This is a genomic window from Curtobacterium sp. MCBD17_013 (assembly GCF_003234565.1).
GTDB lineage: Bacteria > Actinomycetota > Actinomycetes > Actinomycetales > Microbacteriaceae > Curtobacterium.
This window is the reverse complement of record NZ_QKTU01000014.1, coordinates 1-57,671: the sequence shown is the minus strand read 5'-3', so window position 1 is coordinate 57,671 and position 57,671 is coordinate 1. Positions and strand designations below refer to the sequence as shown.

At 72.9% G+C, this 57,671-nt stretch carries 49 protein-coding genes (1 of these 49 running past the window's edge); 19 read left to right on the top strand and 30 right to left on the bottom strand.

Annotated features, from left to right (window positions below; all coding sequences use genetic code 11):
• Positions 1–213, bottom strand: partial view of a MerR family transcriptional regulator gene (locus DEI81_RS13235; RefSeq protein ID WP_111011193.1) — the 5' end (the start) only. The gene continues 213 nt to the left of window position 1, outside the view; the window shows 213 of its 426 coding nt (coding positions 1–213); the start codon lies at positions 211–213; its stop codon lies off the left edge, out of view.
• A 128-nt stretch (positions 214–341) separates the two neighbouring features.
• On the opposite strand from DEI81_RS13235, the gene DEI81_RS13230 reads away from it, so the two are divergent.
• Positions 342–1,064: an SDR family oxidoreductase gene (locus tag DEI81_RS13230; RefSeq protein WP_111011192.1), complete on the top strand. Its 723-nt coding sequence runs from the start codon at positions 342–344 to the stop codon at positions 1,062–1,064.
• Positions 1,065–1,118: 54 nt separating this feature from the next.
• On the opposite strand, the gene DEI81_RS13225 is transcribed toward DEI81_RS13230, so the two are convergent.
• From DEI81_RS13225 to DEI81_RS13200, 6 genes are read right to left on the bottom strand one after another with little or no spacing between them, the layout of a single operon-like run.
• On the bottom strand, positions 1,119–2,198 hold the full coding sequence (locus tag DEI81_RS13225; RefSeq protein ID WP_111011191.1) for an ABC transporter ATP-binding protein: 1,080 nt from the start codon (positions 2,196–2,198) through the stop codon (positions 1,119–1,121).
• Positions 2,195–3,010, bottom strand: a complete 816-nt coding sequence (locus DEI81_RS13220; protein ID WP_258368727.1) for an ABC transporter permease — start codon at positions 3,008–3,010, stop codon at positions 2,195–2,197. The genes DEI81_RS13225 and DEI81_RS13220 overlap by 4 nt, the downstream gene beginning before the upstream one ends.
• Positions 3,007–3,825 (bottom strand): molybdate ABC transporter substrate-binding protein, encoded by an 819-nt coding sequence (gene modA, locus DEI81_RS13215; RefSeq protein ID WP_111011190.1) that lies wholly within the window; start codon positions 3,823–3,825, stop codon positions 3,007–3,009. The genes DEI81_RS13220 and modA overlap by 4 nt, the downstream gene beginning before the upstream one ends.
• Positions 3,822–4,265 carry a molybdopterin-binding protein gene (locus DEI81_RS13210; RefSeq protein WP_111011189.1) on the bottom strand — a complete coding sequence of 148 codons (444 nt, stop codon included), beginning with the start codon at positions 4,263–4,265 and terminating at the stop codon, positions 3,822–3,824. Before DEI81_RS13210 ends, modA begins: the two co-directional genes overlap by 4 nt.
• A gap of 37 nt (positions 4,266–4,302) precedes the next feature.
• Positions 4,303–5,574, bottom strand: a complete 1,272-nt coding sequence (locus DEI81_RS13205; RefSeq protein WP_111011188.1) for a sensor histidine kinase KdpD — start codon at positions 5,572–5,574, stop codon at positions 4,303–4,305.
• The gene (locus DEI81_RS13200) at positions 5,571–6,236 is read right to left on the bottom strand and encodes a response regulator transcription factor (RefSeq protein WP_258368726.1); all 666 of its coding nucleotides are present in this window, start codon (positions 6,234–6,236) and stop codon (positions 5,571–5,573) included. Before DEI81_RS13200 ends, DEI81_RS13205 begins: the two co-directional genes overlap by 4 nt.
• A 109-nt stretch (positions 6,237–6,345) precedes the next feature.
• Between DEI81_RS13200 and DEI81_RS13195 the strand changes: the two genes are divergently transcribed.
• Positions 6,346–7,095, top strand: coding sequence for a DUF4232 domain-containing protein (locus tag DEI81_RS13195; RefSeq protein ID WP_111011187.1), 750 nt, complete (start codon positions 6,346–6,348; stop codon positions 7,093–7,095).
• Between the two features lie 15 nt (positions 7,096–7,110).
• Here the strand turns inward: DEI81_RS13195 and DEI81_RS13190 are convergent, their stop codons facing one another.
• Positions 7,111–8,208 carry a HesA/MoeB/ThiF family protein gene (locus DEI81_RS13190; protein WP_111011186.1) on the bottom strand — a complete coding sequence of 366 codons (1,098 nt, stop codon included), beginning with the start codon at positions 8,206–8,208 and terminating at the stop codon, positions 7,111–7,113.
• 104 nt (positions 8,209–8,312) lie between these two features.
• Between DEI81_RS13190 and DEI81_RS13185 the strand changes: the two genes are divergently transcribed.
• The 4 genes from DEI81_RS13185 to DEI81_RS13170 all read left to right on the top strand — a co-directional run bounded on the left by DEI81_RS13185 (position 8,313) and on the right by DEI81_RS13170 (position 12,741).
• Positions 8,313–9,974: a glycosyltransferase family 39 protein gene (locus DEI81_RS13185; protein WP_111011185.1), complete on the top strand. Its 1,662-nt coding sequence runs from the start codon at positions 8,313–8,315 to the stop codon at positions 9,972–9,974.
• 208 nt (positions 9,975–10,182) lie between these two features.
• On the top strand, positions 10,183–10,830 hold the full coding sequence (locus DEI81_RS13180; RefSeq protein WP_111011184.1) for a hypothetical protein: 648 nt from the start codon (positions 10,183–10,185) through the stop codon (positions 10,828–10,830).
• Positions 10,831–10,900: 70 nt separating this feature from the next.
• Positions 10,901–11,860 (top strand): S26 family signal peptidase, encoded by a 960-nt coding sequence (locus DEI81_RS13175; protein WP_146244100.1) that lies wholly within the window; start codon positions 10,901–10,903, stop codon positions 11,858–11,860.
• Positions 11,857–12,741 carry a LamG domain-containing protein gene (locus DEI81_RS13170; RefSeq protein ID WP_111011182.1) on the top strand — a complete coding sequence of 295 codons (885 nt, stop codon included), beginning with the start codon at positions 11,857–11,859 and terminating at the stop codon, positions 12,739–12,741. Before DEI81_RS13175 ends, DEI81_RS13170 begins: the two co-directional genes overlap by 4 nt.
• Positions 12,742–12,842: 101 nt before the next feature.
• Here DEI81_RS13170 and DEI81_RS13165 read toward each other — a convergent pair whose 3' ends face one another.
• The 4 genes from DEI81_RS13165 to DEI81_RS13150 form a co-directional block, all read right to left on the bottom strand.
• On the bottom strand, positions 12,843–13,778 hold the full coding sequence (locus tag DEI81_RS13165) for a 4-(cytidine 5'-diphospho)-2-C-methyl-D-erythritol kinase (protein WP_111011181.1): 936 nt from the start codon (positions 13,776–13,778) through the stop codon (positions 12,843–12,845).
• Positions 13,779–13,856: 78 nt separating this feature from the next.
• A complete protein-coding gene (locus DEI81_RS13160) occupies positions 13,857–14,891 on the bottom strand; it encodes an LLM class flavin-dependent oxidoreductase (protein WP_111011180.1) in 1,035 nt (344 codons plus the stop codon).
• A 212-nt stretch (positions 14,892–15,103) separates the two neighbouring features.
• Positions 15,104–16,183, bottom strand: coding sequence for a RimK family alpha-L-glutamate ligase (locus DEI81_RS13155; RefSeq protein ID WP_111011179.1), 1,080 nt, complete (start codon positions 16,181–16,183; stop codon positions 15,104–15,106).
• A gap of 9 nt (positions 16,184–16,192) precedes the next feature.
• Positions 16,193–17,140: a helix-turn-helix transcriptional regulator gene (locus DEI81_RS13150; protein WP_111011204.1), complete on the bottom strand. Its 948-nt coding sequence runs from the start codon at positions 17,138–17,140 to the stop codon at positions 16,193–16,195.
• A 115-nt stretch (positions 17,141–17,255) separates the two neighbouring features.
• Here DEI81_RS13150 and DEI81_RS13145 point away from each other — a divergent pair, with 115 nt between their 5' ends.
• Entirely contained in the window at positions 17,256–17,996 is a 741-nt protein-coding gene (locus DEI81_RS13145) for an SDR family oxidoreductase (protein ID WP_111011178.1), read from the top strand.
• 174 nt (positions 17,997–18,170) lie between these two features.
• Here DEI81_RS13145 and DEI81_RS13140 read toward each other — a convergent pair whose 3' ends face one another.
• The 5 genes from DEI81_RS13140 to rsmI form a co-directional block, all read right to left on the bottom strand.
• Complete coding sequence (locus tag DEI81_RS13140) at positions 18,171–18,617, bottom strand: hypothetical protein (RefSeq protein WP_111011177.1); 447 nt, start codon at positions 18,615–18,617, stop codon at positions 18,171–18,173.
• Positions 18,618–18,713: 96 nt separating this feature from the next.
• Complete coding sequence (rsmA, locus tag DEI81_RS13135; RefSeq protein ID WP_181434940.1) at positions 18,714–19,595, bottom strand: 16S rRNA (adenine(1518)-N(6)/adenine(1519)-N(6))-dimethyltransferase RsmA; 882 nt, start codon at positions 19,593–19,595, stop codon at positions 18,714–18,716.
• Positions 19,592–20,521: a TatD family hydrolase gene (locus tag DEI81_RS13130; protein WP_111011176.1), complete on the bottom strand. Its 930-nt coding sequence runs from the start codon at positions 20,519–20,521 to the stop codon at positions 19,592–19,594. The genes rsmA and DEI81_RS13130 overlap by 4 nt, the downstream gene beginning before the upstream one ends.
• Positions 20,518–22,095, bottom strand: coding sequence for a methionine--tRNA ligase (gene metG / locus DEI81_RS13125; RefSeq protein ID WP_111011175.1), 1,578 nt, complete (start codon positions 22,093–22,095; stop codon positions 20,518–20,520). Before metG ends, DEI81_RS13130 begins: the two co-directional genes overlap by 4 nt.
• A 99-nt stretch (positions 22,096–22,194) precedes the next feature.
• Positions 22,195–23,016 (bottom strand): 16S rRNA (cytidine(1402)-2'-O)-methyltransferase, encoded by an 822-nt coding sequence (rsmI, locus tag DEI81_RS13120; protein ID WP_111011174.1) that lies wholly within the window; start codon positions 23,014–23,016, stop codon positions 22,195–22,197.
• Between the two features lie 125 nt (positions 23,017–23,141).
• Here rsmI and DEI81_RS13115 point away from each other — a divergent pair, with 125 nt between their 5' ends.
• Entirely contained in the window at positions 23,142–24,773 is a 1,632-nt protein-coding gene (locus DEI81_RS13115; RefSeq protein WP_258368725.1) for a dolichyl-phosphate-mannose--protein mannosyltransferase, read from the top strand.
• Between the two features lie 38 nt (positions 24,774–24,811).
• Here DEI81_RS13115 and DEI81_RS13110 read toward each other — a convergent pair whose 3' ends face one another.
• Positions 24,812–25,474: a TetR/AcrR family transcriptional regulator gene (locus tag DEI81_RS13110; RefSeq protein WP_181435423.1), complete on the bottom strand. Its 663-nt coding sequence runs from the start codon at positions 25,472–25,474 to the stop codon at positions 24,812–24,814.
• 129 nt (positions 25,475–25,603) lie between these two features.
• Between DEI81_RS13110 and DEI81_RS13105 the strand changes: the two genes are divergently transcribed.
• From DEI81_RS13105 to DEI81_RS13090, 4 genes are all read left to right on the top strand, one after another.
• On the top strand, positions 25,604–27,178 hold the full coding sequence (locus DEI81_RS13105) for an MFS transporter (protein WP_111011172.1): 1,575 nt from the start codon (positions 25,604–25,606) through the stop codon (positions 27,176–27,178).
• 130 nt (positions 27,179–27,308) lie between these two features.
• The gene (locus tag DEI81_RS13100) at positions 27,309–28,151 is read left to right on the top strand and encodes a sulfurtransferase (RefSeq protein ID WP_111011171.1); all 843 of its coding nucleotides are present in this window, start codon (positions 27,309–27,311) and stop codon (positions 28,149–28,151) included.
• A gap of 107 nt (positions 28,152–28,258) precedes the next feature.
• Positions 28,259–28,735, top strand: coding sequence for a GNAT family N-acetyltransferase (locus DEI81_RS13095; protein ID WP_111011170.1), 477 nt, complete (start codon positions 28,259–28,261; stop codon positions 28,733–28,735).
• Complete coding sequence (locus tag DEI81_RS13090) at positions 28,732–29,784, top strand: NAD(P)-dependent oxidoreductase (RefSeq protein ID WP_111011169.1); 1,053 nt, start codon at positions 28,732–28,734, stop codon at positions 29,782–29,784. The genes DEI81_RS13095 and DEI81_RS13090 overlap by 4 nt, the downstream gene beginning before the upstream one ends.
• Here DEI81_RS13090 and DEI81_RS13085 read toward each other — a convergent pair.
• Entirely contained in the window at positions 29,773–31,302 is a 1,530-nt protein-coding gene (locus DEI81_RS13085; RefSeq protein WP_111011168.1) for a carboxylesterase/lipase family protein, read from the bottom strand. The two genes, DEI81_RS13090 and DEI81_RS13085, sit on opposite strands and share 12 nt — an antisense overlap.
• Positions 31,303–31,395: 93 nt before the next feature.
• On the opposite strand from DEI81_RS13085, the gene DEI81_RS13080 reads away from it, so the two are divergent.
• Entirely contained in the window at positions 31,396–31,941 is a 546-nt protein-coding gene (locus tag DEI81_RS13080; protein ID WP_111011167.1) for a TetR/AcrR family transcriptional regulator, read from the top strand.
• Positions 31,942–31,948: 7 nt separating this feature from the next.
• On the opposite strand, the gene DEI81_RS13075 is transcribed toward DEI81_RS13080, so the two are convergent.
• Positions 31,949–32,641 carry a hypothetical protein gene (locus DEI81_RS13075; RefSeq protein WP_146244099.1) on the bottom strand — a complete coding sequence of 231 codons (693 nt, stop codon included), beginning with the start codon at positions 32,639–32,641 and terminating at the stop codon, positions 31,949–31,951.
• Between the two features lie 166 nt (positions 32,642–32,807).
• On the opposite strand from DEI81_RS13075, the gene DEI81_RS13070 reads away from it, so the two are divergent.
• The 4 genes from DEI81_RS13070 to DEI81_RS13055 all read left to right on the top strand — a co-directional run bounded on the left by DEI81_RS13070 (position 32,808) and on the right by DEI81_RS13055 (position 40,010).
• The gene (locus DEI81_RS13070) at positions 32,808–34,709 is read left to right on the top strand and encodes a thioredoxin domain-containing protein (protein WP_111011165.1); all 1,902 of its coding nucleotides are present in this window, start codon (positions 32,808–32,810) and stop codon (positions 34,707–34,709) included.
• A gap of 82 nt (positions 34,710–34,791) precedes the next feature.
• Positions 34,792–38,640 carry an ATP-dependent RNA helicase HrpA gene (hrpA, locus tag DEI81_RS13065; protein WP_111011164.1) on the top strand — a complete coding sequence of 1,283 codons (3,849 nt, stop codon included), beginning with the start codon at positions 34,792–34,794 and terminating at the stop codon, positions 38,638–38,640.
• Positions 38,641–38,905: 265 nt separating this feature from the next.
• Positions 38,906–39,148, top strand: coding sequence for a hypothetical protein (locus DEI81_RS13060; protein ID WP_111011163.1), 243 nt, complete (start codon positions 38,906–38,908; stop codon positions 39,146–39,148).
• 124 nt (positions 39,149–39,272) lie between these two features.
• Entirely contained in the window at positions 39,273–40,010 is a 738-nt protein-coding gene (locus DEI81_RS13055) for a class I SAM-dependent methyltransferase (protein ID WP_111011201.1), read from the top strand.
• 127 nt (positions 40,011–40,137) lie between these two features.
• On the opposite strand, the gene DEI81_RS13050 is transcribed toward DEI81_RS13055, so the two are convergent.
• Positions 40,138–44,811 (bottom strand): Ig-like domain repeat protein, encoded by a 4,674-nt coding sequence (locus tag DEI81_RS13050; RefSeq protein ID WP_111011162.1) that lies wholly within the window; start codon positions 44,809–44,811, stop codon positions 40,138–40,140.
• A 262-nt stretch (positions 44,812–45,073) separates the two neighbouring features.
• On the opposite strand from DEI81_RS13050, the gene DEI81_RS13045 reads away from it, so the two are divergent.
• Positions 45,074–46,087, top strand: coding sequence for a LacI family DNA-binding transcriptional regulator (locus DEI81_RS13045; protein WP_111011161.1), 1,014 nt, complete (start codon positions 45,074–45,076; stop codon positions 46,085–46,087).
• Positions 46,088–46,255: 168 nt separating this feature from the next.
• The gene (locus DEI81_RS13040) at positions 46,256–47,791 is read left to right on the top strand and encodes an alpha-N-arabinofuranosidase (protein ID WP_111011160.1); all 1,536 of its coding nucleotides are present in this window, start codon (positions 46,256–46,258) and stop codon (positions 47,789–47,791) included.
• Positions 47,792–47,941: 150 nt separating this feature from the next.
• Here the strand turns inward: DEI81_RS13040 and DEI81_RS13035 are convergent, their stop codons facing one another.
• The 9 genes from DEI81_RS13035 to DEI81_RS12995 all read right to left on the bottom strand — a co-directional run bounded on the left by DEI81_RS13035 (position 47,942) and on the right by DEI81_RS12995 (position 57,621).
• Positions 47,942–48,220, bottom strand: coding sequence for a GlsB/YeaQ/YmgE family stress response membrane protein (locus tag DEI81_RS13035; protein WP_111011159.1), 279 nt, complete (start codon positions 48,218–48,220; stop codon positions 47,942–47,944).
• Positions 48,221–48,340: 120 nt separating this feature from the next.
• Positions 48,341–49,315, bottom strand: coding sequence for a helix-turn-helix domain-containing protein (locus DEI81_RS13030; RefSeq protein ID WP_111011158.1), 975 nt, complete (start codon positions 49,313–49,315; stop codon positions 48,341–48,343).
• A gap of 156 nt (positions 49,316–49,471) precedes the next feature.
• Positions 49,472–50,224: a triacylglycerol lipase gene (locus tag DEI81_RS13025; protein ID WP_258368724.1), complete on the bottom strand. Its 753-nt coding sequence runs from the start codon at positions 50,222–50,224 to the stop codon at positions 49,472–49,474.
• Entirely contained in the window at positions 50,221–50,994 is a 774-nt protein-coding gene (locus DEI81_RS13020) for an alpha/beta fold hydrolase (protein ID WP_181435422.1), read from the bottom strand. The genes DEI81_RS13025 and DEI81_RS13020 overlap by 4 nt, the downstream gene beginning before the upstream one ends.
• Before the next feature lie 139 nt (positions 50,995–51,133).
• The gene (locus DEI81_RS13015) at positions 51,134–52,693 is read right to left on the bottom strand and encodes a CdaR family transcriptional regulator (protein ID WP_258368723.1); all 1,560 of its coding nucleotides are present in this window, start codon (positions 52,691–52,693) and stop codon (positions 51,134–51,136) included.
• Entirely contained in the window at positions 52,690–53,778 is a 1,089-nt protein-coding gene (locus tag DEI81_RS13010) for a DUF917 domain-containing protein (protein WP_111011156.1), read from the bottom strand. Before DEI81_RS13010 ends, DEI81_RS13015 begins: the two co-directional genes overlap by 4 nt.
• The gene (locus DEI81_RS13005) at positions 53,745–54,947 is read right to left on the bottom strand and encodes a DUF917 domain-containing protein (RefSeq protein ID WP_111011155.1); all 1,203 of its coding nucleotides are present in this window, start codon (positions 54,945–54,947) and stop codon (positions 53,745–53,747) included. Before DEI81_RS13005 ends, DEI81_RS13010 begins: the two co-directional genes overlap by 34 nt.
• Complete coding sequence (locus DEI81_RS13000; protein ID WP_111011154.1) at positions 54,944–56,068, bottom strand: DUF917 domain-containing protein; 1,125 nt, start codon at positions 56,066–56,068, stop codon at positions 54,944–54,946. The genes DEI81_RS13005 and DEI81_RS13000 overlap by 4 nt, the downstream gene beginning before the upstream one ends.
• Positions 56,065–57,621, bottom strand: coding sequence for a hydantoinase/oxoprolinase N-terminal domain-containing protein (locus DEI81_RS12995; protein ID WP_111011153.1), 1,557 nt, complete (start codon positions 57,619–57,621; stop codon positions 56,065–56,067). The genes DEI81_RS13000 and DEI81_RS12995 overlap by 4 nt, the downstream gene beginning before the upstream one ends.
• Positions 57,622–57,671 lie beyond the last annotated feature (50 nt).

The following is a 57,671-nucleotide window of genomic DNA, read 5'->3' as shown; positions in this document are numbered from 1 at the left end:
GCTGTCGACGCACGGCAGCAGCTGCAGCACCGTCCGGCTCGACAGCCCCGCGGCGAAGAACTGCTGGATCAGCTGCACCCGCTCGACGGCGGACTCCGCGTAGACGCGCTGGCCGCTCGCCGTGCGGATCGACGCGAGCAGCCCCTGCTCCTCGTAGTAACGGAGCGCCCTCGGGCTGACCCCTGCTCGCCGTGCGACCTCGCCGATGCGCATCGGACGCCCCTTCCTCGGACACCACTGGTGGGCGGATGGCGGTCGCCACTTGCCCTTGACGTCGACGTCAACTCCTAGCGTAGCTCCGGCGGTGCCGATCGAGCCCGCCACCAGATGGAGGAACCAGCATGGACATCACCGGACAGACCGCCCTCGTGACCGGAGCGAACCGCGGCATCGGCCGCCAGTTCGTCCTCGAGCTGCTCGACCGCGGCGTGAGCACCGTCTACGCGACCGCACGACGCATCGAGGCGCTCGAGGTCGACGACCCGCGGGTCGTCCCCCTGCACCTCGACCTCACCGACCACGCCTCGGTCATCGCCGCCGCGGCCGCCGCCCGGGACGTGACGCTGCTCGTCAACAACGCGGGCATCTCGACCGGCGCGAGCCTGGTGACCGGCGACCTCGCCGAGATCCACCGCGAGATGGACACGCACTTCTGGGGCACCCTCGACGTCGTCCGTGCGTTCGCCCCGGTCCTGGCCGCGAACGGGGGCGGTGCGATCGTGAACGTCCTGTCCGCGCTGTCCTGGTTCGCGTTCGGCCCTGCCTCCGGTGCCTACGGCGCCGCGAAGGCCGCCGAGTGGAACATGACGAACGGCATCCGCCTCGAACTCGCCGACCAGGGCACGTTGGTGCAGGGCGTCCACCTCGGCGCCGCCGACACCGACATCATGTCCGGGTACGACGGCCCCATGATCGATCCGCGGGACGTGCCGCGGGCCTCCCTCGACGGACTCGCCGCCGGCTCGATCGAGGTCGTCGTCGACGACTGGAGCGCGATGGTGAAGGCGTCGCTCGCCGGCGACCCGGCGGTCTTCTACGCCCAGCTCGCGTCGATGGCCGGCTGACGTCAGGCGCGTGGCGGTGCCCGTGGTCGCCGGACGGGGCGACCCGTCCGACCGTCACCTCCCCGGCGACGACGGGAACACCGTGACCTCGTCGGCCGGGAGGCCCACGGTCACCTCCGCCCCGACCCGCACCGCGGACGCAGCGACGGCCGCCACGGTGGCGTCCACGACGAACTCCCCCGCGACCACGCGGACGAGCCCGTCGCGCGGCTCGATCCGATCGACGCGCCGGACGATGCCGGACGGCGGACCGGTCCGGACCTCACCGGGCCTCCCGAGCCGCGCGGCGGTGGGATGGTAGACGGCGAGCGCCGCCGCTCCGGGTCCGGCATCGACCGCGTCGGCGTGCAGGACCTCGCCTCCCGCGAGCCGGATCCCGCCGACCACGGCATGTCCGTGGACCGGGGTCAGGCCTGAGAACGCGGCGCCGAACGCGGAGGTCGGGCGTCGGAGCACCCGCTCGACGGGTCCGTCCTCGACGACACGGCCGCGCTCGAGGACGACGACGCGGTCCGCGAGCGCCATCGCCTCGAGCGGGTCGTGCGTGACGAGCAGCACGGCCGCACCGACCGCACCGGCCGCGCCTCCGCTCCGGACGACGGCGGCGAGCGCCTGGCGGACCTCGCGTTGCGCCTCCACGTCGAGCGCGGACGTCGGCTCGTCGAGCAGGAGCAGGTGGGGTGTGGTGGCGAGCGCGCGGGCCACCGCGACCCGCTGGGCCTGGCCGCCGGAGAGGGACGACGGCCAGCGGGTGGCGAGGTGCTCGGCCCCGACCGTCGTCAGTGCGGCGAGCGCGCGTCCGTGTGCGGCGCGTCGGCCGAGGCGCGTGGCTCGGGGCCCGTACGCGACGTTCTCGAGCACGGAGCGGTGCGGGAACAGCACGGGGTCCTGGCCGACGAGCCCGACGCCGCGGCGGTGCACGGGGACCAGGGAGCGACGCCCGCGGACGACGGGCTGCCCGGCGATCAGGACCTCACCGGCGTCAGCGCGGACGAGTCCCGCGGCGACCCCGACGACCGTCGACTTGCCGGCGCCGTTCGGGCCGACGAGCGCGACGACCTCGCCTGGCGCGATGGTCAGGTCGACCACGACGTCCCGTGCCGTCACGCCGAACCGGAGGACCGTGGCGGTCACGCGATGGCCCGACGAACGAGCAGGGACGACGCTCCGATGACGACGATCGCCACGGCGACGAGCACGAGTGCCAGGGCGACCGCCGTGTCGGGGTCGATCTCGCGCTGCAGGTAGATCTCGAGCGGCAACGTGCGCGTCACGCCCTGCAGGCTGCCCGCGAACGTGAGCGTGGCGCCGAACTCCCCGAGTGCCCGCGCGAAGCACAGGACGAGGCCGGACAGGATGCCCGGCACCGCCCGTGGCGCGGTGATCGTGACGAGCACCCGCGTGGGGCCGGCCCCGAGCGTCGCGGCGACCGCCTCGGCCCGTCCGTCACCCGCTCGGAGCGCTCCCTCGATCGCGGTGACGAGGAACGGCATCGCGACGAACGTCTGCGCGATGACGACCGCGATCGTGGTGAACGCGATCCGGACGCCGTGTGCGGCGAGGAACCCGCCGACGGGGCCGATCCGGCCGTACGCCGCGAGGAGCGCGAGCCCACCGACGACGGGTGGGAGCACGAGCGGCAGCAGCACGACCGCGCGGAGGACCCCGACCCATCGCGCGTCGGACCGGGCGAACAGCACGGCGAGCGGGAACCCGAGCAGGAACGCGGCGCCGGTCGCGGCGAGCGCGGTGCCGAGGCTCAGCCCGAGCGCGGTCAGCGACGCGGGCGTCGTGACGAGGTGGCCGAACGTCGACCAGTCGACCGATCCCGTCATCGCGACGACGGGGACGATCACGAACAGGCCGCCCACCACGGCGGGGACCGGGAGCCACCAGGGGACGGCGGCGCGAGGGGTCCCGGCACGCCGCGGCAGCCCGTCGGTCACGGCTTGCCGAACCCCGCGTCCCGCAGCACCCGCTCGCCCGCGGTCGAGCGGACGTAGCTGACGAACGACGCGGCGAGGGCCTTGTGCGCGGTGCCCTGGACGACGCCGATCGGGTAGGTGTTCACGGCCTTCGCGCTCGCGCTGAACGGGACGCCGTGCACCTTCGACCCCGCCGCCCGGACGTCGGTCGTGTAGACGACGCCGGCGTCGGCCTGCCCGGCCTCCACCTTGCCGAGCACGTCGGTCACGGACTGCTCCTCGCTGACGGGGTGCAGGGTGACGCCGGTCGCGGACTCGACCTTCGCCGTCGCTGCGCCGCACGGCACGGGCGTCGCACAGACGACGACCTGGAGGGACGAGCTCGCCAGGTCGGAGAACGAGGACACCTGCTTCGGGTTGCCCGGGGCGGTCGCGATCTCGAGCACGTTCGTCGCGAAGTCGTGGCTCGCCCCGGCGATCATGCCGCCGCTCTTCAAGGTCCCCATGGTCGTCTCGTCGGCGGATGCGAACACGTCCGCGGGCGCGCCCGCCTGGATCTGGCTGACGAGGTCGCTCGACCCACCGAACGAGAACGTGACGTGGGCGCCGGGGTGGGCGGCCTCGTACCGCTTGCCGAGCGTCGTGAAGGTCTGCTGCAGCGACGCGGCCGCGTACACGGTGAGCGTGCCGGTGGGGCCGGCGCTGGACGAGGCGCTGGCGGCGGGGGTGGCCGATCCGGATCCTCCGCCGGAGGAACAGGCGGCGAGGGCGAGCGTGCCGACGAGGGCGAGCGCGGCGGCCGCCACGGGACGGAGGCGGGACGACGGACGGGTCATGCGGGTTCCTCCCGGGCGGGCCCGTCCGCGTCGGACACCGGCGCGATCGGGGCTTCGACGACGACCATGGTCGCCTTGACGGACGCGACGGCGACGGACCCGACCTCGAGGCCGAGGTCGCGCACCGCCTCGGCGCTCATGAGCGAGACGACGCGGTGCGGGCCGCACTGGAGCTCGACCTGCGCCATCACGCGGTCGGCGACGACGTCGGTGACGATCCCGACGAACCGGTTGCGGGCGGAGCTCTGCACCCCCGACGCGGGGTCGGCGAGGGCCGTGCTGCGCTCCTTGGCGTACCGGGCGAGTTCGCGGCCGTCGACGACAGCACGGCCCGCGTCGTCCGTGGCGCGGGTGAACGTCCCGCCGTCGACGAGTCGTCGGACGGTGTCGTCGCTCACGCCGAGGTACGTGGCAGCGTCGCGGATCCGCAGTTGCGTCATGATGCTGCGATCCTAGGCGCAGGTACCGCCCCGATGCTCAGCGCGTGTCGCCGGTAGGGAACTCGAGGCTGACCACGAGCCCGCCTCCGGGCCGCCCCTCGAACCGCAGCGTCGCGTGGTGCAGGTCGGCGACCCACCGGACGATGGAGAGCCCGGTGCCGGTGCCGACCCCGGGTCCGCCGACGACACCGGGGTCGATGCCGTCGGCCCGCCCGGCGAGGCGTTCCGGCACGCCGCTGCCCGAGTCGGCGACCGCGAAGCACCGGTCCCGCACGGTGATGCGCACCGGGCCGTCCGTGTGCCGGATCGCGTTCTCGACGAGGTTCCGGACGGCGTGTTCGACGAGGTCCGCGTTGCCCCGGACCACGGTCGGCACGGCATCCACGGACACGAGGGCGCCACGGTCGAGTTCGTCGACCGTGACCTCGACGAGCTGGTCGAGTCGGAGCAGCCGCTGGTCGATCTCGCCACCGGACTCGGACCGCGCTCGCGCGAGCAGGCTGGTCACCACGCCGGTCATCCGCTCCAGCCGACCCTGGAGGTCCCGGAGCGCCTGGTCGGCGGTGTCCGGATGCCGGATGCCCGACTCCGCGATGAGGCCGAGCGTCGCGAGCGGCGTGCGCAGTTCGTGCGCGGCCTCGCGGAGGAACTGCTCCTGCCGTTCCACCTGCCGCACGGCGGGACGCATCGCGCGACCGGAGAGCACGTGCCCGGTGACGGTCCCCAGGAGCACCAGCACGGCGACCGCGAGGACGAGCCCCAGCACGAGTGTCCGACGGCTGAACGGCGCCGCGGCCGGCGCACCCACCATCGTCATCGCGACGTCCGATGGGTCGAGTGGCCGCGCCACCCACCGCATCGCGACCCCGTTCCGCCCGGACACCGTCTGGAAGACCGACGCGTGCGCGCGCCGCATGCCGGCGTACATCGCGCTGATCACCGCCGAGGACGGCAGGGACGACTGCCGCGGCGAGGCGTACTCGATGCCCCGCGCGTCCACGAACCCCGCCGGCATCGTCCCGATCGCGGCGAAGCCGGCGCCCGACGCGGGCGTCGTCCCCGTCGCGAAGCTGAAGTACCGGCCGTCGTGCGTGACACCCTCGGACACCAGGCGGGCCTGGGTGCGGAGGCCGTCGTCGACCCGATGGCGCGCGGCGGCGTCCGTCGCGGCGAAGAACACCGCGAGCGCCACCATGCAGGCCGCGGTCGTCAGCGCGAAGAACAGGGTCATGCTCCAGCGGATCCGCTCGAGCCGCCGCCGGGCCGCCGGGCTCGGTCGGGACCCGATCGCGACCTCGCGCGTCCTCATGATCGGATCCGGTAGCCGACGCCGCGGACGGTCTCGATCAGGTCCGGCTCGCCGAGCCGCCGCCGGAGTTGCGCGATCACGACGTCCACGACGTTCGACAGCGGATCGCTGCGCTCGTCCCAGCACCCCTCGAACAGCGCGCTCCGGGACAGCACGGCGCCGTCGGCGGTGAGGAGCATCTCGAGGACCCCGAACTCCTTGGGCGTCAGACTCAGGAGGACGCCGTCGTGCGTGACCTCGTGCCGGGGCACGTCCATGACGACCGGACCGGCACGGAGGACGGGGACGCGGAGCGCCGCCCCGCGCCGGGTCAGGGCCCGCAGACGGACCTCGAGCTCGGCGAAGGCGAAGGGCTTGACGAGGTAGTCGTCCGCGCCCTCGTGGAACCCGTCGACGCGGTCCTCCACGGTGTCGCGCGCCGTCAGCACGAGCACGGGGACGGTGTCGCCCGCGCGCCGCAACGCGCGGAGGAACGTGAGCGAGTCACCGTCGGGGACCGTGCGGTCGAGCACGAGGCCGTCGTACGCCGTCACCGCGACGGCTTCGTCGGCGGCGGCGAGGTCGGTCACGTGGTCGGTCGCGAACCCGGCCCGCCGGAGTCCGTCGAGGATCCGGGCGGCCAGGTCGAGATCGTCCTCCAGCAGCAGCAACCGCACGTCCACGTCCCTCCGACTCCGAGCGACACCTTCGCAGGACCGAGATGAGGAAGTCGTGAGACCGGCCGGGGACGGTCTCATCTCGGCCTCACGGTCGGCGCGGCACAGTGGAGGCATGAACCGCTCCGATCCACGGCACCGCCTCCTGGTCGTCTCGACGACGGCCGCGCTCGTCGGGCTCACCCTGACGGGCTGCGCCGCCCCGCACTCCGACGCCGCGCCGCACCCCGCCGTCACCCGCACCGCCTCGGCGACGCAGACGACGGCGACACGGACGCCGAGCCGTCCGCCGGCCACCCCGAGCGCTGCGCCGTCCGCCGCGGGCGCCCCGTCCGCGCCCGCCGCGAACGCGGCATCGACCCCGGCACCGGGCGCGGGGGCCGCCGCGGGACCGGGAACGCGCTCCGGGATGTGCACGACCGCACAGTTGTCCGCACGACTCGGCGAACAGGGCGGGAACCCCCCGGGGAGCGGCGGCGGGATGTCCAAGGAGCAGCTCGCCATCATCCTGACGAACACGAGCCCCACGACCTGCACGCTGCAGGGCTGGCCCGGCGTGTCCTACGTGGGTGACGGCAACGGCACGCAGATCGGTCCCGCCGCGACCCTGGACCGGGACGTGCAACACCCCACGGTCACGCTCCAACACGGCCGCGCCGCCCAGGCCTACATCATCATCGAGGTCGCTGCCGCCTTCGATCCGGCGACGTGCAAGCCCGTGCACATCGACGGTATCCGCGTCTACCCGCCGGGCAGCAGGACGGCGCTCTTCATCCGCGGCGGCAGTGGCGCCGGCGACGGCACGGCGTGCTCGGCGGGCGAGCTCAGGCAGACCATCGTCGAGGCGGTCATCCCCTACCCGTGAGCAGCACGCCCGCCACTACCCCCTGCCGGGACGCTCGGCGGTCGGCCGCGCCTCGGCCAGCCATGCGGTCATGCCGCCGTCGAGCACGGTCACGGTCCGACCGTCGCCGTTCGCCGTGGCCCACGCGTCCGCGCGCGGGCCTCGGGCGCAGTACACGACGACCTCGGCGCCGGCGGGCACGGCGTCCGGCCGCACCGCGCCGGGGACGACGCCCGTGGCGTCGAGCTCGGCGTCCGTGCGGACGTCCACGAGCACGAAGGCGTCGCGACCCTGCGTCCGCAGGGCGAGCCGGGCCTCCAGGGCGGCGGGCGCGATCCGACGGACCGGCTCCGACGGCAGGGTCGGGAGGGCCGGCGGACGTCGCGACGCCGGGCCACGACGCAGCGGACTCTCCACGGTGCGCCACGTGCGCGCGTCGACCGTCACGACGCGGCCGAGCAGGGGGTCGCCGACGCCGGTGACGAGCGTGAACACCTGGCCCGCCATGACCGACCCGACCACGCCGCAGAGCGCGGGGACGACCCCGTCGAGCGCACACGAGCCGTCGTCGTCGAACGGGTCGGGGTGCAGGTCGTGGAAGTCGACTGCGGCACCGTCCGGAGCGGCGTCCCAGAACACGGACACCTGGCCGTCCGAGCCGAGGGCACTGCCCCACACGAACGGGACGCCGGCTGCGGCGCAGGCGTCGGACGCCGCCCGTGTCACGAGGACGCTGTCGGCCGCGTCCACCACGACGTCGTGTCCCGGGACGATCTCGGGGGCGAACCCGGCGACGACGGCGACCACCTCGGCCTCGGGGTCGACGGCGCTCGCCCGCTCCGCCGCGACACGTGCCTTCGGTCGGCCGACGTCGGCGGCCGTGAACAGCGTCTGCCGCGCGAGGTTCGACGGGTCGACGACGTCCGGGTCCACGATCGTCAGGCGCGCGAGGCCGGCCCCCGCGAGCAGGGCGACGACGGGCGCCCCCAGGCCTCCGGCACCGATGACGAGCACGCGTGCGGCGGCGAGGCGACGGATGCCCTCGTCCCCGACCCCGGGCAGCGGCGAGGTCCGCGAGCCGAGACGCCGACGGGCGGCGGAGGCGGTCGGAGCCGGTTCGACGATCGGACGCATCCCGTCATTATGTGTGTCGCACCGAAGACACGAGTGTGAACTCTCAGCGGCGACCGCGCGAACACCCGGGCGCGCTGCCAGTGGGGCTGGGTAGCGTCCGGGCGGTGCGTTCTCCGCAGACCGGTGCCATCAGCATCCAGCGGCCGACCCGGGTCCCGTCCCTCCGGCGGTCCGTCCGGGGGCTGTCCGGCACGCTGTCGATCGCCTCGGCCCGCTCGCCGGAGCTCACGATCGCGGCGCTCGGCGTGCTGCTCGCTGCGGCCTTCGCCTGGGTGCCGTCCCTCTGGTACGACGAGGGCGCCACCGTCACGAGCGCGACCCGGACGTGGGGGCAGCTCTGGAGCGAACTGCACCACGTCGACGCCGTGCACGGGCTCTACTACGCCTGCATGCACGTCTGGTTCCGCCTCGTCGGCTCCACCCCGTTCACGCTGCGGTTCCCGAGCGCGCTCGCCGTCGGGCTCGCCGCCGGGCTCGTCGTCGCGCTCGGCCGTCGGATCGCCGGTCGCCGGGTCGGCGTCGTCGCGGGCGTCGTGTTCCTGCTCCTCCCCCGCGTCGCCTGGGCCGGCGTCGAGGGCCGCCCCTACGCGACCATCACCGCGCTGTCGGTGGGCCTGACACTCGTCGGCCTCACCGCGGTGCGACGCACGCGGCACGGCATCGGACGGCGGTGGTGGGTCGCGTACGGGGTCCTCGCCGCGGTCGCGGTGGTGTTCAACGTCTACCTGTCGCTCGTCGTCGTCGCCCACGCCGTGGCGCTCGCGTGGACGCGCCTCGCCGACCTCCGAGCCGCCCGCGCCGCACCCATGACGCATCGCGCTTCCGCCCCGGTGCCGATCGTGCCGCGGCACGTCCTCGGCGCGTGGGCGATCGCCGCGGGCTGCGCAGCGGTCACCGTCGTGCCGTTCGTGGCCGTCGCCACGGGCCAGTCGGAGCAGGTGAGCTGGATCGCCGGGATCGGGCCGGGCACCGTGCGCCAGGTGTCGACGACGGCGTGGTTCCCCGGGTCGGTCCCGTTCGCGACCGCCGCCTGGGTCGCGATGGCGGCCGGCGTCGTCCTCGGTCTGCGTGGCGCGCGACGTCGCGCCACCGCCCGGACCGCCGGGGAGGCCCTGCGCGCCCAGGCGGTCCGGGTCACCCTGCCCGTCGTCGTCGTCCCGACGGCACTCCTCGTCGGCGCGACGGCCCTCGGGGAGCACCTGTACTCGCCGAAGTACGCCACGCTGAGCCTGCCGTTCGTCGCGGTGCTCATCGCCCTCGGCCTGACGTCGATCCGCCCGCGGGTCCCCGCCCTCGTCGCGGTCGGTCTGCTCGTCGCGCTGGCCGTGCCCGCCGCGGTGGCCGTGAAGACCCCGTACGCCAAGCAGGACTCGCACTGGGCGCAGGCCGCCGCGATCGTGAGCCGGCAGCGCTCGTTCGCTCCCGATGCGGACGAGGGTGTCGTCTACGGCAGCGTGTGGCACCACCCGACGACGACGACGCAGATCATCCGCGACGCCTACCCGCGGGCCTTCGCCGGGATGACCGACCTGGCCGCGGTCACGAGCGGCCCCGCCACCGGTCGGCTCTGGGACACGAACGGGGACGTCGCCACGACGGTGCCCCGCCGTCTCGGCGACATCGACACGGTGTGGTTCCTCGGGGCGCCGTCCCGCGACGTCCGCCCGGCGCTCACCGCGACACTCGAACGTCGTGGGTTCCACGTCGCCGGCACGTGGCGCACCGGCACCGTCATCGTGTCCGAGTACAAGCGCACCGGGCACTGACCCGGCGGCAAACCGCCTGGTCGGTATCGTTCGGGGTACAACCGCGTCCCCCGCATTGGGGGCCTCAGAGTTCTCGAGAACCGCTCAGACTGATGGGGCCGCACGGTGTCGTCGTCCGGGCGTCGTTCCGCAGCCCGATCCTGCGTCCGACGATCCATCCTGACGGGGTACACCGCGAGCGACCCGATCCGACCCGAGGAGCCCGCCGTTGTCCCACGTCCTGCCCACCAGCCCGAAACGCGTCCGGTTCACGTGGTTCGCGATCGGCACCGGGGTGCTCGCCGCCGTGCTGCTCTCGTTCTCGATGTCCGGGACCCTGTCGGGGTTCGTCGCGTCGATCACGAACAGCGGTGACACGGCCGTCACCGGCACCCTCGTGATGCAGGAGTCCACGACCGGCGCGAACGCGGCGACGTGCACCTCGACCGACGGCGGCTCCGTCTCGACGAACACCGCGACCTGCACGTCGATCGACCAGTTCGGCGGGGCCGCCATGGTGCCCGGCGACACCGTCACCACGGCGATGACGATCAAGAACACCGGATCGGCCGCCGCCCGGACGTTCACCCTCACCCCGGGCTCCTGCGGGCAGCTCGCGAACGGCTCCGTCAACGGCACGGCGAACGACCTGTGCTCGCAGATGACGGTGGTCGTCAAGAACACGACCGCGAACACCACGGTGTTCTCGGGCACCCTCGCCGCCCTCGGCAGCACGACCACGCCGTTCTCGCTCCCCGCCGTCCCGGGCGGTTCGTCCACGGCCTTCAGCTTCGCCGTCTCGCTGCCGAGCACCCTCGGGAACAGCTACCAGGGCCTCCAGGCCATGGTCCCGCTGACCTGGTCGTACGCCAGCTAGCCCCCACCCCGTCCGACGCGGCGGGTCCCGCTGCCGGACCCGCCCCTCCCGATCCGTGGAGGCGACCGCCATGACCGCGACGCACGTCCGCGCCGTCCGGCCGGCCGACGGCGTCCGGGCGGTGCGCGGCAGCAGGGCCGTCCACGGCCTCCGGGCCATCACTCGCCGTCGTCGTCGGACCGGACGGCGAGCGCTCACCGGCGTCCTGCTCGCGATCATCGCTGTCATGGTCGTCGCCGCGGCGGCGTTCCACGCCACCGGCGGTCGGTGGTTCGTCGTCGAGACGCCGTCCATGGGCACGGCCGCGCCCGTCGGCACGCTCGTCCTCACCGGCCCCGCCGCCGCGACCGACCTGCGCGTCGGCGACGTCGTCACGTTCCACCCGCCGACCGCCGCCGCCGAGACGTACACGCACCGGATCGTCGCGATCGACGACGGACGGATCACGACCCGCGGTGACGCGAACGGCGCCGTCGACCCCTGGCGTCTCCGCGCCGCCGACGTGGTCGGGGTGGTCCGGACGATCCTGCCCGGGGTCGGATGGCTCGTCCGTGCACTGCCCCTGCTGATCGGCGGTCTCGTGGCGCTCTGGCTCGTGACGAGCCGCGTCCGTCGGCCGACGCACCGATCGGCTGCCCGCGTCCTCGGGGTGTCCGTCCTGCTCTCCGGCGTCGCGTTCGTCCTCCGTCCCTTCGTCGGGACCACGGTGCTCCAGACCGCGACCGTGTCGGGCGGCACGGAGGCGACCGTCGTGTCCACCGGGATGCTGCCCGTCCGGGTCGCCGCCCCGACCGGCGCGCACGTCGACCTCGTCGCCGGCGAGGTCGGGCGCCTCACCGTGCCAGCGCACGGCATCGCGACACCGCACGCGGTCCACCACCTGACGACCGCGCTGCACCTGCCGCCCTGGGGATGGGCGGTCGCGGTGGGCCTGTGTGCGGTACCGCTGCTCTGGACACTCGTGGTGGGCCTCCCGGGCGACGAAGCGGGCCCGCGCCGCCACCGCCGGACCCGAGGACTCCACGCATGACCCCCCGGCACCGCGAGCGACCCCGACGGCGGTGGCCCCTCGTCGCGGTGGCGCTCGCCGCCGCGGCCGCCGTCGGTGTCGCGGCGCCCGGGACGACCTCGGGGTGGACCGCGGCGATCACGGACCCCGCGGACACCGCGAGGACGGCGCCGTACTTCCACTGTCCGGACGCGCTCACCGTCGACGCCGGCTCGGCGCTGTTCCAGTACCCGCTGACCGAGGACGCCGGCTCGACCACCGCCCGGGACGTGTCCGGACACGGGAACGACGGCACGTACCAGGGCAGCATGACCACGAGCACCGAGACGCCCATCGCCTGCCCGAGGGACGGTGGCAGCGCGTACGTGCTCGACGGGTCCACGAGCTACGTGTCGATGCCGACGAAGACGGCGCCACCGGCCACCTACAGCGAGGAGGTCTGGTTCCGCACGGCCACGGCAGCCGGCCGGTTGATCGGATTCGGCACCGCCCGGACCGGCACGTCCGGACTGGAGGACCGGGCCGTCTACGTGAACACCGACGGCGGGGTCACCTTCGCCACCTACAGCAGCAGGAACCAGATCGTGACCAGTGCAGCGGGGGTCGACTACGCGGACGGGGCCTGGCACCAGGTGGTCGCGACGCAGAGTCCGAGCACCGGCATGGCGCTCTACCTCGACGGGACGCTCGTCGCCAGCAACAGTGCGTACACCGGAGCCGAGGACGACGGAGGCGGGTACTGGCGGATCGGCTACGACAGCCTGTCCGGGAGCTGGGTGGGTTCCGGCTCCGCCTGGTACGTGAACGGTGCCATGCGGTACGCGGCGGTGTACACCACGGTGCTCACCGCACAGCAGGTCGCGACCCACTACGCCGCGGGCAAGTTGGTGACCGGGAACTGAGGCGCGGCGGGCTCGCGCTCGCGCTCGCGCTCGTGCTCGTGCGCGGGCTCGGGCTCGTGCGCGGGCTCGGGCTCGGGCTCGGGCTCGGGCTCGGGCTCGGGCTACCGCGGTACGACGCGCGCGCCGTGCACCGGACCCGTGGCCCGCACCACGGTCAGCCCGGCGGCACTCAACTCGACCTGCAGGTCGAGCGCGGCGTCGGAGTCCGCGGCCAGGAACGCGACGGTCGGGCCGCTCCCGGACACGATGCCCGCGAGAGCGCCGGCGCGCTCACCGAGTTCGAGCGTGCGCGCGAGCGTGGGTTGCAGCCGCATCGCCGGAGCCTGCAGGTCGTTGTGGAGGCAGTCGGCCAGCAGCTCGGCGTCGCCCGCCCGGAGCGCCTGCAGCACGTTCGCCTCGACGACGGGGGCGTCCCGGACGGGCGTGATGTCGGCGCGGTAGCGGTCGCGATGCTCGTCGAGGGCGGTGTACACCGCGGGCGTCGAGAGTCCCTCGTCCGAGAGCACGAGCACCCAGTGGAACTGCCCCGACGCCAGGGCCGGGCTGAGCTCGTCGCCCCGCCCCGTGCCGATCGCGGTGCCGCCGGAGAACGCGAACGGCACGTCCGCGCCGAGCCCGGCCGCGAGCCGCAGGAGTTCGTCACGACCGAGCGACGTGCCCCACAGGGTGTCGACCGCCAGGAGCGTCGCCGCCGCGTCCGCGGAACCGCCGCCCATGCCCCCGGCGACGGGCACCTGCTTCTCGATCGTCAGGTGCACCCCGCCGCGGTAGCCCGCGCGCTCCGCCACGAGCCGGGCGGCCCGCAGTGCCAGGTTCGTCTCGTCCACCGGGACCGCCGACGTGTCGATGGGACCGGTGAACCGCACGGTGAAGTCGTCAGCCGCCTCGGCGACGACGTCCTCGTACAACGACACGGCCTGGTACGCCGTCGCGACGTCGTGGTACCCGTCCGGCAGCAGCGTGCCGACAGCCAGGTAGACGTTGATCTTGCCCGGCGCGCGCGTCCGCACCCGGGTCGGTGCGGCGAGCGACGTCATGGACCCAACCTATATCGGTCGCGATGGCCACCGCGCGACCCCGAGGGGCACCGCGGTGGCACGGCGCCGTCGTGCCCCTCAGCCCGCGGTGGTGCCGGCCACGAGCGGGATGACCTGCTCGCCGAACCGCTCCATCTCCTCGAGCTGTGGCGAGAACTGCAGCAGGAGCGTGTCGACGCCGGCGTCCTGGAACGCCCGGATCCGCTCGGCGACCTGCTCGGGCGTCCCGACGAACCCCGGCCGCAGGCCACGGTTCGACACGGAGTAGTCCTCCAGGCTCGGCACACGCTCGAGCTGCGACTTCGAGATGAAGTCCTGGTACGACTCGTACGCGGCCCCGTGCTGCACGTCGGTGATGCGGGCGAGCTCGGCCTGCGCCTCCGCCTCGGTGTCACGGACGATCGCGTAGGCGGCCATGCCGAACGCCTCGAACGGCGGCAGTCCGGCGTCGACCCGCCGCTGCTTCATCTCGTCGATCTTCGTGCGGAGTTCGTCGACCGTGCCGCCGTGCGTGACGTAGGCGTCGGCGTAGCGCGTGATGCTCGCCTTGCCGGCCTCGGACTCACCGCCGGCGTAGATGCGCGGCTGCACGCGGGGCTTCGGCTCGAGGTGCGCGTTCTCGATGTCGTAGTACTCCCCGTGGAACGAGTACGGCGTCTCCGTCCACATGCCCTTCATGATCTCGACGAACTCGGCGGTGCGGCGGTACCGGTCGTCGTGCTCCGAGAAGATCCCGCCGTACTGCTTGGCCTCCTCGGCCCACCAGGCACTCACGACGTTGAACGTGAACCGACCGTTCGAGATGTCGTCGATCGTCGCGGCCTGCTTCGCCGTGACGGCGGGCAGGTGGTAGCCCGGGCGCATGGCCGCCATGATCTCGAGGCGGTCGGTCGTCGCCGCGATCGCCGCCGCGAGCGCCCATGCCTCGAGGCTCGGCGCGGCCGTGCCCTTGATGTCGTTGAGGTTGAGCTCGGGGACGAGCGTCAGGTCGAAGCCGATCTGCTCGGCCCGCTGGGCGAGGCGCTTGACGTAGTCGAACGTGACGGGCATCTGCTCGTCCTCGACGTTGCGGAGCCAGCCGCCGAACAGCGGGGTCCAGTATCCGAATCGCACGTGGTTCTTCCGGTTCGTTGGGGTGGGACGGTCGGGAGGCGCGGTGCCGGTCGGGCCGGCGCCGCGCCTCCCGGGGTGGTCGCGGTGGTCGCGGGTCGCGGTGGTCGCGGGTCGCGGTGGTCGCGGTGGTCGCGGGTCGGAGCGGCCGAACCGGTGCCTTCCGTTCGAACACCGCGATGCGGCGGTGCGAACGGAAGGAGCCGGTGCGATGCTCAGACGGCGAGCAGGGCCTGCTCGCTCGCGAGGAGCGCGCCGAGGTAGCGCGCGATGCTGCGGGGCCCCGACACGGGGCTCGTCTCCTCGACCGCGGGGTTGTAGTTCGTGTTCGTGTTGATGTCGTAGACGACGGTCCGACCGTCGACGGTCTCCATGAACTCGATGCCGGCGACGCCGATGCGCTGGTCGGCCAGGAACGCCTCGAGCCGCTGGACGATCTCGGACTCGGCCGTGATCTCGGAGCGGATCGAGAACGCGCTCGGCTGGCCGGCCGTCGGCACGTCGCACGCCGCTCCCGCGAACGTCTGCTCGGGGCCGGTCTGCTCGGGGCCGGTCTGCGCCGTGCCCGTCGGCGCGGGCCCGCTCTGCGGCTGCGCCGCTTGGCCGGGCAGCGGGACCTCGCACGCATCGGCCGGGCAGAGCTCGAACGACCCGGCGCTCGTGTCGACGCGGACGGCGTAGACGAACCGACCGCCGACGAACTCGACGCGGGTGATGAACGGCGCGCGCGCGACCAGGTACTCCTGGATGAGGGTGATGCCGTCGACCGGCTCCTCGAACTCCGGACTCTCGACGTACGCCGCGAACTCCGCGACCGTGTCGAACCGCCGGACGCCCAGGCCCTTGCCGCCCTGGTTGTGCTTCGTGATGAACGGCGCACCGGGAGTCGACGCCTCGGCGACGAAGCGCTCGGCGGCGGCGACGAGGTCGCGGTGACCGAACACCGCCGTCGTGCGCGGCACGTCGAACCCGGCGTTCCGGAGCAGGCCGTGCTGCGCGACCTTGCTGACCTCGAGCTCGAGCACGTGGCTGCCGTTGACGACCGAGCGGCCGGCACGCTCGAGCCAGCCGAGGACGGCGCGCGTGTACTCCTTGCTGTGCTCGTGCCCGCGGGTGTGGCTCGACGCGGACATGCGCGACCAGTAGACGCCCGGCGCAGGATCGGCGGCGAGGTCGATGGAGCCGTCCGTCAGCAGGAGCTCCTCGACCGGGACACCCTCGGCCTCGAACGCGGCGGCGAGCGGTGGGAACCACTCGGGGTTCTCGTGGATGACGTACACACGGGGAGTGCTCACCGCAACAGCCTAGGCACGGTCCCCTGCGCGCGCCACGCCGGTCGTCACAGAAGGCAACCGCGGAGGGGCTGACTGCCCCGTTGCCGTCCGGGCGGAGGTCTCGGTTCCCTCGGACGGGGTCGGGCCGAACCGCTGCTCGCCGAGCACGCCGAGCAGCGCCAGCCGGTCTGCCGCCTCGGTACCGGGCTCCGCGGTGAACACCAGGAGCGCCTGCGCCCGGTTCTCGGTGAGCAGCACCTGACAGTCGACCTCGAGTCGCCCGAGTTCCGGGTGCAGGAAGGTCTTGTGGTCCGTGAACCGCTCGGCGACCTCGTGTCGCTCCCACACCGCCACGAACTCCGGGCTCCGGGCGGTCAGCCCCGCGACGAGTTCCCGCGCACGGCGGTCACCCGGGCCGGCCGCACCCACCGCGGCCCGGAGCGAGGCGACCTGGATGCGCGCCTGCCGCTCGTGCTCCTCCGGGGCGTAGCGCTCGCGCTCCCGACCGAGGAACCACCGCCACACCTGGTACCGCTCGGGCCCCGGCAGCCCCACCGTCGCCCCGAGCAGCGCGACGGCCCGGCGGTTCTCGGCGAGTGTCTCCCCGAGGTCGCTCACGACGATCGCCGGATCCGCGTCGAGGCGGTCGAGCACCCGGAGCAACGGCGGCGCCACGTGATCGGCACGCCGCACGCGCACCGGGGCGTTGTGCCCGGCGAGGTGGAACAGGTGGTCCCGCTCCGCCACCGTCAGCCGCAAGGCCCGGGCGAGCGCCTGGAGCATCTGCTCGGACGGCTGCGGACCGCGTTGCTGCTCGAGCCGGGTGTAGTAGTCCGTCGACATCCCGGCGAGCGCGGCCACGTCGTCACGCCGGAGGCCCGGCGTCCGGCGGCGCGGACCGGCACCGAGGCCGACGTCCTCGGGCTGGATGCGCTCCCGCCGGCGCCGGAGGAAGTCCGCGAGCCCGTCCCTGTCCACGCCGTCCCGTTCCACCCCGTGATCCTCGCACCCGCGCGCGCCCGCGACCAGGGATCGCCGATCCCCCGATCGACGCGCTCTGCCCCGCCGGCCCGGACTCCGCGATCGTCGGGGCATGGACATCACCACCAGCACCGTCTTCATCCCCGGCGCGACCTCGGGCATCGGCCTCGGGCTCGCACGACGCCTCGCCGACGCGGGCAGCACCGTGGTCGTCGGCGGTCGTCGCCGGGCCCTCCTCGAGGAGATCGCGGCGGACGATCCGCGCCTGGACACCGTCGTGCTCGACGTCGACGACCCCGCCTCCATCACCGCGGCCGTGCGGACCGTCGTCGAGCGGCACCCCTCGCTCGACGCCGTCGTCACGATGTCGGGGATCATGCGCCCGGAGGACCTCCGTGATCCTGCGCACATCGCCGCTGCCGAGGCGACGATCACCACCAACCTGCTCGGCACGATCCGCCTGGTCGACGCCGTCCTGCCGCACCTGCTCACGCGGCCGGCCGCGACGCTCATGACCGTGTCGTCCGGGCTCGCGTTCACCCCGCTCGCCGCGACACCGACCTACAGCGCGACCAAGGCGGCCGTGCACTCGTACACGCTGTCGCTCCGGGCACAGCTCGCCGACTCCGGCGTCGAGGTGCTCGAGCTCGTGCCGCCGGCCGTCGCCACGGACCTGCTCGGCGGCGCCGACTTCGGCGGCATGCCCCTCGACGCGTTCCTCGACGAGGTCGTCGCCCTCCTCGCGGCCGGGGCCGAGGCGGAGGTCCTGGTCGAGAACGTCCTGCCCTTGCGCTGGGCGGAGCGGAACGGGAACCAGGCGGAGCTCATCCGGGCCCTGGTCGCGGGCCACTGACCCCTGCCGGCGCCTCTGCCCAGCGGAACCGCCTCGTTTCGACGATCCCGCTGTCGTTCCCCGACGGGTTCGTCACCACATGCACGCACATCAGATGCGGGTGCATGCGGCGACGATCCCGATGTCGTTCGACACGCGCTCCGTCGTCACATGCGCGCATCGACAGCGGTCGGGTCAGCGGCGCTTCTTCGCCGCCTTCGCCTTCTTGGCCGGCGTGACCTTGGTGTTCGGCGGGTACACCGCACCGCTCGACGAGCTCCAGTCGGTGAGGTTGTAGACGACCACCAGCGCGATGCCGCTGAGGAACCAGAAGCGACGCGCTCGACGGTCCTTGAGCACGCCGGTGATCAGCGGCAGCAGGACGTAGAGCAGCCCACTGTTCTTCTCGATCGCACCGTGCACCGCGAACGGGACGGCGGGGATCGCGGCGGACGGCTGATCGGTCACCGCGTTGAGGCCGCCCTGCACCAACCCGAACAACCGGAACAGTCGACGTGCCCCCGGACGGAGGCCCAGCGCGCCCGGCAGGAACAGGTTCGCGGCCGTGAACCCGTAGTCGATGCGGCCGTGGAGTTCAGGGCTGATGGGCTTGGCGGACACCTGCTGCTTCGTCTTCGGCATGGTTCCAGAGAACTCCTCGGCGGCTGGTGGTGCACCACATCGCCGTCGAGATCGGACCCGGTTCGTGGGTGGTGCCACGGAGGGATCGGCTGAGCCCTACGCGGCGGCGAGCACCGTGCGACCGAGGCGCGTGAAGTCGTCGACCGTGAGCTGCTCGCCGCGCAGCGTCGGCTCGATGTCCGCAGCGGTGAGGGCGTCGGATGCTCCGGCACTCCCACCGAGGAGTGCGGACAAGCTCTGTCGGAGCATCTTCCGCCGCTGCTGGAACGCTGCGTCGACGAGGGCGAAGACCTGGGCCCGGAGCGTCTCGTCGCCCGGTTCCTCATGCCGCTCGAAGCCGACGAGCACACTGTCGACGTTCGGTACCGGCCAGAACACCTGCCGACTGACCTGCCCGGCGATGCGCCACGAGCCGTACCAGGCCGCCTTGACGCTCGGCGATCCGTAGACCTTCGACCCCGGGTCCGCGGCGAGCCGGTACCCGACCTCGGCCTGCACCATGACGAGCGCCCGGCCGATGGTCGGGAACGTCGGCAGCAGGTGCAGGAGCACGGGAACGGAGACGTTGTACGGGAGGTTCGCCACGAGGTGCGTGGGCCGCGCGCCGTCCGGCAGGTCCCCGGCCCGGAGCGTCAGGGCGTCCTGGTGCACCACGCGGAGCCGGGCCTCGGGTTGGAGCATCCGGACCGTGTCGGGCAGCTGCGTCGCCAGGCGCCGATCGATCTCGACCGCGAGGACGTCGGCGCCGGTCTCGGTGAGGCCGAGCGTCAGCGACCCGAGCCCGGGACCGACCTCGAGGACGATCGCGTCGGCGTGCACACCACCGGCGGCCACGATCCGGCGGACGGTGTTGGCGTCGTGGACGAAGTTCTGGCCCAGCTTCTTGGTCGGTGTGACGTCGAGGCGGCCCGCGAGGTCGCGGATCTCGGCGGGGCCGAGCAACGCGCCGGGACGGGACGGGCCGGGAGCCTCGCTCACTCGTTCACCGTGACGGGCTCGTGGTCCCACCGCCCGTACACGATCTCGGTGTTCGACGAGATCTGCGCCGCGAGCATCGAGGGGTCGGTCCCGATGGTCTCGGCCATCGAGCGGAGCGTCAGCGGCACGAGGTACGGCGCGTTCGGGCGACCGCGGTAGGGCACCGGGGTCAGGAACGGCGCGTCGGTCTCGATCAGGATCCGGTCGCGCGGGGCGACGCGGAGCGCCTCGCGCAGGGCCTCGGCGTTCTTGAACGTCACGGTGCCCGCGAAGGACATGTACCAACCCCGCTCCGCACAGAGCCGCGCGAGGTCCGGGCCACCGGAGAAGCAGTGGAAGACGGTGCGCTCGGGCGCACCGACGCGGTCGAGCGTGGCGACGACGTCGTCGTGAGCGTCACGGTCGTGGATCTGGAGGGCCAGCCCGTGCCGCTTGGCGATCGCGATGTGTTCCTCGAACGAGCGCACCTGGGCGTCGCGCCCCTCGGGACCCGTGCGGAAGAAGTCGAGCCCGGTCTCGCCGACGGCACGGACGCGGGGCAGGGCAGCGAGCGCGTCGATGCTCGCGAGGTGTTCGTCGAGGAGGCCCCGCTGCTCGAGTTCGGGCGCTTCGTTCGGGTGGAGCGCCACCGCCGCGAGGACGCGCGGTTCTCGGGCGGCGATCTCGGCGGACCAGCGGGAGGTCTCGAGGTCCGTGCCGACCTGCACGACCCCCCGGATCCCGACGCTCGAGGCGCGGTCGAGGTGCTCACGGTACTCGATCGGCCCGTCCCCGCCGTCACCGACCCCGTCCGCGATCTCCATGTGCGTGTGGTTGTCGTACACGGGCACGACGAGCGCCGGGGGCAGCGGCGGATAACTCAGGTCACGCTTCTGCCGGGCGCCGTCGCTCCCCCGCGCGCGGACGTGGGCGTCGGACGAGCTCACGCTGCGCCCTGCTCCGAGGTCTCGATGCGCGGGAACAGCCCGGCCTCGAGCGGGACGACGCGTTCGGCGCCCGCCCACTCCCACGCGCGGTCGATGCGCTGATCGCTGATCGAACCGCCCGCTCCGATCGCAGCCCAGAGTCGATCGGCCGCCTTCGGAACCACGGGCGCGAGGAGGACTCCGACCGTCCCGAGGCCGCGCAGTGCCGTCGTGAGGACCGTGCCCAGACGCTCACGCTGGTCGGGCTGCTTCGCCAACGCCCAGGGCTCCTGCTCGGTGATGTAGCCGTTCAGCGCGTCGACGAGCTCCCAGACGGTGGCGATCGCCTCGTGCGGGGCGAACCCGGCGATCGCGGCGTCGGCTCGCTCGGTCACCGAGACCGCGAGCTCGTCGATCGCACGGTCGGCGTCCGTGAGCGCTGCCCGCTCGGGCACGACGCCGTCGTGGTACCGGCCCAGCATCGCGACGATGCGCGACGCCAGGTTCCCGAAGCCGTTCGCGAGCTCGGCCTGGTAGCGCGCCGCGATGTCCTCCCAGCTGAAGTTGCCGTCCTGCCCGAAGGTGATCGCGCGCAGGAAGTAGTACCGGAAGGCGTCCGACCCGAACGTGTCCGTGATCTCGGACGGGGCGATGCCGGTCAACTTGCTCTTCGACATCTTCTCGCCGCCGACGAGCAGCCACCCGTGGCCGAACACGCGCTTCGGGACCTCGAGCCCGGCGGCCATGAGCATCGCGGGCCAGATCACGGCGTGGAACCGGGCGATGTCCTTGCCCACCAGGTGCACGCTCGGCCACAGGCGACGGAAGGCCTCGTCGTCGTCGCTGCCGTAGCCGAGCGCGGTGATGTAGTTGAGCAGGGCGTCGAACCAGACGTAGAGCACGTGGTCCGAGTCCCATGGGATCGTGATGCCCCAGTCGAAGCTCGACCGCGAGATCGAGAGGTCGCGCAGGCCCTGCTTGACGAACTGCACGATCTCGTTGCGGACGCTCTCGGGCTGGATGAACTCGGGGTTGGACGCGTAGAGGTCGAGCAGCGGCTGCTCGAAGTCCGACATGCGGAAGAAGTAGTTCCGCTCCGCGAGCACCTCGACCGGGATCGAGTGGATCGCGCAGACCTGCTGGCCCTCGTAGGCTCCGGTGCCGGGGACGAGGTCGCTCGGCTGCTTGTACTCCTCGCACCCCACGCAGTAGAAGCCCTCGAACTCGCCGGCGTAGATGTAGCCGTCGTCGTACAACTTCTGCAGGAACGTGGTGACCCCGCGCACGTGCCGGTCGTCCGTGGTGCGGATGAAGTCGTCGTTCCGGATGTCGACGGTGTCGAGCAGGGGCTTCCAGGCCTCGGCCACGAGACGGTCCGCCCATGCCTGCGGGGTGACGTCGTGCGAGGACGCCGTCCGCAGGATCTTCTGTCCGTGCTCGTCCGTGCCGGTCAGCAGCCAGGTGTCGTCGCCACGCTGCCGGTGCCACCGCGCCAGCACGTCCGCCGCGACCTCGGTGTACGCGTGCCCGATGTGCGGCACGTCGTTGACGTAGAAGATGGGCGTCGTGATGGAGAACGCGGTGCCGTCGGACATGCGGACCATCCTACGGGCGCGTCCCATCAGGTGACGGTGGCCCGGGACCCCTGTGGAGACCGGCGTGACCGGGCGCGGACGTGGAGGACGGGCCTCCCGTCAGCGGGCCGCGAGCGCGCCCTCGTAGAGGTCGCGGCGCGACAGTCCGGTGGCCTGCGCGACCGCCACCGATGCCTCTCTCATGCGGACGCCGGCGGCGACGCGCTCGAGGACCAACCGCACCCCCGCCTCCAGGTCGACCGGACCCTCGGCGGACGGTGCGCCGGCCACGACGACGCAGATCTCGCCACGGACACCGTCCGCCGCCCAGGCGGCGAGCTCACCGAGCGACCCGCGCCGGACCTCCTCGTGCAGCTTGGTGAGTTCGCGGCAGACGGCAGCGGGGCGGTCGGCACCGAACGCGTCGGCCATGTCGGCGAGGGTGTCCGCGACGCGGTGGGGTGACTCGAAGAAGACGAGCGTGCGCGGTTCCCCGGCGAGCGCGGCGAACACGCGACGCCGTTCACCCTGCTTGCGGGTCGGGAAGCCCTCGAAGGCGAACCGGTCGGTGGGCAGCCCGGACACGGCGAGCGCGGTGAGCACGGCGCTCGGCCCGGGGATCGCGGTGACGGTCACGCCGGCGGCCGCCGCCGCGGCGACGAGGGGGAACCCGGGATCGCTGATCGCCGGCATGCCGGCGTCGGTCAGGACGACCACGTCGTCGTCGCGGGCGAGGTCCACGACCTCCGCGGCACGGTCCCGCTCGTTGTGCTCGTGCAGGGCGATGAGGCGCGGCCGGTTCTCGACACCGAGGGCGCGCATCAGGTGGACGGCGGTCCTCGTGTCCTCGGCTGCCACGACCGAGGCGTTGGCGAGGGCCTCGATCAAGCGCCGGGAGGCGTCGCCGAGGTTGCCGATGGGAGTCGCCGCGAGCACGATCACCGGTCCATCATCCCGCGCGGGCGGGCGACCGCTCGCCACCCGCCTCGTCCTCCACAGGCCGCTCCTGTCCACCGTCACAGGATCCGGACCCGGGAGGCCCGATGCCGCTTCCCTAGGATGCTGGGGTGACGACGGACCTGGCCGAACGCGGCTCCCCGCGCGACCTCGACCGTCCCCGCGGATCACGACTCGACGACTGGTGGGCACGCATGCTCACCACGTCGACGCGGGTCGCGATCTGGCGATGGACGGGTCCGCTCGCTGTGACGCTGCTCGCCGCGGTCCTGCGCCTCTGGGACATCGGCCGACCGGACAGCCTGGTCTTCGACGAGACCTACTACGTCAAGGACGCCTGGTCCATCGTCCACCTCGGGTACGAGGGCTCGTGGCCGGCGGACGTGGGCAACGACGGCCCCACGACGGACCAGCGGTTCGCGGGCGGCGCCACCGGCATCTACACCGACGTCGCGGAGTTCATCGCACACCCGCCGCTCGGCAAGTACCTCATCGGGCTCGGCGAGCTCCTGTTCGGCGGGGCGAACGCGGTCGGATGGCGCATCACGGTCGCGGCCGTGGGGATCGCGACGGTGTTCCTCGTCGCCGTCATCGCCCGGTCCCTGTTCCGGTCGACCCTCGTCGGCACCCTCGCCGGGTTCCTCATGGCGATCGACGGCCAGGCGATCGTGATGTCCCGTGTCTCCCTGCTCGACGGCATCGTCGGCTTCTTCGCCCTGCTCGGGTTCGGGGCGCTCCTGCTCGACCGCCGGTGGACGGAACAGCGGCTCGATCGATGGCTGACGCGCCGTGAGGACGCGGGGCGGAGCACCCTCTGGGGGCCGTCACTGTGGTTCCGGCCCTGGTTGTTCGCCATGGGACTCGCCTGTGGCCTGGCGACCGCGACGAAGTGGTCGGGCATGTACTTCCTGGCGTTCTTCGCCGTGTACAGCGTGCTGACCGACATGATGATGCGGCGTCGCGCGGGAATCGAGTTCTGGAGCAGCAGCGCGGTCCTCCGGCAGGGACCGGTCACGTTCCTGCTGACCGTCCCGGTCGCGGCCGTCGTCTACCTGGCGTCGTGGAGCGGTTGGTTCCTCACCCGGAGTGGGTACGACCGGACCTGGATCCAGAACGGCGGGCACCGCTGGACCGGTCTGCTCGCTTGGGTCCCCACCAGCGTGCAGAACTGGTGGCACTACCAGACCGAGATCTACGGCTTCAACATCACCCTGCACACGCCGCACGCCTACGCGGCGAACCCGTTCACGTGGCTGCTCATGGTGCGCCCGACGAGCATGTACTACCAGGGCACGGACCTCGGGCAGGACGGCTGCACGTCGGAGCGGTGCGGAGCCGCGATCACCGACATCGCGAACCCGTTCATCTGGTACGCGGCGGTCATCGCGGCCGTGGTGCTGCTCGTGCTCTTCGTGCGTCGGCGGGACTGGCGGGCCGGGTACGTGCTGCTCGGGGTGGCCGCCGGGTACCTGCCGTGGCTCCTGTACGCCGGGCGCACGGTGTTCCAGTTCTACACGATCGCCTTCGAGCCCTACCTCGTCATCGGACTGGCCGCCGTGCTGGCGATGCTCCTCGGGTCGCGGGACGATCCCCAGCCGAGGCGGACCCGGGCGGTCGTCTGGGTGATCGTGTACCTCGCCGTGGCGAGCGCGGCCACCGCGTACTGGTACCCGATGTGGACGGCGATGCAGACCTCGTGGGAGTTCGTCCGGTCGCACTACTGGTTCTCGTCCTGGCTCTGAGCGGTCGGTGGCCCTGAGCGGTCGGGGGCACTGAGTGGTCAGGCCGGAGCCGCGTTCAGCGCGAGCTCGAGCTCCTGACGCTCGAGGGGGCGCCCGCGCAGCGGCGACTCGACGGCGGGCGGGCAGACCCCGTCGATGAGCATCTGCCCGTACCGGCGCCAGAGGTCCGGGTCGCACGCGCGGGTGCGGTCGGCCACGGCACCCACCATGACGACGAGCATCGGCACGTCACGCGCCTGGAAGCCCTCTCGCAGCGCGCCCTCGCGGTGGGCGCGATCCACGAGCGCGGTCATCTCCGCGTCGATCCGGTCCCGGTCCCGTCGCAGCGCGGGCGACGCGGGGTGGGCCCGGACGATCACATCGGCCAGTGCCCGGTCGCTCGCGCGTAACTCGAGCGCGCCGAGCAGGTACGCGCGCATCGCCTCGCGTCCGGTGGGGCAGGCGGCGGCGCGCTCCACCAGCGCGGACAGGGTCTCGAACTTCGCCGACAGCAGGGCGTCCACGAGGGCGTGCTTGTCGGGGAACCGTCGGTAGACCGTGCCGACGCCCACGCCCGCCTCGTGCGCGACGTCGTTGAGCGTCACGCTGATCCCTCGTTCGGCGAAGAGCCGTCGCGCGGTGGCCAGGATGCGCTCTCGGTTCCGCAGGGCATCCGCGCGGAGTGGTCGCGCCTCCCGGTCCGGATGGGACGTGGTGGGCATGTCGGGAACGTTAATCCCGAATTCTGGGAATAAGCGGATGCGGCGCATCCGTTTCGCTCTACACTGAGCGAGGCGTCCGACGGTGCGCGCCTCCACATCCACTGCATCCGAGTGACGGAGGACGCCATCATGACGTCAGAACAGACGGCGACGACGCCGACCGGGGCGGTGCCCACGAGCACCGCGGGTGCGGCGCGCCGCACCGAGGGCGGGGTCCGCAACCCCTCCCCCATCGACAAGAAGGACCACCGCTGGATCGTCCTGACGGTGATCGGCATCGCGCAGATCATGGTCGTGCTCGACGCGACCATCGTGAACATCGCCCTGCCGTCCGCGCAGCAGGACCTCGGCTTCGGCACCGACCAGCGCCAGTGGGTCGTCACGGCCTACTCGCTCGCGTTCGGCTCCCTGCTCCTGCTCGGCGGGCGACTCGCGGACCTCTTCGGCCGGAAGAACACGTTCATCATCGGGCTCATCGGGTTCGCCCTCGCCTCGATGCTCGGCGGCCTCGCGGGCACGTTCGGGCTGCTCGTGGCCGCCCGCGCGCTCCAGGGCGTCTTCGGCGCACTGCTCGCACCCGCGGCCCTGTCGCTGCTCACGACGACGTTCACCGACATGAAGGAACGTGCGCGCGCCTTCGGCATCTTCGGCGCGATCGCCGGATCGGGTGCCGCGATCGGTCTGCTCCTGGGCGGCGTCCTCACCGAGTACGCCTCGTGGCGCTGGTGCCTCTACGTCAACCTCGTGATCGCGGCGTTCGCGTTCGTCGGCGCGTTGCTGTTCATCCCGCGTCCGGTCGCCGCACCGCGGCCCCGCATCGACTACCTCGGGGTCGTCACGATCACGGCCGGCCTGGTCGGCATCGTCTACGGGTTCTCGAACGCCGAGACCAACGGCTGGAACGACGGCCTGACCTACGTCTGCCTCGCCGCCGGCGTGGTCCTCATCGCGCTCTTCGTCCTCATCGAGACCCGTGTTGCACACCCGCTCATGCCGCTCCGCGTCGTGCTCGACCGTGATCGCGGCGGTTCGCTGCTCGCCATGGGTCTCGTCGCCATCGGCATGTTCGGCATCTTCCTGTTCCTGACGTACTACCTCGAGCAGACGCTCGGGTTCTCGTCGCTCAAGACCGGCCTGGCGTTCCTGCCGATGCCGCTGTCGATCATGTTCAGCTCGACGATCCTCGGGACCCGCCTGCTCCCGCGCGTCGGGCCGAAGGTGCTCATCTTCATCGGTGGTCTGGTCGCGGCGGTCGGTCTGCTGCTCCTCACCCGGACACAGCTCGACAGCGCGTACGCGCCCGTCGTGCTCCCGGGCCTCATCGTCATCGGTCTCGGCATGGGCCTGATCTTCTCGTCGGCGTTCTCCACCGCCACCTCGGGAGTCGCCCGACAGGACGCCGGCGTCGCCTCGGCGATGGTGAACACGATGCAGCAGATCGGCGGGTCGATCGGAACCGCGCTGCTGTCGACGATCTTCGCCGACGTCGTGCGCGACCAGCTCACCGGGACGAAGGGCAGCCAGCTCGACCAGGCCCGCGCGGCCCTCGACGGCTACCACACGGCGTTCTTCATCTCGTCGGGCGTGCTCGTCCTCGTGGCACTGGCGGGCGGTCTGATCATCAACCGGCAGCGGGTGCGCCTGGCCAAGCTGCAGGCGGCGTCGTCGGACATCACGGGTTCGATCCCGACCGCCGCGCACTGATCACACTCCCGGCGCTCGTCGCCGCTGACGACGCGGGGTCGTCCGAGCGTCCACGACGCCGGATGACCCCGCGTTTCGGCGTGTTGCCGGAGCTTGTGGAGCGTCAGTGGGTGCGGGTTATGTTGTCGGCATGTCCCCGCTCCTGACGTCGCCCCTGGTGTCGACCCAGTGGCTCGCCGACCACCTGGGGTCGGACGACCTCGTGGTGATCGACGCGACCGTGCGCACGTCGGGCATCGGCCGCGGCACGCGCTGGGAGTCCGCGCACGACGCGTACGTCGAGGACGGCCACGTGCCGGGTGCGGTGTTCGCCGATCTCGTCGACGACCTCAGCGCTCCCGGAGCGGCCATCCCGTTCACCCGTCCGGACGTGGCGCGGTTCGAGCGCGCCGTCTCGGCGCTCGGCGTCTCGAACGGGTCGACGGTCGTGGTCTACGACGCCGCCCAGGGCGAGTGGGCCTCGCGGCTCTGGTGGCTGTTCCGCTCGTTCGGCTTCGACACCGTGGCCGTGCTCGACGGTGGGTTCGGCAAGTGGTCGCGCGAGGGGCGCCCGATCCGCCTCGGGGCGCTCGCTCCGCGGTCGTCGACGTTCCTCGCGACCGAGGAGCGACCGATGTGGGCGGACCGCGACCGCGTCGAGCGCGCGGTGGACGGGTCGGAGCCAGCCGCCCTGGTGTGCGCCGCCGACGAGCGCGCGTTCGGTCCCGCCGTACCCGAGCTCATCCCCGGGACGACCGCGATCCCCATCGACCGGGTCATCGACGAGGACACGAATGCCTTCCTCCGCCCGCGGACCCTGTCGACGGTCTTCGCCCCCGTGCTCGACGCCCCCGAGGTCGTGACCTACTGCGGTGTCGGTACCGCCGCCTGCGTCGACGCGTTGGCCCTAACGGTCCTCGGTCACGACCACGTGCAGGTCTACGACGGCTCCCTGGCGGACTGGTCGCGGGCGCCCGAGCCGGTCGCCTCCTGATCCTGCCGGTGGCTCGCTCCCCCTCCCGACGGCCGGGAGGCCCGGTCCGGTCCACAGGGGCCGGGCAGCGGTCCGACCGTGGGGACGGCACGGGATACCGTGACGCCATGCACAGCACGACGACCACGACCTGGTCCGTTCGCCCGGTCGAGCCCCAGGACGAGGCACCGTGGCGGGCGCTCTACCGCGGGTACCGCACGTTCTACCGCCTCGACCACGACGACGCGGTGGTGGACCGGACCTGGCAGTGGATCGTCCGGGGCGACCACGGACTCTTCGGCCTCGTGGCGTCCAGGCCGGACGGGACCCTCGGCGCGTTGGCCGACCTGCGCTGGTTCGCGCGGCCCTCCAGCGCGACACTCGGGCTCTATCTGGACGACCTCTTCACCGCCGCGGAGCACCGCGGACTCGGGCTCGGCCGCATGCTCCTCGACCGGGCTCGGTCGGTCGCGGCCGACGGGGGTGCGTCCGTGGTCCGGTGGATCACCGCTGCCGACAACGCGACGGCGCGGTCCTTGTACGACGCCCACGCCACGGCCACACCGTGGATCACCTACGACATGGCACCGGGAGCGGCACGATGAGCGCGCGCCGCGCAGTGGTGCTCGGCGGTACCGGGGGCATCGGGTCGGCGATCGTCCGGCAGCTGCTCGACGCGACCGACGACTGGCAGGTGGACGTGGTGGCGCGACGGGGCGGTGCGGCGGCCGATGCGCTCGTCGCCCGTGGTGCACGCTTCGTCCCGGGAGATCGACGGGACGGCGCGCTGCTCCGCGAAGTCCTCCGCGACGGAGCCGACCTGCTCGTGGACGGCGTCGCGGCGACCGCCACGGACGCCAGGCAACTCGCGCCGTACCTGCCGGACGTCGCCTCGACCGTGCTGCTCTCGACGAAGGCCGTGTACGCCGACGAGCGTGGTCGCCACGCGAACTCACTCGAACGTCCGGTGTTCCCGGTGCCGATCACCGAGGCCCAGCCGACCGTCCCCGCGGGCGAGGGCGACCCGACCTCCCGAGACGGGTACGCGGCGAACAAGGTGGCCGCGGAACAGGTCCTGCTCGACCACGGGGCCCCGGTGACGGTCCTGCGTCCGTCGAAGGTGTACGGGGTCGGGATCGGCCGGCCGCGCGAGTGGTGGGTCGTCCGGCGGGTGCTCGACGATCGGCCCCACATCGCCCTCGCCGACGGCGGGATGAGCATCGACCACACCACCGCCGCGGCCGGTGTCGCCAGCCTGGTGCACCTCGTCGCCGACGCGCCGGATCGCCGGATCCTCAACGTCGCGGACGAGCCCGCTCCGACGGTGCTCGACATCGTCCGGACGATCGCCGGGCACTTGGGACACCGGTGGGAGGAGGTCCTGCTCGACCAGGAAGGCTCCGCGTTCACGGGCCGCAGTCCGTGGTGGACGCCCTCGCCGGTCGTGCTCGACACCTCGGCCGCCCGGGCTTTCGGCTGGCAACCGCCCCGGTTCGAGGACGCCGTCCTGCCCGAGGTCGACTGGCTCGTCGAGGTGGCCCAGTCGACACCCGCCGACGGGGACGTCCCCTGGGCCACCGATCCCTTCTTCGAGCGCCTGTTCGACTACGGCCCCGAGGACGCCGCGCTCACGCTGTTGTCGTTACGCGACTGACGCCGCGCTCCACGCCCGGCGCTCGTCGCCGTCCGGGTCGTCGACCTCGGTGATCGTCTCCGCGAGCAGGGCGGTGGTCCTCCGATCGAGGTCGTAGGGACGCCACGGCGCGCGCCCGGTGCGCACGAACGTCACCCAGGCGTCGTGCACGGTGCGCGCGGCCCGCTGTGACGGATGCGGTCCGATCCGAGGGGCGAGTTCCGGAAGCGTCACCGTCTCGAACACGAAGGGCGTGTCCGCGGCGTGGCATGAGCCGAGGCCGTCGTTGTCGCGGGCGTCCACGGCGTCGAACCGGTACATCCAGGTCCCGGACGACCCCTGCGCTGCTGTCGTGGCGCTCTGCTCCACGCCACGCGACGCGAGCGCCTCCGCGAGGGCGACCGTCGGCATCCGGAACCGCTGGTCGCCGCCGACCGCCACGAGCAGCTCGCCCGACGTCGCACCGGGTCGCGTCCGCCGGTACACGTCGAGGCCCTCCGCTGGCAGCCCCCACCGCTCGGCAGCGGCACGGAGCCCCGCGTCGTCGGTCGCGCCGACGAGTCCCGCGGGCCGCGCGAACAGTTCGTACTCGTCCCGCGTCGTCCCGAGCAGGACGGGAACGTCCGCGGCGATGCCGGCATCGACCGCGTCGACGGGTCGCAGTGGCACCAGGTCACCGTCGATGAGGGGCGCGAACGGGACACCACCACGTGGGATCGATCCCCATCCGCCGGCACTGGCGCGGGCGACGACGCCGCTCACGGCCTCCACCAGCGTGTCGGACGGGACTGCGGCGAGCGCCGCGGTGGTCGGTGGGATCCCGAGGTCCGCCGCGAGCGCGTCGGTCAGTGCCCGTCCCTCCTCGACCGGGAGCAGCTGGCTGCCGGCACCGCTCTGGATCACGGCCGCGGCGAAGAGGCCGCGTGCGGACGGCATCGTGAGCAGGGTGGCGACGGATGCTGCACCGGCGGACTCCCCGGCGATCGTGACCCGGTCGGGATCACCGCCGAACCGCGCGATCTCGTCCCGAACCCATCGGAGCGCGGCGACCTGGTCCTGCATGCCGAGGTTCGGCGAGCCGTCCGCCGTGACGAGGGATCCCTCGGCACCGAGCCGGTAGTTGATGGTGACGCAGACGATGCCGTCGCGGGCGAATGCGGTGCCGTCGTACTCCGGCAGCGAGCCGGAGCCCTGGAGGAACGACCCGCCGTGGATCCACACGAACACGGGGAGGCGGTCCGCGCCGACTGGCGTCCAGACGTTGCAGTTGAGCCACTCGTCGCCGGGGATCGTCACCTCGGGCAGGATCGGCACGACGGGCGCCGGGTAGCTCCCCTTCGGCGCCGTCGGGCCGTACACGGTGGCGTCGCGGACGGCCTGCCACGGGACGACCGGCTGCGGCGGTCGGAGTCGGTTCCGGCCGACCGGAGCGGCGGCGTACGGCACGCCGAGGAACCGTCGGATGCCGTGTTCGGCGGTCCCCCGGATGCTGCCGCCCGACACGTGGACGACGTGTTCCGCCTGCTCGTTCTGTTCCATCGCTGCTCCTCCACGGTACTGTGAGTGGTCACTTACAACTTACGTGTGAGCGACCGCTCACACAAGTGACAGCACGGACTCCAGGAGGACGCCATGGCCGGTCGCGGAACCGCCGACGAACGACGCGATCAGATCCGCCGAGCAGCGACCGTGGCGTTCGCCCGTTCGGGACTGCACGGGGTGTCGATCGACACCATCGCGCGCGAGGTCGGCATCAGCGAGGCGTACGTCTTCCGGCTCTTCGGCAACAAGCGCGCCCTGTTCATCGACGTCGTCGTCGCCGCGTGCGACCGACTCACCGAGGGCATGGTCGCAGCGGCAGCGGGACGCACCGGTGCCGAGGCCCTGACGGCGATGGGCGACGCGTACGTGGAACTCCTCGGCGACCGGGACCGGCTGTTGTTGCAGATGCAGGGCTTCGCGGCGTGCGCGGACCCGGCGGTCCGCGCGGCGATGCAGGACGTGTTCGGCCGATTGTGGAACACGGTGGCCGAACGGTCGGGGATGGACGACGTGCCCGTCAAGACCTTCATCGGCCTCGGGATGCTCATGAACACCCTCGCCGCGCTCGACGTCGGCGGGCTCGCCACGGATTGGGCGCGGGCCGCTCGGTCGTTCGTGCCGTTCGGTGCCTCCTGATCGGCACTCAGTGGTCGGGCGCGTCCTCCACGTGCGCGCGGGTGTCCGACGCGCGCAGGCGGAGCAGTGCCCACGCCCCGAGCGCGAGCCCCACTGCCGGGAGGATCACGGCCTGCACGGTCCAGGCCTGCTCGATGAGGTTCGGAGCGGTCCTCTGGGCCCGAACGATGAGGCCGAGGGTCACCGGCAGCACGATCATGATCACGGCGTTGAGCAGGGCTGCTCGGGTGGTGGTCCGACGGAGCCGACGCTCGAGCTCGGCCGCCTCGCGCGCCAGCGGCAATGGCCGGGCGCGGAGGCCGGAGACCCCGATGACCGCGGCCGGGTAGAGAACGATCCCGAGGCCAGCGAGCGAACCGAGGACCAACGCGACCGCGACGACGCCCGCGCGCGAGGAGACCGTGAAGCGCAGGTAGACCCCGACCGAACGAGGCGTGAGGCGAAGCCAGGCGCGATGACCGAGCGCACCGAGCGTGACGGCGTCGACGATCACCAGGACGGCAGCCGTGACCGTGGCCCATCCGAGCGCGTGGAGCCCGCCGCGCGCACCGATCGTGACGACACCGACGATGACCGCCGCCGCCGCGAGGCCGAGCAGGACCGACGGCAGCAACCACTCCTGGATGCGCGCAGGCGTATGGGGGTGCAGCGGGGCAAGCTGCGCGTCGAGGGCGTCCCCGTCGTCATCCGCAGTCGGCACAGGGCGACTGTACCGACAGCGTGGTGCCCCGAGGATCGGACGGGGCACCGGGGGCAGCCCTCCTCGATTCCCTGCGTGACGTCCACAACGTCAACCGGAAGCGGGCACTCTCCACAGCCGGGACGGCCTGGGACCACGCGCGCGGCCTCGGTGCAAGGCTGGGCCCATGAGCGACAACCGTCTCGGCACCGCCGTCAGTCCCTACCTGCGAGCCCATGCCGACAACCCCGTGGACTGGCGGGAGTGGGGCACGGAGGCGTTCGCCGAGGCCGCGGAGCGCGACGTCCCCGTGTTCGTGTCGATCGGCTACGCCACCTGTCACTGGTGCCACGTCATGGCCCGTGAGTCGTTCTCCGACCCGGCGATCGCCGACGAACTCCGTCGGGACTTCGTGTCGGTCAAGGTCGACCGCGAAGAACGCCCGGACGTCGACTCCAGCGCCATGATCGGCGCGAGCGCGTTCACCCAGAACCTCGGCTGGCCGCTCAGCGTCTTCATGACACCGGGGGGCCGGGTGTTCTACGCGGGCACCTACTTCCCGCCCGAACCCGTGCAGGGGCACCCCTCGTTCCGGCAGGTGCTCGGCGCGGTGCGCGAGGCCTGGACGGACCGGCGGGACGAGGTCGACCAGAACGCCGACGGCATCGCCGCCGCCATCACCGCACAGTCACAGGCGGGTGGCGGCGCGGACGACGCCGGCTCGGAGGCTCGGGGCGGCCCCGCCACGGCCCTCCCGGATCCGTCGGCGGTGCACGCGGTCGTGGACCGACTGGCGGAGGCCGAGGACCGGGAGTTCGGTGGCTTCGGGTCGGCCCCGAAGTTCCCGAACGCGCCGTTGCTCGAGTTCCTCGTCGATGCCGGTGCCGACGGCGACGCGCAGGCGCTCGACCTGGCGGAACGAACCCTGACCGCGATCGCCGGGTCCGACCTCCTCGACCCCCTCGACGGCGGCGTCTTCCGCTACGCCACCCGGCGTGACTGGAGCGTGCCGCACTACGAGCGGATGCTGTACGACAACGCGGGGCTGCTCGCGACCGCTGGTGCCCTCGCCCGACATCGCCCCGACGGCATCGCGCCGGAGCTCGCGCGCGGCATCGCCCGGTTCCTGCACGCCGTGCTGCGGACGGCGGACGGTGTGTTCGTCGCGGCGCAGGACAGCGAGAGCACCATCGACGGCCGACGCGTCGAGGGTGCGTGGTACCGCGAGGACGCCGCGGGTCGCGCTCGGCTCGACCCGCCGCCGCTCGACGACCACGTGCTCACCGGCTGGAACGGACTCGCCATCCGTGCCCTCGCGATCGCCGGGGCGGCGCTCGCTGATCCCACCATGATCGAGGACGCTCGCAGCGCCGCTGACCGTCTCCTCGCGACACACGTCCGCGACGGTGCGGTCGTCATCCGGTCCTCGACGCCCCGGGGACCCTCCGCCGCGGGGCCCGCACTCGAGGACATCGGGCTGTTCGCCGAGGGGCTGGCCGAGCTCGCGCTCGCCAGCGGAGAGGCCCGGTACGCGACGGCGGCGCGGACCATCGTCGACGATGCCGTCACGCTCGACGACACGGGCCGGGCTCGGGTGGTGGTGGGTGCGGATCCGGTCCTCGCGGCCGCAGGCACCGATGCCGGCGAGCAACCCCAGACGGCGCTGCGGAGCGGCTCGATGGGACTCGCGGGTGCGGCTGCCCGCCTCGCGGAGTTGACCGGCGACTCCCGGTACCGCTCCATCGCCGCTCAGCTGGTCGCCGGCCGGGCGAACGACGGACTGCGGCAACCCCTCGGCCACGCCGATGCTCTCGGGCTCGCGCTCGAGCTCGCTCGACCGAGTCGCGAGGTCGTCGTGGTGGTCGAGCACCCCGACGACCCGATGGCCCGTCGCGGCGTGGCCGAGCGACGTCCCGGCACGCTCGTCGCGGTGGTGACACCCGAGCAGGCCCGCGCCTTCGCCGCTGCGGGCTTCGAGCTGTTCGTCGACCGCGATGCGCTCGCCCCCGCGGCCTACGTGTGTCACGACATGGTCTGCGCGTTACCGGCGCGGACGATCGACGCACTCGCAGCGAGCCTGTCCGCCTGACCGGACCGCTCCCCGGCCACCGCAGGCCGCCACGACCCCGCGGGCCCCCGGGTGGAGCCACGCGACGTAGACTGGAGGGCTCATGCCGACCACCCCGATCGCGATCTCGTACCCGCCGGACCTGCCCGTGTCGCAGCGGCGCGACGACATCGCCGCCGCGATCCGCGACCACCAGGTCGTCATCGTCGCCGGCGCGACCGGGTCCGGCAAGACGACGCAGCTGCCGAAGATCTGCCTCGAACTCGGACGCGAGCACATCGGACACACCCAGCCACGGCGGATCGCGGCGCGGACCATCGCGGAGCGCGTGGCCGAGGAGCTCGGGAGCGACCTCGGCGACCTCGTCGGGTACCAGGTGCGGTTCACCGACAAGGTCTCGGCGAACACCCGGGTCAAGCTCATGACCGACGGGATCCTGCTCAACGAGATCCACCACGACCGCGACCTCCAGCGCTACGACACGATCATCATCGACGAGGCGCACGAGCGGTCGTTGACGATCGACTTCCTGCTCGGGTACCTGAAGCGGCTGTTGCCGCGGCGCCCCGACCTCAAGGTGATCATCACGAGCGCGACGATCGACCCCGCGTCGTTTTCCCGGCACTTCGACGGGGCACCGATCATCGAGGTCTCGGGCCGGACGTTCCCGGTCGAGATCCGCTACCGGCCCCTCGTCGCCGAGGACGGCACCGACGCCGACGCCGACGTGGACGCCGATCTCGACGAGGACGACGCACGCACCGGTGACGCCGGGCGGAGTACCCGCGTCGGCTCCCCCGACGACCGCGACTTCCTGCAGGGCATCACGGACGCGCTCGAGGAACTGGCGCGCGAGGAACCCGGCGACGTGCTCGTGTTCCTGTCCGGCGAGAACGAGATCCGCGACGCCCAGGACGCCATCGAGGGCAAGCGGTACCCGGGCACCGAGGTCCTGCCGCTGTACGGGCGGCTGTCCGCGGCGGACCAACATCGCGTGTTCCAGCGGAGCAGCACGCCGGGCGTCCGCAGGCGCGTGGTGCTCGCGACGAACGTCGCCGAGACGAGCTTGACCGTGCCCGGGATCCGATACGTCGTGGACACCGGCACCGCGCGCATCTCGCGGTACTCCCCACGTGCGAAGGTGCAGCGGCTGCCGATCGAGGCGATCTCGCAGGCGAGCGCGAACCAGCGGTCGGGCCGGTCCGGCCGCACGAGCCCGGGCATCGCGATCCGCCTCTACTCCGAGGACGACTTCGCCCGCCGCCCCGAGTACACGGACCCCGAGATCCTCCGCACGAACCTGGCCGCGGTGATCCTGCAGATGATCTCGCTCGGCTTCGGCGACATCGGCGCGTTCCCGTTCCTGCAACCCCCGGACTCGCGGGGCGTCAAGGACGGCCTCGACCTGCTCCGCGAGCTCCAGGCCGTGGACAAGCAGGGCGCGATCACCCGCACGGGCCAGCAGCTGACCCGGTTGCCGATCGACCCCCGCCTCGGACGCATGGTGCTCGAGGCGGGCCGGCAGGGCGTCGGCCGCGAGGTCATCGCGATCGTCGCCTCCCTGAGCATCCAGGACCCGAGGGAACGCCCGCTCGAGCAGCGGGCCCGTGCCGACCAGCTGCATGCACGGTTCTCCGATCCGACGAGTGACTTCCTGACCCTCCTGACGCTCTGGAACCACATCGAGGACCGGCAGACGGAGCTCAGCTCGAGTGCGTTCCGCCGCGAGGTCCGCTCCGAGTTCCTCAACTACCTGCGGATCCGCGAGTGGCAGGACCTGTACCGGCAGTTGTCACGGGCCGCCAAGCAGGTCGGGGTGCACGTCGGGACGGAACGCAAGGACGACCCGGACGCCGTCCACCGCGCGCTGCTGTCGGGCCTGCTCAGTCAGATCGGGTTGCGGGACCGCGAGAAACGCGACTACCTCGGTTCGCGCAACACCCGCTTCGTCCTGTTCCCCGGGAGCGTGCTGGCGAAGAAGCAGCCGGATGCGGTGATGGCCGCCGAACTCGTCGAGACGAGTCGCCTCTTCGCGCGCACGGTCGGGAGGATCGACCCGGCCTGGGCGGAACCGCTCGCCGGGGACCTCCTCAAGCGCACCTACGGGGAACCCCACTGGGAGAAGAAACAGGGCGCCGTCGTGGCCTACGAGCGCGTGACGCTGTTCGGCGTGCCGATCGTCGCGCGACGGCGCGTGCAGTACGCCCGCATCGACCCGGTGCACGCACGCGAGCTGTTCATCCGGCATGCCCTGGTCGAGGGCGAGTGGGACTCCCCGCAGGCGTTCGACCGGGCGAACCGCAGGCTCCGGAAGGAACTCGAGCAGCTCGAGGAGCGCACCCGCCGCCGCGACATCCTGCTCGACGACGAGCGCGTGTTCGACTTCTACGACGCCCGGATACCCGCCGATGTCGCGACCACCCGGGGGTTCGAGGGCTGGTGGCGCCGAGAGCGCCGGGACCGCCCGGACCTGCTGACGATGCGCCGAGAGGACCTGCTCGACGAGTCCGCCGCCGAGGCTGCGCAGGACGAGTCCGAGTACCCGACGCAGTGGCGACAGGGCGACCAGCGTCTGGCGCTCCGCTACCGGTTCGAGCCGGGCGCCGAGGACGACGGCGTGTCCGTGCAGGTGCCCCTGCCGCTGCTCCCCCGCATGCGCGAGGACGGCTTCGACTGGCAGGTGCCGGGGCTGCGGAAGGAACTCGTGACGGCGCTCATCCGGGCGCTCCCGAAGCAGATCCGCAAGAACGTGGTGCCCGCGGCCGACTGGGCGGAGAAGCTCGTGGCGGTGCTGCCGGACGACGCGCCGGCCGAGCCGACCGAGTCGTTCCGCTCGACGCTCGCCGCGGCGATCCAGCGCATGGTGCACGTGCCGGTGACCGAGGCCGACTTCGACATGGAGCGCGTGCCACCGCACCTCCTGCCCACGTACACGGTCGTCGACGAGCGCGGCCGCCGCGTCGGGTCCGGCAAGGCGCTCGGGACGCTGCAGGAGCAGCTCAAGGAGCGGACGCAGGCGAGCGTCGCGCGGGCGGCGAGCCGTCCCTCCCGATCGGGAGGCGCGGCTCCGGTCCCCGGGACCGCGGAGCGCTCCGGACTCACCACCTGGCCCGAGGCCGACCTGCCCCAGGTGCTGGACACTCGCCAGGCCGGCGGCACGATCCGCGCGTACCCGGCACTGGTCGACGAGGGGAAGTCGGTGGCGGTCCGGCTGCTCGCGACGGCAGCCGACCGGGCGGTGCAGATGCCAGCGGGGGTCCGTCGACTCGTCATGCTCGCCGTGCCGAGTCCGGTGAGCTACATCCAGTCGCACCTGACCGCGCAGGAGAAGCTCGCCCTCGCGACGAGTCCGTACCCGTCGACGACGGCGCTCTTCGACGACGTCCTCGCGGCGGTGGTGGACGCCGGCGTGCGGCGACGGCACCCGGACGGGCTGGTGTTCACGCGTGCGGAGTTCGAGGCGACCCGGGACGCCGTGTCGGCGACCGTGGTGGACACCATGTTCGGAGCGGTGTCCGAGGTCGCGGCCGTCCTCACGGCGTGGCGTGGTGCCGAGCGCGCGTTGAAGGCCGCCACGTCGATGGCCCTGCTCCCGGCGCTCACGGACATGCGGCAGCAGATGGAACGGCTCGTGTTCCCGGGCTTCGTCGCGGCGACGGGCATCGACCGGCTGCGTCGACTCCGCGTGTACCTGCAGGGTGTCGAGGCCCGGGTGGCGAAGCTCCAGCAGAACCCCGGCCGGGACCGTGCCTGGTTGCGGGACGTCGAGACCGCCACGACCCGGTACCTCGAGGCCGGGGGGACCTTCCCGCCGCAGCCCGGTGCGCCCGCCGAGCTCGTGCACGCACGGTGGATGCTCGAGGAGTTCCGGATCTCCCTGTTCGCCCAAGAGCTCCGGCCCGCCGAGACGGTGAGCCTGCAGCGGATCGCGAAGGTGCTCGCGTCGGTCTGAACCCCGATCGGCGTGCCGGGCGACCTGCCGTGTCGGCCGTTCTGGGGACCCGTGCCCCCCGTCGGAGCGCCGCCACGACCCCCGCTTTTTCCGGCATGTGTCCGCGTCTTTCGGGGGTGTTACGTCGGGCCGTGCGGTCACCGAGTCTTCGCCGCCGAGCGACTGTCCGGCCGTCCAGTCGGTCTAGCGTGATGAGCACGCCCGGTGGTCGGGCGGCGTCCGTGCGCGGACGTTGTCGAGCTCCGCTACGGGGAACGGAACCGAGATGGCCTTCGCACTGCACCGCTGGAACCGCGCCACACTGCTCGCGCGCCTCGAGGCGAACGAGGCGATCGACGACGCGTCCAGCATGGATCCCGCGCAGGCGGCGCGGGAGCGCCTCCGACTGCTGGCCGTCGGCGACCGGTTCGAGGCAGCCGTCATCTCCGACGACGAGGCGATCGCCGAGTTCCGTCGGCTGCGTGACGACGCTCGGCGCATCGCGGTGGGTCAACCGGTCCTCGACTGAGCGCGGACGCGTCCGCCTCGAAGCGTGCGAGCACGACCGGGGCGACCGGGGCGACCGAGCGGGCGGTGGTTCAGGGCGTCCGACCGGCCGCTCCGGTCGCGCGACCACGTGCGAGGCTGTCGGCATGCAGCACGACGAGCACCATGACCGGAACGCCTTGTCCTTCGGCGCCGTCGCCGACGTGTACGAACGGGGGCGTCCCGGCTACCCCGCCGAAGCGATCGCCTGGGTGCTGCCGCCTGGCGCGTCGCGCGTGGTCGACCTCGGTGCCGGGACCGGCAAGGCGACGAGGGTGCTGACGACGCTCGCCGCCGAGGTCCTCGCGGTCGAGCCCGATCCCGGTATGCGTACTGCACTCGCGCGGGTGCTCCCGGACGTACCGGTGCTCGAGGGCACGGGCGAGGCGATCCCGCTGGAGGACGACTGGGCCGACGCCGTGGTCGTGGCCCAGGCGTGGCACTGGATGGACCCGGTCGCGGCGTCGCGGGAGATAGGCCGGGTGCTCCGGCCGGACGGCACGCTCGGGCTCGTCTGGAACCTCCGGGACGAGACCGTGCCGTGGGTCGCGCGCATGAGCGCCCTCATGCACCAGCCCGGTGAGCGCGTGATGGGCGTCGAGCACCCGGCGTTCGCGCCGCCGTTCGCCAGGCACGAGCGGCACGAGGTCCGCTGGGTGCACGAGCAGAGCCGGGAGGAGTTCCTGGCGATGGTGGCGTCCCGCAGCTACGTGAGCACGCTCGAGGCGGTGGAGCGCCAGGCCTTGCTCGATCGGATCGAGCACCTCCTGGACGGTGACCCCGCGCTCTCCGGTGACGTGATCGCGGTGCCCTACGTGACCTACGCGCACCGCGCCTCCCGGTAGCGACGCCCGAGAACGAACACGCGGGAACGCGCGCGCACGGACGACGAGTGCGCGGTCGTCCGACCGCGCACTCGTCGTCGGCACGCGCCCCGGCGACGGGGAGACCCGACCGCCGGGGACGCAGGGCTCAGACCGTACCGCTCCGCCGCGTCGGGCCCGGCCGCCGCTCCCGGAGCCGGTTCGCGGTGACGAGCAGGGCGCCGGCGAGCACGAGGAGCAGCGCGCCGAGGCCGACCATGCCGACCGCGATGTCCGACCCGGTGAACGCGAGCTGCCCGACGGACACGACCGCGGCGACCGCTGTCCGGGCGACCGCGTCGTGGATGCCGAGCACGACGCCGTCGGGGTTCAGCGCCTCGACCCGGTACGAGTACGTCGTGTCGGGGTCGAGGCCGGTGAACACGGCAGTCGTGGCACCGGCACCGAGGGTGCGCGACGCGACCGCGTGGGCGAGGTCGCCGCTCGCGGAGACGACGATCCGGTAGGCCGTGGCACCGGGGATCGGCTTCCAGGTGGCCGTGAAGGACCCACTCGCCTTCGACGGGACCACGATCGGCTCGACCGTGTGGATCGCCGTCACGACGATCGCCGTCGTCGCCGACGAGGGTCCGTACGAGTCGTCGCCCGTGTACGCCGCCGCGACCGTGTCCGAGCCGGGCACGATGCCCGCGGTCGAGCACGTGGTGTGCGGGAGCGTCAGCGTGCAGAGCACCCGGTGGCCGACGCGCAGGGTGACCGTGCCGGTGGCGTGCGCGGGCAGGCCACCGATCGTCAGGGTGACCGTGTCGCCCCACGTGGTGCTCGACGCTGCAGCGTGCACCGTGACCGCGGTCGCGGCCCGCGCCACGTGCATGGTGATGGGCGTGCCGGTCGAGCCGTCGTGATCGGCGTCACCCGAGTAGACGGGCGTCACCTGGTGTGTGCCGGTCGGCAGGTCGGTGACCGTGGTGCAGCTCGTCGCGCGCCCGAGTTGCACGGTGCAGAGGGTCGTGCCGGCGTCGTCGGTGAACGTGACCGTGCCCGTGGCGCCGGCGGGCAGCCCGGTCGGGGTCAACACCACGCCGGTGCCGTAGGTGGTGTCGATCGTGCCGAGGCCAGCGCCGCTGCCGCCGCCCGCGCCGCCGCCACCCGGGCCGCTCCCGCTGCCGCTCCCGGTCCCGCTGCCGCTCCCACCCCCGGCGCCCGTGCCACCACTGGCCGGCACGACGGCGACGGCCGTGGGCGCCTTGGCGACCGTGATCGTCAGGGTCTGCGTCGCCGTGGCGGGCGCGTGGTCGTCGTCGCCCGGGACGAACGTCGTCGTCACCGTGTGGGTCCCGGCGCCCAGCGCGGCCGAGGTCGTGCACGAGAGCGCTGGGAGCTGCACGGAGCAGAGGACCTGGTGGTCGTCGTCGGTGAACGTCACGGTCCCGGTGGCACCCGGAGCGATGCCGGCGACGGTCAGGGTGACCGGCGTGCCGTGGACGGGATGGTCGTCGCTGACGCTCGCGGTGATGCTGCTCGACCTCGCGGCGACGACGAGCTGGACCGCCGGGCTCGTGCTGCCGACGTGGTCGGTGTCGCCCGTGTACGTCGCGGTGATCGCGTAGCTGCCCTTGTGCAGGGTCGACGGTGTGACCGTGGTGGCAGCTGCGCCGTCGCGCACGTCCGCCGAGCCGAGCGCCAGCCCGTCGCTCGTCGCCCACGTGACGGTGCCCGACGCACCGGCGGGCAGGTCCGTCACGGCGAGCGCGGCCGTGTCGCCGTAGTCCACGGAACTCGTGCTGCCGCCGTCGATGGTCGCCCCGATCGCCGTGGTGGCGCGCTGGACGACGAGCGTCACGACCGGGCTGTCGACGGCCTCGTGGTCGTCGTCGCCGACCCAGTGCGCGATGACCTGGTACCTGCCGGCGGTGAGGGCGGCGTCGGTGTCGATGCTGGGCCTCCCGGCCGTGGCCGTGCCGAGCACGGTGCCACCGGTCGTCGCGAACCGGATGACGCTGTCGCTGGCGGCGCCGCTCGGGAGGCCCGTGGCGGTCAGGCGCGCGCTCGTCCCGTAGGTCACGGTGTCGGCGTCGCTCGTGTGGCCGTCGGCCGTCACGCCGATGGCGGCGGTGGCCTTCGCCACGTGCACGGCGACCGGGTCGCTCGAACCGCCCACGTGGTCGGTGTCGCCGTCCCAGCTCGCGCTGACCGTGTGGTCCCCGGCGGCCAGCGCGGTCGTGGTGCACGAGGTCGCGGGCAGGTGCACGGTGCACAGCGGGGCGCCGCTCTCGTCGGTGAACGCGATGGTGCCGCTGGCTGCAGCGGGTGTGCCCGTCGCCGACAGGGTGAGCTCGTCGCCGAAGGTCGGGGTCGGGTCGCTCACGGTGGTGGCCATCGGGACGGCCGGCACCCGGTCGACCGTGAGCGTCGCGACGGAGGACGTGCCGCCGGCGTAGTCACCGTCGGTCGTGCCGGCGTAGGTCGCGACGATGTGGTGCGCACCGGCGTCGAGCGTGCTCGTCGGCGTGCAGGACGTGTCGGGCAACGTCACCTGGCACAGCGCGGGCGCGTCGGCGGACCCGGTGTCCGCGGACGCGTCGCGGAACGACACGGTGCCCGCGGCGTCGGACGGGAGGCCCGTCACGCCGAAGGTGGGGACGTCACCGTACGTCGTGGTCGCGGTGGTGTGACCGTCGACGGTCGTGGCCGAGCTCGTGGCTGCCTGGCCGACGTGCACGGTCGCGGTGTTCGTGGCCGTGGAGGCGGCGGTCGCGCCGTCGCCGGAGTACCGCGCGGTCACGACGTGGTCGCCGAGCGCCAGCGTGGTGGGCTGCGTGCACGAGGGCGTCGTGGTACTCGCGTCGGCGGTGCAGGCGGCGGTGCCGTCGACGAGGAACGTCACGGTTCCGGTCGCACCCGAGGGCAGCCCGGTCGCGCTGTAGGTCGGCTCGACGCCGACGCGCGTGGTCTGAGCCGGTGAGGCGCCGACGGTGAACGCCGAGGAGCGGAGCGCGACGTCGACGGACGCCGTGCCCGTGGACCCGGAGCGTGTGGTGTCGCCCGAGTAGGTCGCGGTCACGACGTGCGGACCGGCGGCGCTCTCGACGACGGAGCACGACGCGGTGCCGTTCGCGACGGGGACCGCCCTGCACACGGTCGTGCCGCCCTGCGTGAACGTCACGGTGCCGGTCGCGGCCGTGATCGTGCTGCTCGGGCTGCCGGTCGTGGTGACGGCGGCCGTCACCGTCGTGGCACCCCCGGCCGTGATGGAGGCCGGCGAGGCCGAGACCTGGAGGGCCGTCGGGACGTGCGCGACCGTCGCGGTCGCGTGGGCGGACGCGGTGGTGAGGGCGTCGGTCGACGCGACGGTCGAGGTGACCGTGGCGGTCGTGCCGACGGCGCCGCTCACGGTGTACGGGATGTGGATCGCGGGGAGGGCGGTGCCGGGCTGCGTGCCGGCGGCCGAGGAGTCCGTGCACGCGACGGTCTGACCGCTGGAGTCGGACGGGTCCGTCGCGCAGCTCCAGGTGCCGTCCGAACCACCCGCCGCGTTCGGCGTCGCACCCGCGTCGAACCGGGTGGTGACCTTGACGAGGCCCTGCTCGGCACCGCCGCTCGAGGCGACGGCCGGCGTGACGGTGTAGGTGTCGCTGTCGCCGCGCTGTGGCGAGGGGTCCGACACGGACGCCGTGGCCGCGAGCTGCGGCACCGCGCCCGTGAGCGAGGTCGCGGTGAACTGGTTCACCTCGTGGACGTCGTAGGAGCCGCCGGTCGACCCGACCCACCCGTAGGTGAGCTTGTACGGGTACCCGGTCGACGGATCGATCCAGCTGGCGGGGAACGTGGCACCGGAGGTGGTCACGTTCGGCAGGGTGCCCATGAGGGTCTGCGGCCCAGCGGTGGCGCCGATCGAGTCGTACACGATCGCCCAGTTGCCCGCGGGGACGGCGGTCCTCGGCAGGACCGAGGTGCCGTTCGCACCCGTCATCCCCTTCGACATCACCGTCGCCGTCGAGGTGTTCACGACGATCTCGACGGGCACGTCCGCGTCCGTCCGGCTGGACACCGTGGCCTTGGTCAGGGCACCCGAGGGCTGGGAGCTCGCCATGTAGCAGTAGCCGACCGTCCCGTTGCCGGGGCCGCGGACAGTGACGTTCGCCTTGCCGTTCGTGGTGTTCGAGGCGACACCGGTGGTGCAGTTCGTCCCGCTGTACGTCGTGGTCTTGTAGTTGCCGTACGCGTCCAGTCCGAGCCCGAGGTACCCGTAGGGCAGGCCGCTCGCCGTCGAGCCGTAGTCGTGGTTCGCGCTGTAGCCGAGCGATCCACCCGTCGGACCGGTCTGGGTCGGCGGCTTCGGCGCGTAGGGGTCGGTGGCAGCGAGGTAGAACGCGATGCCGTCCGCGCCGTTGCCGCCGTACTGGTAGGAGTCGAACGTCACGTCGAGGCCCTGGGCGATCGGGACGGCGCCCTTGGCTCCCACGCCGCCGACCTTCGTCCCCGTCGCGTCCGTCAGGCGGAGCGCGCCGTTGCTGCTGTCGACGGCCGTGGTGGCGCAGCCCGGGACCGGGGTCTGCGACGTGTCCGTCCCCGCCGTGAGACAGGCGATGTTCGTCCCACCGGGCAGGGTCGGCTTCATGAAGGAACCCGAGTCCGCGATCGAGGGGCCCGTGAACGCCTCCTGCGCGTACTGCGTCGTCGCGGTCGTGGTCGCCGCCTCCGCCGCGGTCGTGGCGAGCCCGACGGACACACCGCCGAGCATGAGTGCGACGCCGAGCACGGCGAGGCGGCGGGCGGTCTTCGGGCGCGCGCGATGGCGCGCGGTCGCGGCAGCGAACACGGCGGCGGTCCTGTCGGATCAGGGGGTTCGGGTCGGCTCGGTCGCAGCGGCTGATACCGGGGTTCCGAGTCCTCCCAAGGTACTGACGCCGCCGGTTCCATTCACCTGCATCGAGACCCCCAGTGCGGGGCACGTCCCCCGTGTGGAGGACCGGGCGGGGTCACGGGAGCTGGTCGACCGCTCAGAGAACGGACGGCCCGGGTCTGAGCCCCGCTCACGCGGGCGCCGTTCCGGGTCCCCGCGGGCGATAGGCTCGACGGCGATGCGTCCGACGGTGCGGGACGTGGCCGCCCTCGCCGGGGTGTCGCCAAAGACGGTGTCCAACGTGATCAACGGCGGCGTTCCGGTGCGCCCCGACACCCGGCAACGGGTGGAGGCGGCCCTCGCCGAGCTCGACTACGTCCCGAACCTGTCGGCGCGGGGGTTGCGCAACGGCCGGTCCGGCACGATCGCGCTCGCACTGCCCGACCTCGGGACGTCGTACTCGGCCGAGCTCGCCCGTGCGTTCGTCGAGCTGGCGCGCGGGCACGGGTGGGCGGTCCAGATCGACCAGACCGGGTCGGACCCCGCGCGCGAGATCGACCTCATCTCGCGGGCGCGGGCCCACCTGGTCGACGGCCTCGTGCTCAATCCGGTCACCCTCGGCGAGAGTGTCGTGGCGAACGGGCGGGGTCTGCCGCCGACCGTGGTGATCGGCGAGGTGGAGCCGCAGGACGTGGACCAGGTCCACGTGGACAGCTTCGCGGCCGGCCGCGACGTCGGCCGTCTGCTCATCGCCACCGGGCATCGACGGATCGTGCTGCTCGGCACCTCGGACGACTCCTTCCGCACCGCCTCGAGCGAGACCCGACACGAGGGGCACCGCGCGGCGCTCCGCGAGGCCGGCCTGCCCGAGGACCCGACCCTGTCGATCGCCGTCGGATCGTGGTCGACCTCGGCCGCCGCCGCAGCGATGTCCCGGTTCCTCGACCAGCACGGGTCGCCGGATGCCGTGTTCTGCTTCACGGACTCCATGGCGCTCGGTGTGCTCCACGTCCTCGCCGACCGTGGCGTCCGCGTGCCCGAGGACGTCTCGGTGGTCGGGTTCGACGACATCGAGGAGGCCTCGTTCGCGGTGCCGTCGCTGACCACCGTCTCGTTCGACAAGCGTGCGATCGCCGAGGCCGCCCTGACCGCGCTCGAACGCCGGATCGAGGACCCGGACGCGCCGCGGATCGTGCAGGTCGTGCCGCACCACATCGTCGAGCGTGCGAGCGTCGCCCCGCGCCGGGGCTGACACCCCCCGGATGAGCGGGCCGGCCGGGCGGGACGCGCGGCCCAGCGCGGAGCCCCAACGCTCACCGCCGTCGGCACGACGCGCCGACGGCGGCTTGTGGAGGCGAGTTACAACGATGTAAAACGGGAGCGACCACCACCACACGACGACGTGAGGACCACATCGCGCATGTCCACCGCAACCATCACCGTCGACCGCGAGTTCATCGTCGGTCCCGTTCCGCGCCGACTGTTCGGCTCGTTCGTCGAGCACATGGGCCGATGCGTCTACACCGGGATCTACGAGCCCGGCCACCCGAACGCCGACGAACACGGGTTCCGCCGTGACGTGCTCGACCTCACCCGCGAGATGGGCGTCTCGATCGTCCGCTACCCGGGCGGCAACTTCGTCTCCGGCTACCGCTGGGAGGACGGGGTCGGCCCCGTCGAGCAGCGTCCCCGCCGGCTCGACGGCGCCTGGCACACGGTCGAGACCAACGCCTTCGGTCTGCACGAGTTCGCCGCCTGGGCCAAGGAGGCGGGGGTCGAGGTCATGGAGGCCATCAACCTCGGCACCCGCGGCGTCGAGGAGGCCCGTGCCATCGTCGAGTACGCGAACCACCCGGGCGGCACGGAGTGGTCGGACAAGCGTCGCGCCAACGGAGCCGAGGAGCCGTTCGACATCCGCGTGTGGAACCTCGGCAACGAGCTCGACGGCCCCTGGCAGATCGGCCACAAGACCGCCGACGAGTACGGCCGCCTGGCGCAGGAGGCCGGCAAGGCGATGAAGCTCGTCGACCCGACGATCGAACTCGTCGCGGTCGGCTCGTCGAACTCGCACATGCCGACCTTCGGGTCCTGGGAGCACACGGTCCTGTCGCACGCCTACGACGAGGTCGACTACATCTCGATGCACGCGTACTACCAGGAGCACGACGGCGACGCGCTGTCGTTCCTCGCGAGCGCGAACGACATGGACTACTTCATCGAGTCCGTCGTGGCCACGGCCGACGCCGTGAAGGCGAAGCGCCAGTCCTCCAAGGTCGTCAACGTCTCGTTCGACGAGTGGAACGTCTGGTACCAGCGCGGGCTCGAGACCGAGGACCAGCCGCACGTCGTCGGCAAGGCCCAGTGGCGCGAGCACCCGCGGCTCATCGAGGACCAGTACAACGTCACCGACGCGGTGGTCGTCGGTACCTTCCTCAACTCGCTCCTCCGCCACGGCGACCGCGTCACGATCGCGAACCAGGCCCAGCTGGTCAACGTGATCGCGCCGATCCGCAGCGAGGAGAACGGTCCCGCGTGGCGTCAGACCATCTACTGGCCGTTCGCCCGCACCGCGGAACTCGCCCGCGGTGACATCCTCCGCACCGTCGTCCGGAGCGACCGGTTCGCCTCGTCCCAGTACGGGGACGCCGACGTCGTCGACGCGAGCGTCACGTACGACGCCGACCGCGGCCGCGTCGCGGTGTTCGTCGCCAACCGCGGTCTCGAGGAGGCGTCGGACGTCACCGTGGCCCTCCGCGGCTTCACGGCCGGTCAGGTCACGCGTGCCGAGGTCCTGACGATCCCCGAGGGCGGGGACCGCTTCACCGCGAACACCGAGGCGGCGCAGGACGCCGTCGGCCTCACATCGCTGCAGGCGTCGGTCCAGGACGGCGCGCTCCGCACCACCCTGCCGCCGCTGTCGTGGGCGGTCCTGGAGGTCGAGGTCACCCAGGCCTGACCGGTCCCGGCCGGCCCCGGCCGGGGCCGGCCCCGGCCACCGTGCCGAAAGCACCGGCCAGATCGCAGAACATGCCGCTCACGTTCACACGTGAGCGGCATGTTCTGCGATTTCGAGGCTCCAGAGGACCGGGAGCCCGGAGACCGGTGGTCAGCGGCGAGCAGCCCCGCGCCCCGCGAACCGCGTGTAGATGAACAGCACGATGACCGCGCCGATGATCGACCCGATGATCCCGGCAGGCTGGAAGAAGCCGTCCATCGGGTCGTGCTGGAAGATGAGGAACCCGAGGAACCCACCCACGAACGAGCCGATGATGCCGAGCACGATGGTCGCGATGATGCCCATGGACTGCCGGCCGGGGATGATGAGGCGGGCGAGCGCACCGGCGATCAGGCCGATGATGATCAAGCTGATGATGAGACCGATCAAGAGGTCCTCCTGGTGTTGCGTTAGTCCGCTACGCCACGGCGGGTTCGCCGTAGCGGTGATCAGCACCTGAGTCAACTCCGAATCCGCCCGACGTGTTACGCCGCCGTGCGCCGCGTCGGGTCAGCCGTCGCGGCGCAGCGTCGTGTTCGGGGCCTCGCCGAACTCGGCGGCGTAGGCCGCGGCGAAGCGTCCCTTGTGGCCGAATCCGTGCGCCCCCGCGATCTCGGCGACGGTGTCCGTGCGGTGGTCGGCCGCGAGCAACCGGTCCCGCACCATGCTGAGCCGAACGCGACGGAGGTACGTGGTGGGCGTCATCCCGTGCGTCCGGTTGAACGCCTCCTGCAGCCCGCGCATGCTCATCCCGGCCGCGGCGGCGACATCGGTGATGCCGATCGGGCTCGTGGCGTGCTCGCGGATGAAGCGCTCGGCGGCAGCGATCCGGGCTTCCGCGGCCGTCCCGACCCCGTCGGGGTCCGTCGCCGGCACGACCGGCCAGTGCGGGAACGCGGCCAGGAGGCCCTCCGCAGCCGTCCGCGCCAGCGCGCGCTCCGCGTCGAGCGTCACGGTCGCGGGACCGCTGATGAGCGTCACCGCGACCTGCCGCACCATGGCCCACCACGCCGAGCGGGCGTCGCCCGTGGGGATGTGGTCGTGGTCGAACCCGAGCGGTCCCGGAGCCCAGCCCCCGCGTTCCGCCGCGACCTCCTCGACGATCGACCGATCCACGTGGAGCAGGTCCTTGTCGAAGCCGTCGTAGCGGAAGGGGAACGACCCGGTCGGGTAGAGGACGGGTTCGCCCTCGGACACGTCGAGGCCCGCGATGGAGCCGCTGCCCTCCTTGAGCCACGCGACGACGTACTCGTCGGCCGACGTCTCGAGTTCACCCGACACCATCCCGGTCAGCCGGGTGGACGCGAGCGACAGCAGTCCGGTCCCGGTGACGGTGTGTCGGAAACCGAACGGCCGGCCGTCGGCGTCAGCCTGGACGTCCCAGCCGACGGCGTGGTGCGTGGTCTGCAACAACACCCGCGCCTGCTCGACGTCCTGGCTCGTCGCGACCCTGCGCTCCCGGGTGATACGGGCGGTTCCTTCCATCGTCCGCTCATCATCACGGTGCTGTGCAGGGTTCGGCAATTCCGTACGCGCACTGTTCGGCCAGACTCCGTACTGCCCGCGCTCTGCGGATGATCGGCCGGTCACCGCGCCGTCATCGCGAGGACCGATCGCCGATCGGGAGCACCTGCGGCCAGGTCACTGCGGCTCCGAGGACACCGCCGGGTCGACCGCGTCGAGCACGGCCCGGTAGGTGCGCGGATCACTGAGGATCCGGAAGTGCCCGCCGACGGGCAAGCGCTCGTTCTTCGCCCCGACGAGGGCGCTGCCCTCGGGGATCATCGTGTCGAAGACGCCGTAGACCGAGGTGATCCGGCCGTTCGCGTGCACGTCCGCGAGGAGCGCGGCCAGGGTCGGGTCGTGCACCGAGAACGCCCGGAGCGTCGTGTTCGGCGCGAACCGTGCGTACGACGAGCCGCCGAACGGGGCCGACACGGCGACCATCCGGTCGACGCGACCACCGCCGTCCAGCAGGGTCATCGCGTACTTGCCGATCAGTCCGCCCTTGCTGTGGGTGACGAGGAGCACGTCGTGGAGGTCCTCGGCGCGGATCTGGTCCATCACGAGTCGGGCACCGGCGCGCACCGACTGCCGGTTGTGCCGCAACGCCGTCACGACGAACACCGGGTGCCCGTGATCGTGCAGTGCGTCCATGAGGGGCCGCATGAAGTGCCACGTCTCGTACACGCCCGGCACCACGACGATCGGCTGGCGGTCACCGCTCCGGTAGTCGTCGGCCGTCGTCGGCCCGAGGCTCCGCAGCTGCCACACCGCCGCGTACCACCAGTCGAGGAGGAACCATCGCGCGTTGCGCAGGTGCACGGCCAGGCGGGGAGGTGGGTCGGGCGTGCTCCGCGCCTCCCGGTCCCGCCACCCGGTCGCGCCCGTCACCGGAGCTGCCCCACGGTCTGGACGCGGATGAACTCGTCGACGATCGCGGCGACGGCACCGGGGTGGGCGTCCTGCACGTGGTGCGGTCCGGGCAGCTCGATGAACGCGGCTTCTCGTGCGACCCCGGCGACACGGGCGGCCCAGCCGCGGCGGGCGACCGGGTCCTCGGTGCCGCGCATCACGAGCACGGGGACCTCGAGCGCAGCGACCGACCGCAGCGTCGGGTACCGCATCATCACCCGGAGCTCCCGCAGGTACGTCGGCATGCTCCGGAGGTAGTCGGTGAGGAGCGTCGCGTTCATCGCCGGCCGCTCGCGGATGCCGTCGACCGCGAGCGAGAACGCCTGCTGCAGGAGCGTCCGCCGCCGGTCGTCGATCACCGGACCGATGAGCCCCACCGACGTCACGAAGCCCGGGTCCTGGAGTGCCATCCCGACGACGACCTGCGTGCCCATCGACTGCCCGATCGCCAGACACTGCTCGACGTCGCAGGCACGGAGCGCGGTGATGACGAGTCGGGCGAGGTCCTCGATCTCGAGTCGGCGATCGGGAGACGGGGAGTCGGCGAAGCCGGGCAGGTCGACCGCGATCGTCCGGTACGAGCGCGAGAGCACCCGCTGCACGCGCTTGAACGACCGGTGCGACATGCCGATCCCGTGCACCAGGACGATCGTCGGCGCCAGGGTGTCCCGAGCACGGCCGGCGGGGGCCAGGGTGCGGAGCCGGAGGACACACCCTTCGACGTCGACGGTCTCGACGAGTGGGCGCATGGAGATCACGCTACGCGGCACGCCCGACGGGATGACCATCCGCGACGTCAGCGTCGTCCTCGGCGTCTCCCACCAGCGCGTGCATCGACCGCTGCACGTGGAGGAGCACCAGCAGCCGCGCGTCCTGGGCCCCCGGCGGTCACTCCCGCCGAACGCGGGTCGCCAGGTGCAGCGCCAGCCGGGTCTCGGGATCGGCGAGGTCGACCGCCAGCAGCCGCTCGACGCGTGCGATGCGGTCGGCGACGGTGTTGCGGTGCACGCCGAGCACGGCGGCGGTCTCGGCGAGCGACGACTCCGCGTCGAGGTAGGCGGCGAGGGTGACCCGGAGTGCGCCGCCGCCGCGCTCGAGCGGTGCCAGCAACTGCTCCGCGGCCGGGAGGAACGTGTCGGTCTCCGTCCACGCGAGCAGGAGCTGCGCGAGGCCGAGTCGGTCCACGTGGACGAAGTGCCCCGACTCCGGCCGGCCACCGGCGAGCCGGGCGGCGTCGGTCGCCTCGCCGAGGGTCCGGACGAGCCCGACGAGCCCCGCTTGCACGCTACCGACGCCGACGGCGGTGTCGAGCCCGGGGCGGAGCGCCGCCTGCGCACGGCGGACGGCGGTGGCGACGGCACCGATCCGCAGGTGGTCCGGCTCGTCGAGGTCCGACGTCCAGAGCGCCCATCCATCACCTTGTTCGACGACGTCGACCTCGAGCCCGGCGGCCGCCATGGCGACCTCGACCTCGCCGCGGAGGGCGACCTGGTCGACGGGGTGCCGGGTGACCACACGGATGCCGACGTGCCAGGCGTCGAGCTGCCACCCCGCCGCGAGCGTCCGCTGCACGAGGCCCGGCTCCGGGCTGCCGTCCGCCGCGCGGAGCTCGTCGAGCATCGCGGTGCGGTAGCGGGCGTCGCGTTCGTCGTCGAGCCGGGTGAGCACGAGCCGGTGTCCGACGGCGACCGCGGCCACCCGGAGCGCCGCGGCCATCGTGGTGCGCTCGGCTCGGACCGGCGCGGTGAGCCCGACGCCGAGCCATGCCCGCGCGCCGATGCCCGTCCCGACGGGGACGAGCACGAGGGTCTCGTCGCCGTCCGTGACCGTGATGGGGTCGCTGCCGCCGGCGGCGCGGGCGAGCATCCGCACGGCCCCGGCGCCGATCCCGGGTCCGCGGAGCGGCCGGCCGGCGGCGTCGAGGAAGCGCACGGGTGCGCCGAGCTGGCGGTCGAGCTGCCGGAACAGGTCGTCGAGGTCGGGTCCGGCCTCGAGCCCGATCCGCGCGACGGCCACCGCGGCACGGGCTGCCGGGGCCTCTCCCGTGCCGACGAGTTCGTGCAGGCGGACGGAGGTGGACCACGCGTCGTCCGTGGCGAGCACGGCCACACCGAGGCGGTCGGCGAGCGCACGGGTCCCCGGGCCGGGCATCGGGGCGGAGTCCGGGACGGCGGCGGGGTCCGGCCGGACGACGAGCGTGCGGACCCCGACGCCTGCGGCGCGCCGCAGGAGGACGTCGAACCGCGCGTCGAACCGGGCGACCGGTGTCAGGAGCACCACGGCGCACCCGTCACCGCCAGCCGTGCCGGAGAGCTCGCGACCGACGACGTCCACCGCTCCGACGAGTCCGAGCACCCGCGCGACACCGGGGTCGTCCGGCCCCGCGAGGAGCCGGACCTCGGACGTGGCGGTCGACAGCATCGCCAGCAGTTCGCGGAGCGGGATCACCGCACGCCCACCGGTTCGGGCACGACGTCGGCGTCCACCCCGTAGGCCCGGGGCGCGACGCGGCCGAGTCGCACGGGATCGGCCCACCACCAGTCGGCGCCGGGCAGGACGAGCACCGCGAGTTCGTCCCCGGTGCGGATGCGATCCGCCGCGACGGGGTCGAGCGACCGGGCGTCGACCACGACGATGAGGCTCGGGGTGCTCGCGACGGGCTCGCCGTCGACCAGGCAGTGCACGTACTCGCTCCCGGCCTCGATCCGGGCGACCGCACCCGTGCGGGTGTCCACGATCGCGGTGGTGCTGTGCACGAACGCCATGGCGTCACCCGCGCGGTCGACGTCGACGACGCGGCCGAGGGCGACGACCCGCCCGCCGACCGCCCGCGCCAGGGCCTCGGGGTCCGCGACAGCGGCGAGCGCCCGCCCCGTCCGCAGGGCACGCGTGACGCTCCCCGCAACGGCTCGTGCACGCAGCGCGGCGATGGGCACCGGCCCGATCGCGAACGCGGCCCAGCCACCGCTGTGGGACACGGCCTCACGCCAGACGGTCTCGAGGTCGCCGGGACTCGGCGCGTCGACGACGATCCGGAGGCCGCTGCTCGTGGCTGCGGCCGCGGTGACCGGCAGTGCTCCGGCGGCGAACAACGTGAGCTGGTCGAGGCGGGGGGTCGCCCGGCCGACGAGGTCGGCGTCGACGAGCGGCCGCCCCACCAGGTGCGCGGTGAGCGCGGCCGCCGGCCCGGTCACGCCGCCGATCTGGGCCGGGAGGACCGCGTCGGCACGGTCGCCCGTCCAGCGTTCGACGGCGGCGAGCGCGTCCGGGAGCTCGCGGCCGCTCGGCATCTTCTCCTCGAGCACGGTCGTCGAGCCGACGAGGCCCACCGCCGCGACCCGTTCGAGTCGGGGGTCGTCCAGCGACAACACGGGGACCCCGAAGCCGGGGCCGACGCGCCGGATGGCGCTGACGGTGTGGTCGACGCGACCGCCGCCACCGCAGCCGAGCAGGGCGGCACCACGCCCGAACGCGGGCACGTCGCCGGCCTGGAGGCGCGTCACGCGCTGACCGTGCCCGTCGCCTCCGTCCATGGCTCCATGCTCCCATCGGGCACCGCGTCCGCCCCCGCCGCCGAGCACATCGGTGGACGCACGTCCCCGACGGCCCCCTGTGGATGGAGCACCTCGACGGGCGTGAACGCGTCGTCGAGCCCGAAGCAGGCCGGCCCGAACACGGCGAGCGCCTCGGGCGTGCGCATGAGCGCGGGCGTCGACACGCCGACGACGCGGACCCGCTGCCCGTACCGGAGCCGTTCGGTGGTGATCGGTTCCGCGGTCTCGGCGTCGAGCACGCAGATGAGATCGGGGACGACGGCGAGGAGCTCGTCACCGCGACGGGCGACGAGGTTCTCGTTCTGGAACACGATCTCGACGTCGCCGGCCGCGCCGCTGATCGTCGCCCGTCCACGCGCGAACCCCTCGACCGTGCGCCGCTCGACGTCGACGACCTTGCCCTCGTGCAGCTCGCGCAGGTGCGTGTAGATGGTGCGGGAGAACGCGGCGGCGAGTTCCGCGACGGGGTCGCGGTGGGCCTCCCGTGCGTGCCGGACGGCGCGGCCGACGGCGAGCGCGAGCGACAGGGTCCGCGGGACCGCGGTGTCGCGCACCTGCCTGCCGGTCATGGCGTACTCGGCGATGTAGGCGACGCCGCCGAGCCGGATCGTGACGCCGCGCGCGAGCCACTCCATCTGCCGGTTGTCGTGCCCGGTCTCGATCACGACACCGTGGCCGCGCTCGTCGCTGATCGCGAGCGGCGATCCGGGCACGCCGTACACCGAGAACGTCTCCATCTGGAGCTCGGGGAACGCGCGCCCCATGCCGTCGGCGTCGACGACCGGGAGGCCCCCGGTCGCGCCGACGAGGAGGGGGATCATCGAGTTGATGCCCCCGCACTCGATGGGCATCGTGGCGGTCGCGGTGCGTCCCAGGTGCGCCTCGAGTCGCCGCAGGGCGCCGAGGGGCTCCGGGCCGGCCGGGATCCGTTCGAGCACGACCGTCGGGGCGCCCATCTGCGCGGTGGGGATCACGAACGCGTCGTCGTCGAGCTCGTCCGGGTCGAGGATCGTGACCGGGCCGTGCTCCTGCATCGCGGCGCGGACGAGCAGCATCCCGATGGTCGGGTCCCCGCCGCCGCCCGTGCCGAGGAGCGCGGCGCCGCGGGCGAGGTCGGGGAGGTCCTCGATGCCGAGCAGCCAGCTCACGCGCGCACCCCCGGGCTCGTCGTGCCGTCGAAGCGCACCGCGTCGAGGTCGTACCCGAAGTACCGCGGACCGGCGAGTTCGAGCGCTGCGGGGCTGTGCCATCGGGGGTCCGCCGGCGCGGTGACGATGCGGACCCGGGCGCCGAAGCGGAGCCCCTCGGTCGTGATCGGCTCCCCCGTCTCGGCGTCGAGCGTGATGACGAGGTCCGGTGTCGTGGCGCGAGCGCGGCCGTCCACCTCGACGAACAGGTGCTCGTTCTGGAACCGGAGCACGGCCTCCCGTCCGGTGTCGTCGGCCATCCCGGCGATGTGGGCCGTGCCGCGCGCGAACCCGGTGACGGTCTTCCGCTCGACGTCGGTGACCTTGCCGGCGAACACGACCTGGCCGCCGAGGACGTCGGCGACCGCGGCGACCGGGTCCTCGTTCGCGGCACGCGCGTCGACGAGGGCCTCGCCGAGCCGGACGCACAGCGACAGGCTGCCGCGGACGTACGACTCCTTCATCTCCGCGCCGGACATCGCGTACTGCGACGTGATCGCCGAGCAGCCCATCTCGACCGTGGCGGTGCGGGCCAGCCGTTCCGCCCAGCGGTTGTCGATCGTGTCGAACACCGCGGTGTTGCCCTTCTCGTCGGACAGGGACATCGGCGTCGCGCTGATGCCCGACAGCGTCGGCAGGACCATCTGGACCTCGGGGAACGCACGACCCATGCCGTCGCCGTCGACGAGGGGGAGACCGAGCTCCGCGGCGGCGACGATCGGCGTCGTCGAGTTCACCCCGCCGACCTCGATGCAGGCCAGGTGCGTGGGCGTCACGCCGCGGTAGGCGGCGAGGCTGCGCACCGCCTCGGCGAACTGCGTGGCGGACGGCAGCTTCTCGACCATGACCGTCGGCGCGCCGATCATCGCGACGGCGAGCACGACCGCGTCGTCGGGCAGGTCCTCGATCTGCACCACCGGGACCGGCCCGTGCTGCCGGACCGCGGCCTCCGCGAGCAGGCGGCCGATGTAGGGGTCACCACCACCGCCCGTGCCGAGGATCGCGGCGCCGCGGGCGAGCGCCGAGCAGTCCTCGCCGATCACGGTGAGCGGAGCGACGGGCGTGGTGTCGATCGCGCTCATCGGACGAGCGCCCCGAGTGCGAGGTCGCCGACGGCCTTGGCGCGGATCCGTGTCGCGTTGCCCGGCAGGTACGGGATCGGGACCTCGTCGAAGTCGACGATGTCGACCGTGGACGGGTCCGCGCCGGCCGCGATCGCCCGGTCCACGGCCTCCTGACGGGCGTCGTCGACGACACTCGCCCGCTTGCCCTCGCTGATCGCGTAGACCTTGTCGATCTCGCCGCTCACCTGTGCGATCGCGGCGCCGATCGCGTTCGCGACCGAGAAGTGCTCGGGCCGGTGCACCACGCCGAGGCCCTCGAGCTCGTCCGGCAGCAGCACCGAGCCGCCACCGACCGCGACGACCGGCAGGGGCGCCGAGGAGGTCCGCATCCGCTCCACGACGTCGGCGACGCGGGCGGCGATCACCCCGAGCGCGCGCTGCGCCACGGCGTCGGACACCCCGGCGACGAGCGAGGCGTCACCGATCACGCCACGGCCGCCACGGACGGCGACGTCCGTCGCGGTCAGGGTCGTCCCGCCGAACACGAGCGCCTCCTCGGCGAGCCGGTAGCCGACCGAGTCCGGGCCGACGAGGGCGCCGTCCTCGCGGATGCGGGACCCGCCGCCGATGCCGATGGACAGGACGTCCGGCATGCGGAAGTTCGTCCGGACCCCCGCGACCGCGACCTCGCCCGTGGCCTCGCGCGGGAACCCCGCGGTCAGGACCCCGACGTCGCTCGTCGTCCCACCGACGTCGACGACCGCGCACGTGTCGAACCCGGACAGCACCGCGGCGCCGCGCATGGAGTTCGTCGGGCCGGACGCGAAGGTCGCCACCGGGTAGCGACGGGCGTACTCGACGTCCATCAGGGTGCCGTCGTTCTGGCTGAGGAACAGCGGGGCGTCGATGCCGCTGCCGGTCACCGACGCGGCGAGGCCGTCGACGATGCGCTCGGCGAGTTCGCGCAGGGCGGCGTTGATGATCGTGGCGTTCTCGCGCTCGAGCAGTCCGATGCGGCCGATCTCGCTCGACAGCGAGAACGCCACGTCCGGACCGAGCTCGGCGGCCATGATCTCCTGCGCGCGCTGCTCGAACTCGTCGTTGATCGGCGAGAACACCGACGAGATCGCCACCGACCGGATCCCGGCGGCACCGATCGCCGCCGCGTGCCGCCGGAGCTCGTCCGGGTCGAGCTCGGAGATCGTCCGACCGTCGAACTCGTGGCCGCCGTGCGCCAGGAACGGTCGTGCGCCGACCGCGCCGACCAGGTGCTCGGGCCAGTCCGTGAACGGCGGCAACGACGCGGTGGCCGGCAGCCCGAGCCGGACCGCCGCGGTCGGGGCCAGTCCCCGCGCCTCGACGAGGGCGTTGATGAAGTGCGTCGTGCCGATCATCACGCCGTCGATGTCCTCGGACGTGAACGCCCGCTGCTCCTGCAGGCCGGCGAGCGCGGCGACGATGCCGGACGTGACGTCCGCGCTCGTCGAGCGCTTCACCGCCGCGGCGACCGTGCTGCCGTCCATGAGGACCGCGTCCGTGTTCGTGCCGCCGACGTCGATGCCGATGCGCATGGGGTTCCCTTCGGTGGTGCTGGTGGTGCGTGGGTGGTGCGGGTGGGCGG

Excerpts from the sequence above, each read along its gene's own strand:
- DEI81_RS13230 (WP_111011192.1), top strand. The coding sequence starts at position 342 with ATGGACATCACCGGACAGACCGCCCTCGTGACCGGAGCGAACCGCGGC.
- modA (WP_111011190.1), bottom strand. The coding sequence starts at position 3,825 with ATGACCCGTCCGTCGTCCCGCCTCCGTCCCGTGGCGGCCGCCGCGCTC.
- DEI81_RS13210 (WP_111011189.1), bottom strand. The coding sequence starts at position 4,265 with ATGACGCAACTGCGGATCCGCGACGCTGCCACGTACCTCGGCGTGAGC.
- DEI81_RS13205 (WP_111011188.1), bottom strand. The coding sequence starts at position 5,574 with ATGAGGACGCGCGAGGTCGCGATCGGGTCCCGACCGAGCCCGGCGGCC.
- DEI81_RS13195 (WP_111011187.1), top strand. The coding sequence starts at position 6,346 with ATGAACCGCTCCGATCCACGGCACCGCCTCCTGGTCGTCTCGACGACG.
- DEI81_RS13190 (WP_111011186.1), bottom strand. The coding sequence starts at position 8,208 with ATGCGTCCGATCGTCGAACCGGCTCCGACCGCCTCCGCCGCCCGTCGG.
- DEI81_RS13175 (WP_146244100.1), top strand. The coding sequence starts at position 10,901 with ATGACCGCGACGCACGTCCGCGCCGTCCGGCCGGCCGACGGCGTCCGG.
- DEI81_RS13170 (WP_111011182.1), top strand. The coding sequence starts at position 11,857 with ATGACCCCCCGGCACCGCGAGCGACCCCGACGGCGGTGGCCCCTCGTC.
- DEI81_RS13165 (WP_111011181.1), bottom strand. The coding sequence starts at position 13,778 with ATGACGTCGCTCGCCGCACCGACCCGGGTGCGGACGCGCGCGCCGGGC.
- DEI81_RS13145 (WP_111011178.1), top strand. The coding sequence starts at position 17,256 with ATGGACATCACCACCAGCACCGTCTTCATCCCCGGCGCGACCTCGGGC.
- DEI81_RS13140 (WP_111011177.1), bottom strand. The coding sequence starts at position 18,617 with ATGCCGAAGACGAAGCAGCAGGTGTCCGCCAAGCCCATCAGCCCTGAA.
- metG (WP_111011175.1), bottom strand. The coding sequence starts at position 22,095 with ATGTCCGACGGCACCGCGTTCTCCATCACGACGCCCATCTTCTACGTC.
- DEI81_RS13110 (WP_181435423.1), bottom strand. The coding sequence starts at position 25,474 with ATGCCCACCACGTCCCATCCGGACCGGGAGGCGCGACCACTCCGCGCG.
- DEI81_RS13105 (WP_111011172.1), top strand. The coding sequence starts at position 25,604 with ATGACGTCAGAACAGACGGCGACGACGCCGACCGGGGCGGTGCCCACG.
- DEI81_RS13100 (WP_111011171.1), top strand. The coding sequence starts at position 27,309 with ATGTCCCCGCTCCTGACGTCGCCCCTGGTGTCGACCCAGTGGCTCGCC.
- DEI81_RS13095 (WP_111011170.1), top strand. The coding sequence starts at position 28,259 with ATGCACAGCACGACGACCACGACCTGGTCCGTTCGCCCGGTCGAGCCC.
- DEI81_RS13090 (WP_111011169.1), top strand. The coding sequence starts at position 28,732 with ATGAGCGCGCGCCGCGCAGTGGTGCTCGGCGGTACCGGGGGCATCGGG.
- DEI81_RS13085 (WP_111011168.1), bottom strand. The coding sequence starts at position 31,302 with ATGGAACAGAACGAGCAGGCGGAACACGTCGTCCACGTGTCGGGCGGC.
- DEI81_RS13080 (WP_111011167.1), top strand. The coding sequence starts at position 31,396 with ATGGCCGGTCGCGGAACCGCCGACGAACGACGCGATCAGATCCGCCGA.
- DEI81_RS13070 (WP_111011165.1), top strand. The coding sequence starts at position 32,808 with ATGAGCGACAACCGTCTCGGCACCGCCGTCAGTCCCTACCTGCGAGCC.
- hrpA (WP_111011164.1), top strand. The coding sequence starts at position 34,792 with ATGCCGACCACCCCGATCGCGATCTCGTACCCGCCGGACCTGCCCGTG.
- DEI81_RS13060 (WP_111011163.1), top strand. The coding sequence starts at position 38,906 with ATGGCCTTCGCACTGCACCGCTGGAACCGCGCCACACTGCTCGCGCGC.
- DEI81_RS13055 (WP_111011201.1), top strand. The coding sequence starts at position 39,273 with ATGCAGCACGACGAGCACCATGACCGGAACGCCTTGTCCTTCGGCGCC.
- DEI81_RS13045 (WP_111011161.1), top strand. The coding sequence starts at position 45,074 with ATGCGTCCGACGGTGCGGGACGTGGCCGCCCTCGCCGGGGTGTCGCCA.
- DEI81_RS13040 (WP_111011160.1), top strand. The coding sequence starts at position 46,256 with ATGTCCACCGCAACCATCACCGTCGACCGCGAGTTCATCGTCGGTCCC.
- DEI81_RS13030 (WP_111011158.1), bottom strand. The coding sequence starts at position 49,315 with ATGGAAGGAACCGCCCGTATCACCCGGGAGCGCAGGGTCGCGACGAGC.
- DEI81_RS13020 (WP_181435422.1), bottom strand. The coding sequence starts at position 50,994 with ATGCGCCCACTCGTCGAGACCGTCGACGTCGAAGGGTGTGTCCTCCGG.
- DEI81_RS13010 (WP_111011156.1), bottom strand. The coding sequence starts at position 53,778 with ATGGACGGAGGCGACGGGCACGGTCAGCGCGTGACGCGCCTCCAGGCC.
- DEI81_RS13000 (WP_111011154.1), bottom strand. The coding sequence starts at position 56,068 with ATGAGCGCGATCGACACCACGCCCGTCGCTCCGCTCACCGTGATCGGC.
- DEI81_RS12995 (WP_111011153.1), bottom strand. The coding sequence starts at position 57,621 with ATGCGCATCGGCATCGACGTCGGCGGCACGAACACGGACGCGGTCCTC.